The organism is Gracilibacillus ureilyticus (genome assembly GCF_900111195.1).
GTDB lineage: Bacteria > Bacillota > Bacilli > Bacillales > Amphibacillaceae > Gracilibacillus > Gracilibacillus ureilyticus.
Genome location: NZ_FOGL01000005.1, coordinates 115,344 through 173,014, shown reverse-complemented (window position 1 = coordinate 173,014; position 57,671 = coordinate 115,344). Strand labels below are relative to the sequence as shown.

44 protein-coding genes (2 of these 44 cut by a window edge) are annotated in these 57,671 nt (G+C 36.3%); 4 read left to right on the top strand and 40 right to left on the bottom strand.

What is annotated here, in order from left to right; translation table 11 throughout:
- Nucleotides 1–2,609, bottom strand: partial view of a beta-galactosidase, LacZ type gene (lacZ, locus tag BMW36_RS07380; RefSeq protein WP_089740216.1) — the 5' portion only. It extends 496 nt beyond the left edge of the window; the window shows 2,609 of its 3,105 coding nt (coding positions 1–2,609); it begins with the start codon at nucleotides 2,607–2,609; its stop codon lies beyond the left edge, outside the window.
- 190 nt (nucleotides 2,610–2,799) lie between these two features.
- Here lacZ and BMW36_RS07375 point away from each other — a divergent pair, with 190 nt between their 5' ends.
- Nucleotides 2,800–3,771, top strand: coding sequence for a LacI family DNA-binding transcriptional regulator (locus BMW36_RS07375; protein ID WP_089740215.1), 972 nt, complete (start codon nucleotides 2,800–2,802; stop codon nucleotides 3,769–3,771).
- Nucleotides 3,772–3,830: 59 nt separating this feature from the next.
- Here the strand turns inward: BMW36_RS07375 and BMW36_RS07370 are convergent, their stop codons facing one another.
- From BMW36_RS07370 to BMW36_RS07285, 18 genes are all read right to left on the bottom strand, one after another.
- Nucleotides 3,831–4,448, bottom strand: a complete 618-nt coding sequence (locus BMW36_RS07370; protein ID WP_089740214.1) for a hypothetical protein — start codon at nucleotides 4,446–4,448, stop codon at nucleotides 3,831–3,833.
- Nucleotides 4,449–4,584: 136 nt separating this feature from the next.
- Nucleotides 4,585–5,598: a dienelactone hydrolase family protein gene (locus BMW36_RS07365; RefSeq protein ID WP_089740213.1), complete on the bottom strand. Its 1,014-nt coding sequence runs from the start codon at nucleotides 5,596–5,598 to the stop codon at nucleotides 4,585–4,587.
- Nucleotides 5,599–5,770: 172 nt separating this feature from the next.
- Nucleotides 5,771–6,658 carry an RluA family pseudouridine synthase gene (locus tag BMW36_RS07360; protein ID WP_089740212.1) on the bottom strand — a complete coding sequence of 296 codons (888 nt, stop codon included), beginning with the start codon at nucleotides 6,656–6,658 and terminating at the stop codon, nucleotides 5,771–5,773.
- 541 nt (nucleotides 6,659–7,199) lie between these two features.
- The gene (locus tag BMW36_RS07355) at nucleotides 7,200–7,853 is read right to left on the bottom strand and encodes an SGNH/GDSL hydrolase family protein (protein ID WP_089740211.1); all 654 of its coding nucleotides are present in this window, start codon (nucleotides 7,851–7,853) and stop codon (nucleotides 7,200–7,202) included.
- A 155-nt stretch (nucleotides 7,854–8,008) separates the two neighbouring features.
- The gene (locus BMW36_RS07350; RefSeq protein WP_089740210.1) at nucleotides 8,009–9,013 is read right to left on the bottom strand and encodes a zinc-dependent alcohol dehydrogenase; all 1,005 of its coding nucleotides are present in this window, start codon (nucleotides 9,011–9,013) and stop codon (nucleotides 8,009–8,011) included.
- Nucleotides 9,014–9,037: 24 nt separating this feature from the next.
- Nucleotides 9,038–10,345, bottom strand: coding sequence for a TRAP transporter large permease (locus BMW36_RS07345; RefSeq protein ID WP_217640952.1), 1,308 nt, complete (start codon nucleotides 10,343–10,345; stop codon nucleotides 9,038–9,040).
- 30 nt (nucleotides 10,346–10,375) lie between these two features.
- Nucleotides 10,376–10,858, bottom strand: coding sequence for a TRAP transporter small permease (locus BMW36_RS07340; RefSeq protein WP_089740208.1), 483 nt, complete (start codon nucleotides 10,856–10,858; stop codon nucleotides 10,376–10,378).
- Between the two features lie 15 nt (nucleotides 10,859–10,873).
- On the bottom strand, nucleotides 10,874–11,899 hold the full coding sequence (locus BMW36_RS07335) for a TRAP transporter substrate-binding protein (RefSeq protein ID WP_245711616.1): 1,026 nt from the start codon (nucleotides 11,897–11,899) through the stop codon (nucleotides 10,874–10,876).
- Nucleotides 11,900–11,918: 19 nt separating this feature from the next.
- Complete coding sequence (locus BMW36_RS07330; RefSeq protein ID WP_175480376.1) at nucleotides 11,919–12,923, bottom strand: LacI family DNA-binding transcriptional regulator; 1,005 nt, start codon at nucleotides 12,921–12,923, stop codon at nucleotides 11,919–11,921.
- 417 nt (nucleotides 12,924–13,340) lie between these two features.
- Nucleotides 13,341–15,605: an alpha-xylosidase gene (yicI, locus tag BMW36_RS07325; RefSeq protein ID WP_089740206.1), complete on the bottom strand. Its 2,265-nt coding sequence runs from the start codon at nucleotides 15,603–15,605 to the stop codon at nucleotides 13,341–13,343.
- A gap of 1 nt (nucleotide 15,606) precedes the next feature.
- Nucleotides 15,607–17,640, bottom strand: coding sequence for a beta-galactosidase (locus BMW36_RS07320; RefSeq protein ID WP_089740205.1), 2,034 nt, complete (start codon nucleotides 17,638–17,640; stop codon nucleotides 15,607–15,609).
- Entirely contained in the window at nucleotides 17,630–18,535 is a 906-nt protein-coding gene (locus tag BMW36_RS07315) for an ROK family protein (protein ID WP_245711624.1), read from the bottom strand. Before BMW36_RS07315 ends, BMW36_RS07320 begins: the two co-directional genes overlap by 11 nt.
- A 76-nt stretch (nucleotides 18,536–18,611) precedes the next feature.
- Nucleotides 18,612–20,300, bottom strand: coding sequence for an ABC transporter substrate-binding protein (locus BMW36_RS07310; RefSeq protein WP_089740203.1), 1,689 nt, complete (start codon nucleotides 20,298–20,300; stop codon nucleotides 18,612–18,614).
- A gap of 56 nt (nucleotides 20,301–20,356) precedes the next feature.
- Nucleotides 20,357–21,238 (bottom strand): carbohydrate ABC transporter permease, encoded by an 882-nt coding sequence (locus BMW36_RS07305; protein WP_089740202.1) that lies wholly within the window; start codon nucleotides 21,236–21,238, stop codon nucleotides 20,357–20,359.
- 31 nt (nucleotides 21,239–21,269) lie between these two features.
- Nucleotides 21,270–22,130, bottom strand: coding sequence for an ABC transporter permease (locus tag BMW36_RS07300; RefSeq protein ID WP_245711623.1), 861 nt, complete (start codon nucleotides 22,128–22,130; stop codon nucleotides 21,270–21,272).
- A gap of 392 nt (nucleotides 22,131–22,522) precedes the next feature.
- On the bottom strand, nucleotides 22,523–23,446 hold the full coding sequence (locus BMW36_RS07295; protein WP_089740200.1) for a glycine betaine ABC transporter substrate-binding protein: 924 nt from the start codon (nucleotides 23,444–23,446) through the stop codon (nucleotides 22,523–22,525).
- Nucleotides 23,447–23,513: 67 nt separating this feature from the next.
- Complete coding sequence (locus tag BMW36_RS07290; protein ID WP_089740199.1) at nucleotides 23,514–24,353, bottom strand: ABC transporter permease; 840 nt, start codon at nucleotides 24,351–24,353, stop codon at nucleotides 23,514–23,516.
- Nucleotides 24,346–25,545: a quaternary amine ABC transporter ATP-binding protein gene (locus BMW36_RS07285; protein WP_089740198.1), complete on the bottom strand. Its 1,200-nt coding sequence runs from the start codon at nucleotides 25,543–25,545 to the stop codon at nucleotides 24,346–24,348. The genes BMW36_RS07290 and BMW36_RS07285 overlap by 8 nt, the downstream gene beginning before the upstream one ends.
- Before the next feature lie 262 nt (nucleotides 25,546–25,807).
- Here BMW36_RS07285 and BMW36_RS07280 point away from each other — a divergent pair, with 262 nt between their 5' ends.
- On the top strand, nucleotides 25,808–26,302 hold the full coding sequence (locus BMW36_RS07280; protein ID WP_245711615.1) for a GbsR/MarR family transcriptional regulator: 495 nt from the start codon (nucleotides 25,808–25,810) through the stop codon (nucleotides 26,300–26,302).
- Nucleotides 26,303–26,347: 45 nt separating this feature from the next.
- Here BMW36_RS07280 and BMW36_RS07275 read toward each other — a convergent pair whose 3' ends face one another.
- The 13 genes from BMW36_RS07275 to BMW36_RS07215 all read right to left on the bottom strand — a co-directional run bounded on the left by BMW36_RS07275 (nucleotide 26,348) and on the right by BMW36_RS07215 (nucleotide 45,695).
- Nucleotides 26,348–27,685: a DUF4340 domain-containing protein gene (locus BMW36_RS07275; protein WP_089740197.1), complete on the bottom strand. Its 1,338-nt coding sequence runs from the start codon at nucleotides 27,683–27,685 to the stop codon at nucleotides 26,348–26,350.
- The gene (locus BMW36_RS07270) at nucleotides 27,682–28,371 is read right to left on the bottom strand and encodes a YesL family protein (RefSeq protein WP_089740196.1); all 690 of its coding nucleotides are present in this window, start codon (nucleotides 28,369–28,371) and stop codon (nucleotides 27,682–27,684) included. Before BMW36_RS07270 ends, BMW36_RS07275 begins: the two co-directional genes overlap by 4 nt.
- A gap of 11 nt (nucleotides 28,372–28,382) precedes the next feature.
- Nucleotides 28,383–29,897 (bottom strand): response regulator transcription factor, encoded by a 1,515-nt coding sequence (locus tag BMW36_RS07265; RefSeq protein ID WP_089740195.1) that lies wholly within the window; start codon nucleotides 29,895–29,897, stop codon nucleotides 28,383–28,385.
- 23 nt (nucleotides 29,898–29,920) lie between these two features.
- Complete coding sequence (locus BMW36_RS07260; RefSeq protein ID WP_245711614.1) at nucleotides 29,921–31,681, bottom strand: cache domain-containing sensor histidine kinase; 1,761 nt, start codon at nucleotides 31,679–31,681, stop codon at nucleotides 29,921–29,923.
- Between the two features lie 38 nt (nucleotides 31,682–31,719).
- Nucleotides 31,720–33,192 (bottom strand): glycoside hydrolase family 1 protein, encoded by a 1,473-nt coding sequence (locus tag BMW36_RS07255; RefSeq protein WP_089740193.1) that lies wholly within the window; start codon nucleotides 33,190–33,192, stop codon nucleotides 31,720–31,722.
- Nucleotides 33,193–33,206: 14 nt separating this feature from the next.
- Nucleotides 33,207–35,456 carry a glycosyl hydrolase family 95 catalytic domain-containing protein gene (locus BMW36_RS07250; protein ID WP_089740192.1) on the bottom strand — a complete coding sequence of 750 codons (2,250 nt, stop codon included), beginning with the start codon at nucleotides 35,454–35,456 and terminating at the stop codon, nucleotides 33,207–33,209.
- Nucleotides 35,457–35,877: 421 nt separating this feature from the next.
- On the bottom strand, nucleotides 35,878–37,026 hold the full coding sequence (locus BMW36_RS07245) for a Gfo/Idh/MocA family protein (protein WP_089740191.1): 1,149 nt from the start codon (nucleotides 37,024–37,026) through the stop codon (nucleotides 35,878–35,880).
- Between the two features lie 16 nt (nucleotides 37,027–37,042).
- A complete protein-coding gene (locus BMW36_RS07240) occupies nucleotides 37,043–40,450 on the bottom strand; it encodes a glycoside hydrolase family 2 TIM barrel-domain containing protein (RefSeq protein WP_089740190.1) in 3,408 nt (1,135 codons plus the stop codon).
- A 25-nt stretch (nucleotides 40,451–40,475) separates the two neighbouring features.
- Nucleotides 40,476–41,156, bottom strand: coding sequence for a YesL family protein (locus BMW36_RS07235; protein ID WP_089740189.1), 681 nt, complete (start codon nucleotides 41,154–41,156; stop codon nucleotides 40,476–40,478).
- 111 nt (nucleotides 41,157–41,267) lie between these two features.
- Nucleotides 41,268–42,059 (bottom strand): Nif3-like dinuclear metal center hexameric protein, encoded by a 792-nt coding sequence (locus BMW36_RS07230; protein WP_089740188.1) that lies wholly within the window; start codon nucleotides 42,057–42,059, stop codon nucleotides 41,268–41,270.
- Between the two features lie 68 nt (nucleotides 42,060–42,127).
- Entirely contained in the window at nucleotides 42,128–43,756 is a 1,629-nt protein-coding gene (locus tag BMW36_RS07225; RefSeq protein ID WP_089740187.1) for an ABC transporter substrate-binding protein, read from the bottom strand.
- A 97-nt stretch (nucleotides 43,757–43,853) separates the two neighbouring features.
- Nucleotides 43,854–44,726 (bottom strand): carbohydrate ABC transporter permease, encoded by an 873-nt coding sequence (locus BMW36_RS07220; RefSeq protein ID WP_089740186.1) that lies wholly within the window; start codon nucleotides 44,724–44,726, stop codon nucleotides 43,854–43,856.
- 12 nt (nucleotides 44,727–44,738) lie between these two features.
- A complete protein-coding gene (locus tag BMW36_RS07215; protein ID WP_089740185.1) occupies nucleotides 44,739–45,695 on the bottom strand; it encodes an ABC transporter permease in 957 nt (318 codons plus the stop codon).
- Nucleotides 45,696–46,114: 419 nt separating this feature from the next.
- Between BMW36_RS07215 and BMW36_RS07210 the strand changes: the two genes are divergently transcribed.
- Nucleotides 46,115–47,254, top strand: a complete 1,140-nt coding sequence (locus BMW36_RS07210) for a family 8 glycosyl hydrolase (protein WP_089740184.1) — start codon at nucleotides 46,115–46,117, stop codon at nucleotides 47,252–47,254.
- A gap of 173 nt (nucleotides 47,255–47,427) precedes the next feature.
- Here the strand turns inward: BMW36_RS07210 and BMW36_RS07205 are convergent, their stop codons facing one another.
- A complete protein-coding gene (locus tag BMW36_RS07205; RefSeq protein ID WP_089740183.1) occupies nucleotides 47,428–47,628 on the bottom strand; it encodes a cold-shock protein in 201 nt (66 codons plus the stop codon).
- A gap of 162 nt (nucleotides 47,629–47,790) precedes the next feature.
- On the opposite strand from BMW36_RS07205, the gene BMW36_RS20730 reads away from it, so the two are divergent.
- Nucleotides 47,791–47,922 carry a hypothetical protein gene (locus BMW36_RS20730; RefSeq protein WP_281243009.1) on the top strand — a complete coding sequence of 44 codons (132 nt, stop codon included), beginning with the start codon at nucleotides 47,791–47,793 and terminating at the stop codon, nucleotides 47,920–47,922.
- A gap of 87 nt (nucleotides 47,923–48,009) precedes the next feature.
- Here BMW36_RS20730 and BMW36_RS07200 read toward each other — a convergent pair whose 3' ends face one another.
- The 7 genes from BMW36_RS07200 to xylB form a co-directional block, all read right to left on the bottom strand.
- The gene (locus BMW36_RS07200) at nucleotides 48,010–48,900 is read right to left on the bottom strand and encodes a carbohydrate ABC transporter permease (RefSeq protein ID WP_089740248.1); all 891 of its coding nucleotides are present in this window, start codon (nucleotides 48,898–48,900) and stop codon (nucleotides 48,010–48,012) included.
- Nucleotides 48,901–48,936: 36 nt separating this feature from the next.
- A complete protein-coding gene (locus BMW36_RS07195; protein ID WP_089740182.1) occupies nucleotides 48,937–49,905 on the bottom strand; it encodes an ABC transporter permease in 969 nt (322 codons plus the stop codon).
- A gap of 196 nt (nucleotides 49,906–50,101) precedes the next feature.
- Nucleotides 50,102–51,802 carry an ABC transporter substrate-binding protein gene (locus tag BMW36_RS07190; protein ID WP_089740181.1) on the bottom strand — a complete coding sequence of 567 codons (1,701 nt, stop codon included), beginning with the start codon at nucleotides 51,800–51,802 and terminating at the stop codon, nucleotides 50,102–50,104.
- Nucleotides 51,803–52,112: 310 nt separating this feature from the next.
- Nucleotides 52,113–53,864, bottom strand: a complete 1,752-nt coding sequence (locus BMW36_RS07185) for a sensor histidine kinase (protein WP_089740180.1) — start codon at nucleotides 53,862–53,864, stop codon at nucleotides 52,113–52,115.
- Nucleotides 53,865–53,870: 6 nt separating this feature from the next.
- Nucleotides 53,871–55,424 carry a response regulator gene (locus BMW36_RS07180; RefSeq protein ID WP_089740179.1) on the bottom strand — a complete coding sequence of 518 codons (1,554 nt, stop codon included), beginning with the start codon at nucleotides 55,422–55,424 and terminating at the stop codon, nucleotides 53,871–53,873.
- Nucleotides 55,425–55,453: 29 nt separating this feature from the next.
- Complete coding sequence (locus BMW36_RS07175) at nucleotides 55,454–56,089, bottom strand: YesL family protein (protein WP_089740178.1); 636 nt, start codon at nucleotides 56,087–56,089, stop codon at nucleotides 55,454–55,456.
- Between the two features lie 268 nt (nucleotides 56,090–56,357).
- Nucleotides 56,358–57,671, bottom strand: partial view of a xylulokinase gene (xylB, locus tag BMW36_RS07170; RefSeq protein WP_089740177.1) — the 3' portion only. The gene runs 186 nt beyond the window's last position; 1,314 of the gene's 1,500 nt are visible here — the last part of the coding sequence; its start codon lies beyond the right edge, outside the window — the gene reads right to left on this strand; its stop codon occupies nucleotides 56,358–56,360.

Genomic DNA, 57,671 nt, shown 5'->3' with positions numbered 1-57,671 from the left:
AGTTGTTCTACTTCAATTGTTCCATCGGCATATATACTATATGTCAGCTTCATCACACTTACTGTTTCAGTTGGTAACTCATAAACGGCTTGCACTATGACAGAATTTCCATCCTCTGCAACTGTGACATCTGTCAGCTCCCTGTCATAACTTGCCTGGCGCCAGGTTTTACTGCGTTCATCGAGTTTACACCCACGATCATTATCTGTCATTGCTCTCCAGAAATGAGGGAAAGGAGACTTCCGGATAAGTTCTACATCATTTACTATATAGGATTGCAGGAGCCCGGTTGATTTATCAAAAGAGATCTCCATCTCATCACTGTTAATCTGGATTGCTTCCCCTGTTTCCTTTACATCAGGTTTTCCTTTACCAACCAGATTAACCGTCAATTCCGGTACTGCAAATTGTGCAAATGCCACTTCATGTTCAGGTTCCGCCCATTGCGGATCATGTTTATATCTAAAGGAAAGTGTAATTATCTGTTCTTTCTCTTTAGAGAAAATACTTTTATCGTAATCCACCTCAAATGTTGCTTCATTTCCAGGCTCTACCTCTAATTCCATTGTACCTGATTTGATTTCATTTCCTTCTTCCTCTACCTGCCAGAATAGCGTAAATTCAGACAGATTTGTAAACAAGAATTTATTCCGTACTTTGAACGAGCCTATTCTCAGGTTATCAGAACTTACTTCAATGTTCTGGTAACAATATTTTACTTCATCAAGCTTAGGAGATACCTTTCCATCTGCAAAAATCAGTCCATCTCCAGCAAAGTTACCATCATGTGGTGATTCCCCAAAGTCACCACCATAAGCTAAGAAGTCTACCCCATCTTCCGTACTGTGACGTAATGCCTGATCTTTCCAATCCCAAATAAAACCACCCTGTAATATATCGTATTTGTCGAATAACTCGGTATACTTGTGCAGATTACCAGTGGAATTTCCCATTGAATGACTATATTCACAAAGGATATACGGCTTTTTCTCACCAGGCATATTTGCATATTCTTCGATTTGTGCCGGACTTCTGTACATAGTACTTTCTATATCGGATGCTCTGTCAGACTCTCGATAGTGGAAAATTCCTTCATAATGCACTAATCTTGTCGGGTCAGCATTCTCGAAATAATCATGCATTTTAAGGAAATTGTCCCCTCCAAATGATTCGTTTCCAAGTGACCAGATAATGATCGAAGCATGATTTTTGTCTCTTTCGTACATGGATTTACAACGATCTAATACATTCTCTGTCCACTCAGGTCTGCTTCCAGGTACTGTATTTTCTAATGTCTGCTGACCATAATACCAGGAGCCGTGTGTTTCAAGGTTTGTCTCATCAATTACATAAAGACCGTATTCATCACAAAGATCATACCATTTTGGATGGTTAGGATAATGAGAGGTTCTTACTGCATTAATGTTATACTTTTTCATTAAAACAATATCATCAATCATATCCTCGACTGTTACAGCACGGCCACGTTCAGCAGTGAATTCATGGCGATTGACACCTTTAAAAACAATTCTTTTCCCATTAATATGCATTATATTATTGATCATTTCAAACTGACGGAAACCTACTTTTGTCGCAAATACCTCAATCATTTCGCCATTATCATTCTTCAGACGGAAAACCAGTGTATAAAGATAAGGAGACTCTGCACTCCATTTTTTCGGTTTCTGGACAGCTAATTCTGATTGAATTGATGTATGTTCAACTTCGCTGACAGCTAGAGAACTACGCTGAGTAACTACAGATTTTCCATTTTCGTCAAATAATTCTATTTCTAATATAGAGTTAGTGAATTTTTTAGTAAAATAGTTTAAGATATCTGCTTTTACTTCGAGAACCGCATTCTCATATTTTGAATCAAACGTTGTTCGAATACGATGATCATAAATGTGTAAATCCGGTAATGTATATAAATAAACATCACGGAAGATACCGCTAAGCCTCCAGAAATCCTGATCCTCTAACCAGCTTGCGTCAGACCATCGGTAAACTTCTACAGCTAATTTATTCTCCCCATCTTTCAGGTATGGGGTTAAGTTGAATTCAGCTGGTGTAAAAGTATCTTCACTGTATCCTACCAATTCACCGTTCAACCAGATATAAAAGGCGGATTCCACACCCTGGAAGTTAATGATAACTGGTTGTCCTGTCCAATTTTCCGGGAGTTGAAATGATGTAACATATTGACCAACTGGATTATAATTAGTCGGTGCGAATGGTGGCACAATCTTGTCATGCTCAATCCATGGATATCGTACATTGGAATATTGAGGATAATCATATCCTTCAAGCTGCCAATGGGCTGGGACAGAGATGGTATCCCACTCGGACACATCGTAATCCTCGTGATAGAAATCAGTATTTTTATCTTCCGGTTTGCTGGAAAAATTAAACTTCCATTTTCCATTCAGATTCATTACACGAGCTGCCTGCAGTTTACTGTTGCTTAACGCTTCCTTTTCTGATTCATATGGTACCGCTTCAGCGTGTTGCGGCATACGATTCAACTGGAAAATCTCAGGGTTATTATTCCATTCTGGATAACCATTTTCAGGCGCTTTGTAGCTAAGTTTTGATTTATTTAGTATCATAAGATAGTGCCTCCTCTAATATTTTGAAATCGCATTCATAAACAAGTAGACATTTATTTGTTACTAGATTAAAATATTTAGTAAAATTAGTCAAGTTAAATTTTACTTTATTTTTTATGGAGTAGTGTTATGATTAAATAATAATAAAGGACCATACGTCAAGAAAGGCATTTAAGGAAGGGTGTAATGAATGGCTACAATTAAAGATATCGCAGAAAAGGCAGGTGTCTCAATCGCAACAGTCTCGCGCGTTCTAAACTATGACCCTACCTTATCGGTAGGTGAAGATACTAAAAAAAGAATTTTTGAAATTGCTGAAGCATTATCTTACCGGAAAAACGCAACGAGAAAGAAAGTATACAGGCGTATTGCATTTGTGCACTGGGTGACAGAGACAGAAGAATTATCAGACCTTTATTATATGGCAGTAAGACACGGAATTGAAGAAGAAGCTGAAAAACATCACTTAAATTTACTAAAATTTGTTACGAAAGAGATTGATAAAATACCTGATGACATTGATGGACTAATTGCTGTTGGCAGATTCACCAGAAAGACTATTAATCAGTTTCAACAAAAAACAGAGCATATCGTTTTAATTGATTCCGACACAGAGCACCATGGCTGTGATGCCATTTTAACTGATTTCAGTTCAGTTATTAAGCAAGCTGTTGATCTTTTTCTATCAAAAAACCTCGATAGAATTGGTTTTCTTGGCGGGTATGGAATCCAATCATCGATTCCCGACATTCGCGAAAGATATTTTAGAGATTGCTTATCAACCTACGGGATTCTGGAGGAATCTCTAATTTTGCTGGAAGATTATAATGTGGAAAGCGGTTATCACATGATGAAAAAGTTCCTTTCCAGTCAAACAGATAAAAAAGTAGGCTTCATTACAGCAAATGACCCTATTGCGATTGGAGCAATAAAAGCATTAAATGAGGCACAGATTGATATTCCAGGCAAAGTTAGCATTATTGGTATAAATGATATCAGTGTTTCAAAATATATATATCCTGCTCTTACTACGGTAAGGATTGAAAAAGAGCTGATGGGCAAAACAGCAGTAGAATTACTCGTGGAAAGACTTAGGGATGAAAGAACCATCGCAAAGAAAGTGTACATTGATACAATATTAATCGAGCGCCAGACAACATAACAGTCTATGAAACATAAAAAAAGCAGCAGGCAGATTATCATCTGCTTGCTGCTATCCTGTTATGATTCAATTAATGTTTTTAACACTAACTCCGATAAGTCATCTTTTTTAGATGTTGCCGGAATAATGAGAATCCGATCATGAAACATTTCTCGATCTCTGAATACATCTAGATTATTTGATTTGATACCATAAACTGTACCTGTTCCAAAATCGAGCAATTCAATGTTTTTTTGTTCGAGCATGCTTAAGTCTACCACTTGTTCAATTGGCTTTAATCCTTCTTGGTCAATCAATTCTTCTGCAAAGATTTCATCTGTAATAATTAAATCTACTTCGCCTGTAGCAATCCGTACAATCAATTTTTGTACTTGTTCGTAGGATTGTTCTGATAGTTCTCCCCCATTATGTGTTATATTATCAACAGCGAAGCGGAAATTATCAAAGTGTTCCTCATTCATTTGTTCACCGAAAGCCCCAACTTCTTCATATGTAATGGAGCTTACTACCATCGCATTATATAGTTCCTCATCCTCTTTTACAATACTGGATATAATAGAGATGATCACAAACAATCCTACTATAATACCGATAATATGTAATTTATAGTATTCCCAGATATAATCAGCTGCCTCTTTAAAAGACATCGTTTTCAATGTTTCCAGCAACTTCTTCATCGATATTTATTCCCCCCATACTGTCCTGCTTTTTCCCATTAAATTATATCACACATAGAGGAACTTAAAATCGAGTGCATTGATATTTCACAAACTTTCCATGGTTTCTTTTTCATAAAATTATTATAACGTGGATTTAATTAGAAATTTGCTTATTCAACCAATCATATGCTTTCCGTCCACTAATCTCATGTCCACCTTCAAACATATCGTAACTAAACTTCTCTGGTCGGCTTTGATATGCTTCCTCTAATACAGTAATCGCTTCCTTCACGTGTTTATTAGGAAAAAGCGGGTCATTGATACCTGCTTCAACGAATAAGCCTCGGGGCGCTATTAAAGCGATCCATTCCGGAAGTTCTGCGTAATTTAATATACCAGGAACGTAGTTGTCTATACAATGTCTCATTGACATGATACTCCCCTTAAAAGTATTGGTAAAACCGGTTAACACGGTCGCTTTCACACGGGGATCCAGTGCTGCAGTATAAGCTGTGACGAGCGCACCACCGGAAAATCCCATCATTCCTATTCTCCCCGGTTCTGTATCCTGTCTGCCTTCAATATAATTCAATACTTGCCGGGCTTCCCAGACCCTTAATCCTGCTAATGTCTTTCCCTCCATTAGCAGATTTGTTGCCATTGCTTCACAGGAATTTTGTTTCCCTTGTTCCACATCCCTTGTTAGCATTCTTTCTCCGAATCCGATTACTTCCGGTGCAAACACTTTTAACCCGCGTTTCACCAGCTGGACGGCAAAGTGCTGATGGATACCAGGTATTCCTTCATCCTCTGTTCCATCCGCTTTCAGTCCAACAATTTCCTTTACTCCATAGCCATGTCCATGCAATGCGAGAACTGATGGATAAGTTTCCTTATCGTTATTTGGAGTCAGTACATACATCTTTATCTCCAAAACATCTGTAACAGGTAAGATGATTAATTCTCTTGTATACTCACCAAATTCTTTTATCTCCAATATTTCAGGTTGAAAAGCAACCTTTTCTTCTTCCAAATCAGAAAAGTCTCCAAGCAGGTTGAGCAGATTCATTTTGAGCGTTAATTTCCTTTCTACCGGACCCACTGCTTTAATAGAATCTTCCAGTGCCTGGTTATAAAATTGCTCGAACAATTGATCTAATTTATTCATTCGCCCAACTCTCCCTCTTTCAGTTACGTTTTTGAAAACGTTTTTTTCTGTACCTCTATTATATACATTTTTTAAATTGAAGAAAGGGATTAATCTAAATTACAATCAATTGTTTTGATTTTTTTATAAAAGTATGACTTTTAATCAGTGAAAAATCTTGCCTCCCGCTATATTAGCGAAAGTTAAAAAAAGCCTTAGGCACCTCTGACTCAAACCTGAGTAGTTCATTCGTCACTGGGTGCATGAATGCTAATATATTGGCATGTAAACCAAGTCTTCCAATCGGATTCACAGAAGAACCATATTTCTTATCCCCAACAATTGGATGGCCTAATTCCTCCATATGTGCTCGAATTTGATTTTTTCTTCCTGTTTCCAATTGAACGGACAAAAGTGAAAATTCCTGATTTGATTTAATAAGTTCATAATGTGTTATTGCTAATTTCCCATCATTCGGATTTTGACTGGAATACATTTTAAAAACTTTATTTTCTTTCAGCCAGCTCTTAATCGTTCCTTTGGTCTGCTGTAAAGCACCTTCTACTAATGCTACGTATTTCCGCTCTTTAACGATTTTCTTCCAGTTATTTTGCAATTCATTTTTAACTTTCTCTGTTTTTGCAAAAAGCATTACTCCTGAAGTATCCTGATCTAGTCTGTGCACAATAAACACACGATTTTTTGGATGCAGTTTCTTCACATAATCCGTTAATTGCTTATAAGCTGTTAATGACTTTTCCTTATTAGATGCTATGGAGAGTAATCCAGCGCCTTTCTCAATTACAATGATTTCCTCATCTTCATATAATATATTCATATTTGAAAAATCGGCTGCTTTTGCTGCTTTATTTTTTTGTATTTCTACAAGATCACCTTTTTTTAACTGATGGTTATGCTTTGTTACATTATTACTGTTTACATAAACCTGGCCTCTGGTAAGAATGGACTTAACAGAGTTTCTGCTTCTTTTATCCATCACCCGTAACAGAAATGGCAGTAATTCATTTTCCTCCTTTACCTCAAAATAATTTATATTCGGATTTTGCCTTTTTTTATTCATTTATATCCTCCATTCATTAACTGACCCTATTCATTATAACGTTTATTCTACTAAAAAGAACATCTATCCAATACATAATTACCTTTCGTAAAGACATGCTAATCTTATATCAAATAATCGAATCGGAGAGAGATGGGTGACTGGATTTCCATAATTCTTTTTATTGTTGTAATTATTTCATAAATGTTAAACTTTCCCTAGTTTAACAATCGGACTTACATTAGGCCATCATTTCTGGAGAAACAGGCAGTCAATAATATTGTTAGCAGTCTTACCGGTATTAATAATTTTAAAGGTCCGGTTTAGTTGGAATTATTAGATATTCAGGAGGAATTGAAGGATTTGTTAACTTTGAAAAAGAATTGACACAAAAATAGAAATGGAACTGCAAAGTCAGAGCATCACTTCTGACTCAAACAGTCAATATGTACGAAGTATTCCTTTTAATATCTTTGCTATATCGATGATTTTTATTGGAACCCTTTTCGTAATCTTCCTTTCCAGTATCTCCAGCCAGGTGTGGAGATACTGAAGATATAGTCTATCTGTGCCAGTCAAATTCTACAGCCCGCAAAAATGCTTTTGCTAATACCGTATGACCAGTTGTATTCGGATGCACGCGATCCCAAGCAATATTTGCCGGATACAAACTTTTCATAACCTCATTAAACGCTTCCTGTGTATTCACAAAAATGCAGCCATGCTCTTCAGCGATTTTTTTAACTTCTGCCCCATACTGATCCATAGTATGACGCATTGCATCAGATTTATTAGGCTCTATGTAAAACGGAGTCATAAGAATAATATTTTCTGCTGAAGATTTTGTGGTCTCAACTAATTGTGTTAGAGTTTCTTTGTATTCGTCGATATATACATGAATCTCCTTCATTAACGGTGAATCATACTGTCTCCATACATCGTTTATTCCAATCATAATACTTACCCAGTCAGGATTTTGTTCTATTACATCTTCTGTCCATCTTTCCTTCAAATCACGAACAGTGTTACCTGAAATCCCTTTGTTCACAACCCTGATCCCTAATTCAGGGTAGGAGGATTGAAGAAAAGCATCCACAATGGAAACGTATCCATTTCCTAACGCTTGAAATAACCCTTCACCATGAGGTTTAGCTCGATCACAGTCTGTTACTGAATCACCGATAAACAATAATTTTTTATCTTGTTTTAATAACATAATCCAGCTCTCCATTCCATTTTAATAGTAAAAACTCCTTATCTTTTATTATATAATTATATCGGATACAAAGGAAGGGAATAAACAGACTTTTAGTTTAAAATAGCGATAAGTGAAAAAGCCCCAGTACCAGGAGGCTTTTCCGTTCAATGTTTTTACTCAAATGTGTACATCACTTTAATCGCATTGCCCTTTCCTGTTAGAATCCCGAATCCCTCTTTTGAAAGTTCTGGTAGTAATTCATGTGTAATTACTTTTTGATACTCCGGGTTCCTTGAGACTATTTCTAATGCAAGTTGGAAATCCCGATCCGTATAAACCCTGACAAATTGAATTGATAATTCTTTAAACATCGATTGTAGTAGATTGACTTCCCCAGGTTTCTTGTAAGCCGCGACAATAATTATCTTGCCTTTTATTTTTGTTATGTCTATGATGTCTTTTAGCACGGAGGGATGCCCCGCACAATCAAATACAAAATCTGCCCCTATCCCATTCGTTCCAGCCTCAATTACATCTTTTACACTCTCTTTCTTTGGATTTATGGTATTAAAGCCAAGATTACTTGCATGAGACTGTCTATATTCATTCGGTTCAACAATTGTGATATTCGTTGCACCGAAGTTTCTTAATGTTAAAGCTAAACAGATGCCTATTGTTCCCGCTCCAAATATTACCACACTGTCACCAGGGGTATACTGTCCTTGTCTAATCGCATGAACAGTAACTGCAACAGGTTCGATTAGGGCACCTGCTTTCAACGGCATATCTTCTGGCAGAGGATATACGTTTTCTATTGGTACCTTAACGAATTCTGACATACCTCCGTCACTGTCGATACCAATTAAGCGTAAATTCTCACAGACATGACTGAGGCCCGCTATACAAGTAGAACATTGACCACACTTTATTAACGGATTAACTGTTACTTGTGTACCTATTTTAAATTTCTCATTCTCAGATGCAATCGTTCCAGAGAATTCATGACCTAAAATCAAGCCAGTTTTTGCCCGTGGATGTGTACCCGAATAAATGTATAAATCACTCCCGCAAATACCTGCAAATGCTGACTTAATTAATACATACCCTTCTTCCTTTACAGGTTTCTCTCTGTCTAGACATTCAATTAATTCAGGAGCTTCAAACACAATAGCTTTCATATTTGTCATCCTTTCATTATACGATTATTCGCCTGTGAGGAGACCAAATACATCAGGCAGCCATAACGAAATAGCCGGCACAAAAGTTACCAGAAGAAGAACACCTATTATCGCAATAAAAAACGGCATGATCGGCTTTATAACATTTTCGATCTTTAACTTAGCAACTCTGACACCAATAAATAAAACCGGGCCAACTGGCGGTGTGATCGTTCCAACACTAACATTAAGAACCAGCATAACACCAAAATGAATAGGGTCTATTCCTAACTCCATAGCAATAGGTAAAAATATTGGTGTGAAAATCAGGACAGCTGGGGTAGGATCCATAAATGCCCCAACTAGCAGTAAAATAAGATTCATAATAAGAAGTATTACAATCGGGCTATCTGATATGGACATCAATACATCAGAAATAAGACCTGGTATATTTGTAAATGACATTACCCACGCCATAATGGTAGAAACACCAATTAAGAACACAACAATAGAAGTTGTTTTAGTGGCTTCTATTAATATACCTGGCAAGTCTCTTATTTTAATTGTCTTATAAATAAAAGAAAGAATTAAGGAATATATAACAGCTATGGCTGATCCTTCTGTTGCGGTAAAAATCCCTCCAATAATACCGCCAATAACAATTACAATTAAAAGGAGACATGGTACAGCATCTAAAATAATATAAAATTTATCCTTCCAGCTTATCGATAGTTGAGATTTGTAGTTACGTTTTTTTGAAATAATCCAAGCAATAAACATACAGCTTAATCCCCAGAGAAGTCCGGGAAGATATCCACCTAGGAATAAAGCCGCAATAGAAGTCCCTCCGCTAGCCAGAGAGTAAACAATCATAATATTACTAGGAGGTATAAGCATTCCTGTAGGGGCGGATGAAATATTCACAGCTGCACTAAAATCACTATGGTAACCCTCTTTTTTTTGCATTGGTGACATAGTTGTCCCAACTGCCGCAGCAGCTGCCACGGCCGATCCGCTTATAGATCCAAAGAGCATATTAGCTATTGTATTTGTATGAGCTAAAGAACCGGGCATCCTTCCAGATAAAATTTTGGCACAGTTTATCAGCCTTGTGGCGATTCCCCCGTTATTCATAATTACACCAGCTAAAATAAAGAAAGGAATTGCCAGCAAAGAAAAAGAGTTCATTCCGGCAAACATGCGTTGGGAAGAGGATAAAAGCGCATCATCAAAACTGAGTATATACATCATTGCTATCATCGATGAGATTCCTACACTAACACTAACCGGAACGCCAATGATTAAAAATACAAATATTCCAATTGCCAAAATTAATCCTACAACTACAGCAATATCCATCTAAACTCTCCTTTCATTGGCGTTTTAGGTATTAGTTAATGCTCTGTTACTAATAAGCTGATAAATGTTATACACACAATAAAACATAATGCATAATCCACTTATCGGCATGACTGCATATAAGTATCCAACAGGTATTTGCAATGTTGCATTTGCCTGGTTCCACGCAATTTCCACTGCAGCAATCCCACCTATCAGAAGGACAAACAATGCAAACACTGCATTAATCATCTCTATTATCACTTCAGTTATTATCCTGATTTTTTTAGGAAACTGCTCCTTTACCATTTCTACTGCCATATGACCCTTTTCTCCAAATACAATCGCTGATCCAATTAAGACGATCCATACAAAACAATATTTTGCAAGTTCTTCCGAGAAAACACTTGGATTGTTTAATACAAACCTGGTGATAACCTGCCATGTTACAAGTATGACAAGAAAACCAAATAGTCCTATGCAAATAGTGGAAAGAGCATTATCTAATTGCTTCTTGGCAAATTCCATATTCTCACCCCATCACTATTCCATATCTCTCAGTTTCTCGTATATTTCTTTTGCCTGATCTGAAGTTAATTTCTCCTCTATTAATGGTTCAACTGCTTGCTGGAATGCCTCCATATCCACATCATTAAATTGAGCGCCTGCCTCTTCTGCCTCCTGTTTTGCTTTATCCACATCTTCCGCAAATAATTCGTACTCTAATTCAATGGCGTTTGCTAACTCTTCTCTGAATATTTGCTGATGTTCTTCTGACATCCCATTAAATAATTCTGAATTAATAATTAAATAATCTGGCAACATTAAATGTTGAGTATTACTGTAATATGGCGCTACTTCCACATGTTTCAAATCATTGTAAACAAGTTCATTATTTTCTCCGCCGTCTAACACACCAGACTGGATTGCGGTATAAACTTCACCTTGACCCATCGGTGTCCCAACTCCACCCATCTTCTCCATCATTTGTACATTTGTATCACTTTCCATCACACGTATCTTCATTCCTGCCATATCATCCGGCTTTTCTACAGGTTTCTCACCGTTATAAACATTTCTTACCCCGCCATGAAATGCACCGAGTACAATCATTCCGTCCTCTTCTACGGAGTGATACAGATCGTGAACAATCTCTTCATTATTGATAACGGATTGCTGATGTTCTTTCGAATCAAAGACGTAGGGTAAATTAAATACAACAAAATCTTCATTGAAGTTTTCCATTAAGCTTCCACCAACAATTGACATCGCAATAGTACCAGACTGTACCAGTTCTATTGTTTCCCTCTGGGCACCTAACAGTTCATTAGGAGACACTTCGACTTCGTATGCTCCGTCAGTTCTCTCTTTGATTTTCTCACCAAAATCTACCATTGCTTTGAATTGAGGATGTGATTCCGGCTGATTAAAAGCAACTTTAAGAACCTTTGTTTCTGAAGAATCTGTACTGTCACTTGAGGATTGACCGGAGTTACTGCAAGCAGAAAGCAATAAAGTTAAAACAACGATCATAAACCAGCAGAATATTTTTTGATCAATTTTTTTCACTATTCTCCACCCCTTATGCTTATAATGATTCTCTTATGATTAAAGCCGGTTCGAAACGGTAAATCCCCCCATCTCCAGTTTCCATTTTATTATTTATCTTTGTCAGTAATAGATTGGCAGCTTTTTTGCCCATGGAAAATGCTGGCTGGGCAATGGTGGTTAACGATGGATGATATATACTGGCAAAAATTACATCATCAATACCAATGATTGCTAAGTCTTGAGGTATCCTGATTTTGTTTGTTTTTACAAAGGCCAAAATTTCAAATAAGACCAAGTCATTCAATGCTAGAATTGCTCCCGGAGGGTCTTTCAGATTCAGCATTCTGGTTAAATGCACAGAAACTTTATCAAATGAAGTGTCTGCTATATACTCTGCTTTTAAAGGTATGTCATGTAATTGCAATGCTTGTTTATATCCATTAATTCTTTCAATTCTTGGAGTCAGGCTCTGAATAAGTGGTGGGGAGATAACACCGATTTTTCTGTAACCATTTTGAATAAAATTATTTACAGCAATTAGTGAAGCTTTTTTGTTATCTAACAGAACTGTATCAATCTCAATATCTGGTACAATTCTATCCATAAATACTATGGGATAATTTTCATTGGTTAGTTTTTTATAAAGAGCTATATTCCCGCCAGTTGGAAAAATGATCATACCATCCACTTGTTTAGCATAAAGCATTTCAATAAATTGCTTCTCTTTATCAGGATCATCATCCGCGTTACAAACAATCACGTGAAAGTGACGCTCATTACAAAAATCCTGTATTGACCTGATCACATGAGTAGAAAACACATGTAAAATATTTGCTACAATGACCCCTATTGTATTTGTTTGTTTTTGTTTCAGACTTCTAGCTAAATAATTGGGGCTGTAGTTCAAATCTTCAATCGCGCTTTTAATTCTTTCTTTTGTTTTCTCTCCCATATAGTCATATCTCTCATTCAAATATTGGGAAACTGTACTCTTAGAAACCCCAGCCTTTTTTGCTACATCAGTAATAGTTACTTTTTTCATTATTCACTCCTTTTTTATTCATTTAGCAAAATACTAAATCGTTTTAGTGAACCGGTTTAGTTAAATTATAGATTGTATGTAAGCGTTTTATGATTAAAAATTTCATATTTTTAATAAATCCCCTCCATTTACTTGTACAAAAATATGGTGGAACATAACTATCATGTTCTAAACAAAACACGAATGTCAGAAAAAAATAACTGCACATTATATGGAAACTGTACAATAACCAGAAGAGAGTAACTTTGAAATATTTAGAGTGAAATACCACCGCTTCGTCCGATTGCTTCCCATTCCATGAGGACGAGCCCACGGTAACTAATATGCTTTTGTCCCAGATTCTTTCACTTATACAAATATTAAAACCCCTGTATGAATACAGGGGTTCAACACTTCAATTAGTTATCTCTTAAGATGTTATAACTTTATCTTCGTCGAAGTTGCACCATCTTCAGGTGTGATTTTTTCTTCTCCAACTATATCAATGTGATAGGGGTTATTAACTCCTTGAACATCTACATCTATTTCATTACCATCCCGTTTTACTGTTACCAGTCCGATATCATTCCCTTGGGAATCTACTAACTTTCTGGTAATACGGGTACCTTCATCTGGCTGATAGATTCTTAAGGTTACATGATCAGTATAATCATAGACCGGTTTATCATCACTTGTTCCTATTGGCAAAATAGTATTCGGGCGAACAAATAAAGGCAGACTGAAATAATCATATTTATCTTTAAACCATGTTCCTCCTTCTATAATTTCGTCTGTCAGCAGATGGGTCCATTTCCCTTTCGGTAAATAGAAGGAACCAATCCCTTCATCATTGAAAATTGGAGCAACAAGGATGGAGTCACCCAGCATATATTGCCTATCCAATGTTTCACACAAAGGATCTTCAGGAAATTCCAATAGCATGGAGCGCATTACCGGAATCCCTGTTTTGCTGTTATTTACAGCTTGCTCGTATAAATAAGGCATTAAACTGTTTTTTAATTTTGTAAAGTGACGGGCAACATCGACTGCTTCTTCGTCAAAATTCCATGGTACACGATAAGAAGAGCTTCCATGGAAGCGGCTGTGACTGGAAAGCAATCCAAATGCTGTCCATCGTTTAAATACATCAGGTGTAGCAGTATTCTCGAAGCCGCCAATATCGTGACTCCAGTAACCGAAGCCAGATGTCGTTAAAGATAAACCTCCCCGTAAACTTTCAGCCATCGCATCATATGTTGAATCACAGTCTCCTCCCCAGTGTACCGGAAACTGCTGACCGCCAGTTGTTGCTGAGCGTGCAAAGACAACTGCTTCCGCTTCACCTTTTTCCTTTTTTAATAAATCAAAAACAACCTTATTATATTTGTAAGCATAATAGTTATGCATTTTTTGAGGGTCTGAGCCATCGAAGTATGTGACATCTGTAGGAATCCGTTCACCAAAATCAGTTTTAAATGAATCGACCCCCATATCCAGCAGTACTTTTAATTTTTGCTGGAACCACTCACATGCATCCGGGTTGGTAAAATCAACAATTCCCATTCCCGCTTGCCAAAGGTCCCACTGCCAAACATCACCATTTGGCCTTTTCAAAAGATAACCTTTTTCCGCTCCTTCATCGAATAAGTAAGATTTTTGGGCAATATATGGATTTATCCAGACACAAATCTTCAATCCTTTATCTTTTAAACGTTGCAGCATTCCTTCAGGATCAGGGAAATTTTGGTGATCCCAAAGGAAATTACTCCACTCAAATTCTTTCATCCAGAAGCAATCGAAGTGAAAAACGCTCAAAGGTATTCCTCGTTCTGCCATCCCATCGACAAAATAATTGACAGTTTCCTCATTGTAATCTGTCGTAAAAGAAGTAGATAGCCATAATCCGAAAGACCATGCAGGCGGTAAGGCCGGACGCCCCGTTAATGCGGTGTATCGACTCACTACCTCTTTAGGCGAAGGCCCATTTATGAAATAATAATCAAGGTACTCTCCCTCTACACTAAACTGTGAACGAGAAACCGTTTCAGAACCAAGCTCAAAGTTTACTTCTTCCGGATGATTCACAAATACTCCATATCCTTTACTGCTTAGGAAAAACGGGATATTTTTATAAGATTGTTCAGAGCTTGTGCCTCCATCTTTATTCCATATATCAACAGATTGACCATTCTTAACAAAGGGAGTAAATCGCTCACCTAGTCCATAAAGATGCTCACCTACCCCTAAGCGGAGCTGGGCCCGCATATACGTTTTATCTTCTGGTCCGGTAATCCAGGAAAGCCCCTTTGCATCAGCATCTGTCAGCAAACCATGCGAATTTAAAAAGGAGAAGGCAAAATGTTCCTTTGTCACATTTAGTGTCAGATCACCGCTCGTGAATGTGATTGATTCTTCTTTATCTTCAAACTTCCCCGTTCTTTTTTCGTTCAGTACTTCAAACTCCGGATATCTTGCCTTTCCACCTTTATAGTGCCATGTTTGTACACGAATCACATCATCACATGGGGAAGATATTTTTAATGTTAATAAAGGGCCATCTAACGTATCACCACGGTGATTAAGATATTTGCACGGCGCATATAGAGTAATCTGTCCATCCTCGTCATTTACCTCATGAATTAATTTAGGAAAGTGTATTTCATAACCTTTTCTTACCATCCAGTTGCCATCAGTAAATTTCATATTATTTTTCCTCCTTCAATATCAGTACATCATACCCGCTGATTTCAGCTACGCCTGAAAATGTTTGATCACTTAAGAGATCTCTCCACCTATTATTTGTTAGTTCAAAACTTGCATTTTCTCCATTATGATTAAGAATAAAGATGATTTTCTCGTCCTTCTTTTCCCGTGCAATCACTTCTACTCCATCATCTGAAGTGACATCAGTTGTAATACCTTTTTCCTCGCAAACAGTTAAAACAAAATCATTGACAAACGCTTGATCAGGACTTGAAGCAACATAATACGCAGTACCTTCCCCGTAACAATTCTTCGTAAGTACTGGCATTCCTTTATAAAAGTCATTTCCATATGTTGCTAATACTTGTGCTCCTTCTGCATGAATTAGATCAAACAGTATATTACACTGGTATTCACCCTGTAACTTTCCATATCCATTTTCAAAAACTATCTGATTATACTGTGCAGGCTCGAGAGCATCAATTTCCTCTGCCCAGACACCAACAAGGTCACGCAGTTCACCCGGATAACCGCCCAGTGTTACTAAATCGCTTTCATTAACAATCCCGCTGAAAAATGTCGTAACAAATGTCCCGCCACTGTCAACGAATGCTTTCAGACGATCTGTATGACCTGTTTTTATCATATATAACACTGGTGCAATTACAATATCATATTTACTTATATCCTCTTCAACAGAAATCATATCAACAGGAATGTTATTCTGATAGAAAGCATCATAATATTTATGCACTTCCTTCACATAATCAAGAGCAATAGATGGCCCGCTTGAAAGCTGAATGGCCCAGCGATTTTCCCAGTCAAACACGATGGCCACTTTTGCCTTCACTATGCTGCCAATGATTTTATCTCCAAGATGACATAGTTCCCGGCCCAATTGTGCAGATTCACGGAACACTCTTGTATGCTCGTTTCCTGCATGTTCTATTACAGCTCCGTGATACTTTTCTGTTGCCCCTCTTGACCTGCGCAATTGAAAAAACATTATGGTATCTGCTCCGTGGGCCACTGCTTGATAGCTCCACAGTCTCATTACACCTGGACGCTTTAACGAATTGTATGCCTGCCAGTTTTGCTGACTAGGTGTTTGTTCCATTAGCATAAATGGCTGTCCACTTTTTAATCCTCGCATTAAATCATGTGTCATTGCCGTCAAACTAACTGGTGTATCAATTGATGGGTAGTTATCCCATGACACAACATCCATTTCTTTTCCCCATTTAAAGTAGTCTAATTCTGGATATAAACCCATTAAATTGGTAGTTACCGGTGTTTTGGGAGTATGTTTTTTTAAAGCATTGCGTTCCAATTTAAATATCTCCAGAAGACTATCTGATTGGAAGCGGCGATAATCAAGTGAAATCCCTTGGAAATTCGTGTTTTGGCCATCTTGCCACTCCTCACTTAATCCATTTGGTGCAACAATTTCATCCCATTCGTAAAATGTATGACCCCAAAATCTTGTGTTCCACGCTTCATTAACAGCAACTAATGTTTTGTATTTTTGTTTTAACCAGATCCGAAAAGCTTTCTCACAATTGTCACAATAGCAATAGCCTCCATATTCATTCGAGACGTGCCAGACGAGGACTGCCGGATGATCTTTATAGCGTTCTCCAAGCTTATCTGCCATTCTCTCCGAATACATTCGATAAGTAGGGCTGTTGGGACATGAATTATGCCTTCCGCCAAATTTCCGTTTTCTCCCCTCAAAATCTACTCTGCGAACATCAGGATACCGTTTTGCCATCCATGCAGGATGTGCTCCAGTACTTGTAGCAAGACAAATATAAATCCCATCTTTGTATAATCGCTCAATTGTATTATCCAGCCATGTAAAATCATATGTATTCTCATCCGGCTGATTAAGTGCCCAGGAAAACACATTTATTGTAGCTACGTCAATTCCGGCAAGCTTAAACATACGCTGGTCTTCTGACCATATTGCTTCATCCCATTGTTCGGGATTGTAATCGCCGCCATACCAGATTTTAGCTAACTTCTCATTGATCATCTTCTGCCTCCTCCAAACATTTGTATAATATTCCCAGCATACCTGCATCATTATGGTGCTTACATGGCTCTACTGGAACTTCGATATCTTTCCATGATGGAATCATATTAAGCTTCTCCTCTAATAAAGTATATAAATCATCTCTGATACTTATGGCACCGCCAAGCAAAATTTTTTCCGGATTTACCGTTGCTGCCAGATTAAATATCCCATAGCTAATATTACAAAACCATTGATCCAGCAGATGCTTCACATCTTTATCTTTTATGGAATCATCGAAAATCTGTTCACCTTCTATAAAGTGATTTTCCGGTATATTCTTCAGTAATTTATATTGATGAATCAATCCGCTTGTTGAAGCAATCTCATGCATGTTTTTGTAACCTTTATCCATTCCATTTATGATCATCAATCCAAATTCACCAGCTTTATATGTATGACCATTAACTAACTGATTATTGATAAAAAGTCCGCCGCCAATTCCTGTTCCAATAGTCATACACACGAAATTACTGCAATCTGTCGCATTGCCGCTTAATTTTTCTGCAAGAGTTGCGCAATTCGCATCATTTTCTATGATGACTGGCAATTGTATCTCCATATTCAGCATTTTTAGAAGATTGCTGCCATGAAGTACATCAATTGCTCCAGCAAATTCTGCGTAACCAGAGTTTGGATTAATAAAACCAGGGAAGCTAATTCCAATTTTCTCTAAACGATAGGCGGATTGTATTTCCACTATTTTTTTAACAAGATCATTAAAGAAAATTTCTTTAGAAACCTTTCGTGTTTGATACTTACCTTTTTCCAGAAAGTCCCGATCTTCTGATAAAACACCATATTTTACAGTGGTTCCACCGATGTCGAAACATAGATATAACTTTTCATCCGCCATAATTGTCACTACTTTCCAGAATCCTGTTCTAACAGAGAAGCCTGAATCCAGTTAAATGGAAACAGGCTCTCATTATTTATTCGTTCGTACCCCATAGTTCCATAGTATCTTGAACCATTTTAGTCATCTCTTCATTAGCTTTGCTAATATTCATCGCTTCTAATTCTGCAATCATATCGTCCCACGCTTTGTCAAAATCAGCTGGATCTCCCAGAATTGCTTGAGTAATTCGTTGTTCGGTCAGATCGTCAGCTTTCTGTTGAATTATTTGTAGATCACTGCCAGCTGGAATGGTGTAGTTAAATGCCTGGCCATGCTTGGAAATTCCCAGTTCCTCGGTTGATGGGAAACAATCTATCCAGTTCTCCATCTCATATTCTTCAAGAACTTCTTTCTCAGCAGTATTAAAGTTCTCAATGATCTGTTCCTCAGAGTTTGGCGTTATCGGCTGGCCAGTTGAATCAACAGCACCATTTCCCCACTGCGGGAATGGATAGATATAGTAACCAACTCCAGTTTCTTTAGAATAGTCTTTATCATTATTCATTCTTTCACGATCATCTTCCTGCATTACACGCTTACCGTCTACGATATCGTAATTTTCGCCTTCAATTCCCCAGTTTACTAGAATTTGTGCTTCTTCAGATGCCATCCAGTCTAAAAATTCGAACGCCTCTTCCTGATATTCGCTGGTTGAAGAAATAGCTATTCCCCAACCACCTGAAAACCCATAATTTTTAAGTGATTGTGATTTGTATCCTTCTCCTAATGTTACTGGTAATGGTGCATAAGTTCTCCATTCCTTACCATCTGCAACTAATGCTTTATCTGCATCGGCAAAATCCCAATTCTGATCAGCAACAGACAGTACACGACCTGATGAAAGCTTCGAAATATACGTATCATATGTTTGAGTAAAAGATTCCGGGTCTAATAATCCCTTTGCATTCAATCCATTTAACCATTTAAAATACTCTTTCAGTTCTGGCAGCAGGAATTTATAAGTCGCTTCTCCGGTCTCATCATCTACTGCCCACTGACCGTCACCTGCTAAGCCAGCCGCAAAACCTGCCGGGTCACCTACTGTAATTAACCAGCGCCAGTCACTCCCAAGCAGTGACAATGGAATGGTTTTCTGACCATCAATTTCCGGGTATTTCTCATAATATTCTGTTAATGCAGCTTCAAAGTCTTCCAATGTTTTTATTTCCGGATAACCTAGTTCACGTAAAACATCTAATTGAATTTGGAAAGTACCGCTTGTTTCCCAATAAGCATTTTCCACACCGTAAGTTCCTACAGTATAAATGCTTGGATCCTCAATTGAATTACGCAATCTGTTTATCTGATCACCATACATTGCTTTCAGGTTTTCACCTTTTTCTTCAATTAAGTCATCAAGTTTGATAACACCGCCCGCCTCGATTAATTTACCTATATCGCCTTTAGCAAAAATTAAATCAGGATAATCTCCACTTGCGATCATTAGCGGAATTGCTTCATCATTACCACCCACCGGGTAATCCAACTCTAACTTTATTCCTGTTTCTTCTGTGATTTTCTGGGCAACAGGATCATTAAATTCTTTCTCCGTCCCATCAGCACTAAAAAAAGATAGTGTTATCGGATCCTCTGCAGATGGCTCCTCTTTTTTATCAGACTGGTCATCACCCTGGCCGGTTTCACTATCACTACATGCAGCGAGCACGAAGAAACCTAATAAAAAGATTAGAAATAGTGCCCAATTTGACAGCTTTCTTTTCATACATTAACCCCTCCATCTTTTCTTTTAAAATTGTATATTAATATGAAATTAATACCTTAACTTTTTACTGCACCTAATGTTAATCCTGTAACGAAGTACTTTTGCAAAAATGGGTAGACAAGCAGGATTGGTACAGTTGCGATAATGGTAATTGCCATTTTAATAGATTGTGGATTTGTCTTTCCTGCGATCACTTCCGCATTTTGGGAATTGATATCCCCACTTGAAATATTTGCATTATCGAGAATCTTCATCAGTTCGAATTGCAAAGTCGTCAATGCTTCATTACCTCTTGCATACAGGTAGGTATCAAACCAGCTATTCCACTGTGCTACTGCAAGAAATAATGCGATCGTTGCGATAACCGGCATACAAAGCGGAATAATTATTTTACTGAAAATAACAAAGTCATTTGCACCATCAATCTTCGCTGACTCTTCCAGAGCAACAGGTAAATTATCCATAAATGAGCGAATAACAATAACATTAAATGCTGTTAAAAGCATAGGCAAAATATATACAGAAAAATCATTTATCAAACCTAAGTTCCGAATTAACATATACTCCGGGATAAGGCCCCCGCTTATGAACATTGTTAATACAAGCAAAAGGCCAACAAAGCCATTTAATACAAAATCCTTTCGGCTCAATGTATATGCAAGCATCGTACTGGCAATAATTCCTGTTATTGTTCCAACTACTGTACGTATGATCGACATAAGAAAAGCTTGAAACAAGAGATCATTACTTCCGAATATTTCCTGATAATTTGCCAAGGTAAATTCCCGGGGCCAAATGTGAATACCACCTCGCGCTGTATCAACTGCATCATTTAATGAAATGGCCAAAATATTTAGAAATGGATAAAGCGTAACGACAATCACAAAGGCCATAAAAATTGTTAAAACGATATCAAATACAGTCCATTTTTTCTTCATCTAAGCGTCACCTTCTCTCTGCACAAAATCATTAGAATACCCTGCCTTCACCGATACGTTTTGCTACACTATTACAAATCAGTATAAGAATGACACTGATAACGGATTTAAAAATACCAATCGCTGTACCAAATGAATAACGAAACATACCAATACCGTAATCCAATGCATATAAATCAATAACAAGTGCTTTTTCCATCACTATGTTATTTCCTAACAGCATTTGCTTCTCAAAACCAATATTGATTAAATTACCTATATTTAAAATTAACAAGACGATAATAACAGCGCGGATGCTTGGTAATGTAATGTGCCACATTTGACGTATCCGGCTTGCACCATCTACTTTCGCAGCTTCATAAAGTTGAGGGTCCACTCCCGCCATTGCTGCCAAATAAATAATGGCGTTCCATCCAGTTTCTTTCCATACATCCGACAGTGTAACAATTCCCCAGAACATTTCGGGTTTTGCCATATAATTTATTGGCTGATCAATAATCCCTAATCCAACTAAAATGTTATTGAAAATCCCTTCCTGAGATAACATTGTAATGACAATATTCGCAACAATCACCCATGAAACAAAGTGAGGTAAATAAGAAATCGTTTGTGTCCATTTTTTTAATGTAAGAAACCTTAATTCGTTGAGCAGTAATGCGAAAACTATCGCCGATACTGTTCCAAACACAAGTCCGAGAATTCCCATACCTAATGTGTTTTCCAATGCTGTATAGAACATTGGTTCATTAAATAGATCTTTAAAGTGCTTCCACCCTACCCACTCTTGTTCAAAGAAACCGAATTGCGGTTTATAATCCTGGAATGCCATAACCCAGCCAGCAATCGGAATGTATTTAAATACAAGCAGCCAAATAACGAAAGGGATGGACATTAGTAATAAGGCTTTTTGTTTACTCGCTCGTTTCCAAAAGCTTTTGGTATACGGCTTTTTATTATTTTTAGTGATACCCGATCCAATCCTTATCTGTCTTTCAACAGGTGAGGATGTTTCAGGAAGATTTGATTGTGCACTTGCTGAATTATTTTCTCTACTCATTATCTCTCTCCTTACCTGGAAACCAGTTAATATGCCGTCTTCTTAGTTAATATTATATTAGAAACCGCTTTCTTAAGATACCGTTTAAAAGAGACATAAAATCATGTAAAATGGGGAGGTCGGAATCGGAGAGAGGCTCATTTTACCGTTTAGGTCCACGATTCCAAAAAAAAAAAAAAAAAAAAAAACACCAATAGAATTAATCTATTGGTGCCCTCTATTAATAATTATTCTATACCTGCTGTCCATTCTGATACCAATTCCTGGTTTTCTTCAACCCAGGCAGCAGCAGCTTCTTCTGGATCAGCACCATTACTGATCTCAAGCATAACACTTTCCATATCTTCTGTAGTCCAGTTAAACTGATCTAATACTTTATAAGCGCTTGGCAAATCTTCTTCCAGTCCTTGGCGTACCATTGTTGCAATATACTCTTCTCCACCAAATGTTTGTTCAGGATCTTCTAAATATTTCAAATCATATTCTGCGAACTTCCAGTGTGGCGTCCAGCCAGTTACTACGATAGGTTCTTCAGCATCAATAGCTTCACCAAGTGCTGTTGTCATCGCACCACCTGTTGATGTTTGAACTTCCCATCCTTCAAGTGCATAATCCTCTACAGCCTGTTCTGCTGATTGAACAACACCTGCACCTGCATCAATACCTGTAATTTTCTGATCTAATTCTTCTGCATATTCCGGTAAGTCGGCAATAGAATTAATATCCATATATGATGGTACAACTAACCCGATTTTTGCTCCACTTAAATTTTCTCCTAAGTCAACTAGAGCATCTTTATGAGCTTCATACAGATCACCATGGGTTCCAGGTAACCATGCTGCTACCATACCATCTGCTTCACCATTAGCTACCGCTTCCCACATTGCTGCATTATCTAATGCAGTAACCTTCACATCATATCCAAGATCTTCAAATACTTTACCTACAACATGAGTGGAAGCAATTTCTGAATCCCAATTTACATAAACTAATTCAATTTCTTTACCTTCGCCTACTGCAGCTTCTTCTGTCTCAGTTTCTTCCGATCCTGCAGTATCTTCAGAATCATCCGAACCACCACAAGCCGCCAGTACAAGAACAAGTGCAAGCATACTTGCAAATCCTAAGATTCTCCATTTGTTTTTTAACATAATAGATTCTCCCCTTTTTCTTATTGTTAATTTATTGAAACTCCCCTTAAGGAGGTTCTGACATTATTTACTTCCCTTTATTTAAGTTCTGTGTCATACGATCAATAATTATTGCTAAAATAACAATTCCTAAACCTGCCACAAATCCCTGGCCACCTTGTGACCGTTGCAAAGCTGATAATACTAAGTCACCTAAACCTGGTGCACCAATCATTGAGGCTATAACTACCATTGACAATGACAACATAACTGTTTGGTTAACACCTGCCATTATTGTCTTCTTTGCCATAGGTAATTCTACTTTAAATAATTTCTGTGATCCTGTTGTACCAAATGCATCGGCTGCTTCTACTAATTCACTGGAAACCTGTCGAATACCTAAATTAGTAAAACGAACGACAGGAGGTGTTGCAAAAACAACTGATGCAAACACACCTGGAACCATTCCGATTCCGAAAAATACTACAGCTGGAATTAAATAAACAAATGCCGGCATTGTTTGCATAAAATCCAGTATTGGTGTAATGATTATTTGTGCCCATCTGCTTTTAGACATCAGGATACCAAGCGGTATACCTATTACTACAGATATGACACTTGCAAATAAAATGAGTGTAAATGTAAACATTAACTCTTCCCATATATCCTGATTCAGGATAAACAACAAGCCGATAATAGAGAAGATTGGTAACCCGACTTTTTTACCGGAAATAAAAAATGCTAATAATGCGACAATTATGATGATAATAGATGGCGGTACTTCACTTAACAATTCAGCGGTACCTTCTATAAAGTCGCCAAATTCATTTTTTATTGGATCAAACGCGAATGAAAAAGCAGACTTAGTCCAGTCAACAAAATTATCTATCCATTCAGCTACAGGTAATTCAGGTAAGAAATCAAGCATGAGTCTCTGTCACCCCATTTCCATTAGCCAATGCCGCAATAACGGCACCTCGTACAATAATTCCTTTTAACTTTCCGTCATCCACTACAGCTACCGGTACTGGGGCATTATGAATGATTTCGAAGATTTCATGAATGGAGGTATCCGGTTGAGCAACCGGCATATCTGTGCGGATTATATTGTGTAAGTCTTTTTGTTCTTTTTTCCTTGCTTCAGATACATCATCGGCAGTGACATACCCTTTTAATTGTCTTGTCCGATCAACAACATAGATACTTGATAATCCTTGTTCACGCATTCGCTCCAACGCTACTCTTGGACCGTGTTTCTCAATATCAACTGTTTCCGGCCTTTTCATAATATGGCTAGCTGTTAAGACTTTCGAGCGATCCACATCCTCCACAAACCGTTCAACATAGTCATTTGCCGGGTTAACCAGGATTTCTTCCGGTGTACCGATTTGAACAATTGAGCCATCTTTCATCAATGCAATTCGATCACCAATACGTAATGCTTCATCCAGATCATGTGTAATAAAAATGATTGTTTTTTTCATTTTTTCCTGGAGATCTAGCAACTCATCCTGCATATCTTTTCGAATAAGTGGATCTAACGCAGAGAAAGCTTCGTCCATCAGTAATACTTCGGGATCATTTGCTAGTGCACGTGCAAGTCCTACACGCTGCTGCATACCACCAGACAATTGATCTGGATATTGATGAATAAAACTGCCTAATCCAACTAATTCCAACGCCTCTTTCGCTTTTTTGGAACGTTCTTCTTTTTTAACACCTTGAATTTCTAAACCGAATTCTGTATTTTCCAGAACTGTTCGAAACGGGAACAGACCAAACTTCTGAAAAACCATACTTAGTTTTTCTCGTCTTACTTTTCGTAGCTGCTCCTTTCCAACTTTGGCTAAATTCTCTCCACCAACTTCCACATCTCCATTCGTTGGCTCAATCAGACGATTCAATAAGCGCACAAGTGTTGACTTCCCACTTCCGGAAAGACCCATAATAACGAAAACTTCACCTTGCTGCACTTCAAACGTAGCTCGATTTACCCCTACCGTACAACCTGTTTTCTTCAGTATTTCTTCTTTCGAAGCTCCTTTGTCTAATAACGAGGTTGCTTCCTTCACTCTTTTACCAAATATTTTAGATAAATTTCTCACTTTAATAATAGACATGAATAACTACCACCTCATTTTCCCTAAGCATTTTGAATCATTTATTTTGCATCACTTTTTCTACTCTACTCTTTTTAGATGTAAATTTCAACCGAAACACTCAGTTTATTATTAATATTCAGTTTAAACTTTACAAAATGTATACGCTCTATTACGTTCATTATAGTATTTACAGAGAAATCTGATATATTCATTATTTGCTTTTTAAATATTTTTATGTGTAAAGTAGAAGAAGAGAAATTAAGGAGGGTGTCAGTATTTTATGGATGAGCAAATGGGAAATGAACCGTTCGAAAAAATAAATAACCAGATCATTTCGGAATTTTCCAAAACCTTAGAAATGTTCTCATTAAATAAAACCGAAGCCCAATTATTTGTTACATTATATTTAAATGAAGGACCAATGACACTTGATGAAATGAAAGAGGGCTTAGGGAAAAGTAAAACTGCGATGAGCTATGCTATTAGAAGATTGCTTGAATTTAATCTCGTGGAAAGGGTATGGCAAAAAGGGATTAGAAAAGATTTATATGAAGCACGGGAAGATCTTTATAAAAAATTTATGAAAACATATGTCAATCGCTGGCTGGAATCATTACATAGACAAATCAATAATCTTTCTGAAATAAAAGAAAATTTAGATGAATCATCTCACCAGCAAAAGATATCTATTGAACATAAGATTAATGAAGCAATTTCTTTTCACCAATCGCTGGAAGAAGTATTTGCTAAGATTAAGAAAAATGACTTCCTCTAAACCTTAAAAACAAGCACCCACAGGGAATGCTTGTTTTTTTGCTGCCTATTTTAATAAGACTTGTTCGATTTCATCCAAGGCTTTGTATACCTTTTCTTTCTCAATTAGAAAATCGAACCCTTCATTATTTTTCTGATAGGAAAAATACGTGTCATTCATTGAGTAAAAGTCAATTACATACTGTGACCCGGTATTGTAGGTAATGGTCAATTCCTTATTTTCAGCAATATTGCTTTCATTTTTTACTACACTGTCAAAAGAAAGGCCTGCTAAACTTTTATACGCTTCCTGTACAGCCTCTGTTGATACGGCATTATCGTTAACTGTAAATTGTTTGTTGAATTCACCGTCTTCATTCAACTCATGTGCTTCGGAAGTACCTGTAATGATCCAATTGTGTTCACTAGATGTAACTTCTATTGATTGAATATATTCTAATGGAACAATATGGACAAAATGATCAGTTAATTCAAAAGGTGGATGACTGTATGGATCAAGGGTTCTTGTACCAATTGTAAAAACTTCTTCCGTCCCCTCCAATTTTGCATAATACTTCTGGTCAGGTGCCGGATCCCCTATAAGGAGTGTCTCTGTATGACCACTCGTTTGAAAGGTTATTCGGAAATCTACTTCTCCCAACTTTGAGACATCATCAACTATCTCTGTTTTCTGTAGCTGTTCCATTCCCGCAAGGATTGCCTCCATTTTTGAATAGGCAACGCTGTAAACACTGTGATAAGGTTCTTTAACATACCAGCCACTTATATGAGCCAACGATTCTTGTTTACTGTATGGTGATTCCTTGGTCAGGTGGTATTGTTCTGTGCCATTATCAATAATAATGTTTTCAACTTCAGAAGGTGAAATGGTCAATATAGCACTATCCAAAAGCATGGCTGACTGCAACGGTATAGTTTCAACAAGCTCCCGATCAACTAAATAAATTTCATTCTTCTCTACATGCTGAATATAATACTTCTTGCCATCAGAATGTAACTGCCCTATTGCAATAGTTTGCTGTGACCCGTCTTTTCCCTGAAAAGCTACAGTCACTTCAGGAGAATCAAATTTGACAGATTCTCTGGAAATCTCCACTTGATCCCCTTCTAATTCATTCATCGCTTCAACAAAACTGGTAACTTTATTGTTATTCTGCTTTCTTTCTACATTTTGGACATTCCAGGTACCCTCATCTCTTTTTAATTCTATTTCTTCCCCCATTGCTGTTACATTTATAGTAATAATTTGATCAAAATCATCCAAAATATTAACAGGGGATTCTTTCGCATCGGTATCCTTATTGCGGTCAGTAATAATAAATAATACAGTCGATGCTCCGACAATAACGGCAATTAACAGGAAAATAATCCACTTTTTTCTCATGTGGACACCTCATCAGACGAACTTGGATTCGCTAGCTCTTTCTCCATCGTTTCCAGCGGTTTTCTCATATTAAACATAATAAAAAATGCTGCGATACTCATACAAAACCATATAGCGATACCTGGAGCAAACATGTAAATAATAAACAGTGAAACAAATGTAGATAAATTAATCAACGTCGTTTTGAAAAATTTAAAATTAGAATAAATGGAAACTAACCATAGATTCTTTACTTTCACTTCAAATCTAGTAAGAACCGGGAAAGCATATAACATGATAAGTAAGAAAATCACTAGCAGGATAACAATAACTGGTGTTAGCCATTTTAACTGAGCATTCGTGTATTGTAGATCAATCAAAAGCATGGCAAGAATTGTCCATTTTAGTAACCAGTATTTAATTGATATGAAAAAGTTCTTTCTGTAATAATTCCAAAAATCTTTCGCAGGACTTATTTCTTTTTCCCTGGTTAACTTACCCATGACAGCATACAATGCCGCCAGTGCCGGACCTGCCGGAATAAGTGCAAAATAGAAAATAATCATATTAGCCAGAGTCAGCTCGAAAATGATAAAGGATAGAACAAATAATAGATTGGCAAGCATAAAGTGAATGTTAGTCATCAAAAAATAGTAGATATACTGAATTGCAATATATAATGGGCGTTCTGTTACAGTCTGTGACATTTTCTTTCCCCCTATAGGTGTACAGTTATTTCTTTGTTTCGCTGTTCTTTTTGATATTCCTTAGGACTCATCCCGTTATATTTCTTAAACTTTTTATAAAAATAATCTATATTAGAATAACCGACTTTCTCAGAAACCTGATATACTTTCATATCTGGCTGTTTTAGTAATTGTTTAGCTTTATCAAGTCTAACTTTGTCTAAATATACGTGAAAATATTCACCAGTACAGTTTTTGAATTTTTTCCCTAAATAAGACCGATTATATTTAAATAGCTCAGCTATAATTTTTAATGATAAATCTCTATAATGATATTGTTCAATATATTGTACAATTTTGTCAATAGTATTCTCGGAAGTGCTTACAAAACTATTAAGCTGGCATGACTTCGCCATTAGCATTTCTTTTGTTAACTGTAGTAAAGTTTCTAAATCCTCCGCCTGATAAATCACTTCTACTAACTTTTCGTTACTTTCAAGCTTCAGATACGGATAATTACTTTTCATTTTCCGATAAACTGATTTAATAAAATCTAACCAATCTGCTCGAATTCTCTCTTTTCGAAACAAATAAGTTTGATAATATTCCTTTATTTCCTTAAAATAATTCTCTAATTGCTGATTATCATCAAATTCCAGCGCTCTAAATATTGCGTTCCCTAGTTGATCTGTCAGAAGAGGCTTCTCTTTTTTTCTATCGAGCATGGAACTATATAAAATGACATTATTATGAAAGTTATAACTGTAATTTTGCAGTTTGACCAGCTGGTTATATGCTGATGAAAGATTTCTAAAATTTACTGCGTTGTCGATAATTTGAATTTTCACTCCCACAGATAATTTATCCTTAATAAAAATCCTTAATTTATCCAGAAAACCAACGGCTGATTTAACAGACTGATTGAAAAATAAGACAAGAAGCTGACTGTCCATTTTAACTAATCGTGAATCAGATGTCATTATTCGTTTAATGCTAGTCTCCACATGTTCCCAATCAATAAAATCTTCAGAAAGTATACTTGCCATTAAAAAAGATTTATTACCATAGTTGTTCCACAGGTTTTCTTTCATATTTCCATAAAGTAATTCTTTCCACTCATGTTGTTCCTTAATTTTTTCATATTGATTCAGCTGCAAATCAACACTTTTTTCGTTAAAGCACTTTTCTTTAATTTTTTGAATTAAGGGAATTAATTCTTCTTCATCCACCGGCTTTAGCAAATAAGATTCCATTCCTAACCGGATCGATTCCTGTGCATAAGTAAAATTAGAGTACCCTGACAGTACAATAAATTTCGCTTTTATTCCTGCCTCCTTTGCTTTTCTCACCATTTCAATCCCATTTAATCCGGGCATTTTGATATCAACAAAGACAACATCAGGCTGAAAAAGTTGTATGTTCTTTAACCCCTCATTACCATTCTTAGCTGTTCCGACAATCGTATAACCAAATTGTTCCCATTCTATTATGGAACAAAGCCCTTCACGAATGAGCGGTTCATCATCAATAATCAAAACTTTTAACATAATGATTACCTCCCTTTTTTGTGTTACTCTACTCGCTTTGGTAATTTAATAGCCATTGTTGTTCCAAGCCCGAATATACTTTCAATTTCAATTCCAAATGCATCCCCGTAATACAATTTAATTCTTTGCTGCACATTGTGTAATCCGATTCTGTTCCCATCAGACTGATAATTCTCATCATCCATCTGTGCGCGAATTTGATACAGTTGTTTTTTAGGAATTCCTATCCCGTTATCTTTCACTTCTATCCTCATATACCGATCTTCATCCATAATTGAAATATGGATAAATCCAGCTTCTTCTTTACTCTCAAGCCCATGGATAACTGCATTTTCAACAATTGGCTGAATTAATAACGGGAAAATTTTATTCGATAAAATCCCTTCTTCGACATTTATGTCATAAGTAAATTTATTGCCAAACCTGACATGTTGTATTTCTAAATAATGTTCAATTAATTCAAGCTCTTCTTTGATTGGAACAGGCTTATCAGTTCTTTCAAGTGCTGATCGCATCATTTTACTTAACATTTTAATCAGTTTAGCTACTTCAGGGTCTTTATTCACCAATGCTTTCATCCGGATTGTTTCTAATGTGTTATAAAGAAAATGCGGATTAATTTGTGATGCGAGCATTTTGAAATCGATTTCCTTCTGTTTGCGTTTCCATGTTTCTTCCTTTATTTTATGAATATATACTTCATCAATGATTTTCTGGACACTTTTAGTTGTTGTTGCTAAATCTTCATAAACCTGGCTTATCTCATCACTGCCTTTCATTTTTTTCGTGATTTGGAAGTTCCCTTTTGCAACCTGGAACATTGTCTTTCTCAGCTGCTCAATCCTCCGATAAAAACTCCGGATAAAAATTCCGATCAGTATCACAGATACTAACAGTGCCCCACTTGTTATCAAAAAACCTCTCGTAAAAATGATATTCGGCTCTTCCATAATTTCCTCGACCGGTATAATAGTGGAAATCTGAACTGAATTGGTAAGCGACTTTTCCGGAACAATTTCATGTACACTTAGTTTGACGTCTTCGCTTTGATATTTCGTGTCAATTAAATAATTCCTGTTATCTTGCTTAATATCTGCAAAGAAAACAGGTGATTCTCCCAAAAATGTTGGATCTTTATGATATACAATTACCTCTTTATCAAGTGTAATAAAAGTATTGTAAGGTTCCCCTTCCACAACCGTTGCCAGTACATCGGGGGAAATATAAATTGCCAGTACACCCAGCAGTTCGTTTGCATTTCCGAATATGGATCTCGTTAATGTCAGATATTCTTTTTCTGTCCAATGTTCTTTAATATAAACCCAGTTAATTTTTCCCCTGTTAGAAACAGCTTCTTTATACCAATTCTCGCTTCTTACCGAATTGTCAGCATGGATAAAATAAGAATTGGTTATCATGTTTTTATTCATGAAAAATTGAATATTCTCAATTTCATCATAATATTTTATAAATTCATCAAACACAGGGTATTGATTGTATGCATTATATACGTCCAGCAATGTTTCATACTCATTTGCTAGCAGCGTTTTCAAATTGTCATTAATATAAAGTAAATCTGAAGTATTTGTTACCCGGTTAAATATAGTATTTAACCGCATTTCCATTTTATCTGCATTAGTTTCTACTTCTTTTAAGACATTCGATATGACGATTTCTCTTGTACTGTAATTTAAATAGGCACCTACAAGTAAAATCGGGATAGCTGTAACTATCAAATATATACCAAGCAGCTTTTGACTTACTTTTAACGGTAATTTTTTCACAGCAATCCCTCATTTCACTATTTTGTAACCGCTTTATTTTACAGGTTTTGACCATTTGTTGCAATAACCGACTTGTACCAAAAATAACTCTTCTTAGGGATACGTTCTAACGCTTTTTCATCTTTTTCATCTCTGTCAATGTAAACAAAACCGTATCGCTTTTGATAACCATTTAACCAGCTTAGCAGATCGGTAAAGGACCATGCACAATACCCAATAAGGTCAACTCCATCAGTAATTGCTTTCTGTATTTCTATTATATGGCCTCTTAAATATTCAATCCGGTAGTCATCTTCAATTGTACGTTCATTCGTCAGATCGTCAAATGCTCCTAATCCGTTCTCTGTGATCATCATTGGCAGATCGTAGCGATTTTGCAGTCGTCTTAAGGCTATTCTGATACCAACAGGATCTATTTCCCAGCCCCATTTTGTTTTCTCTAAAAATGGGTTTGATACATTTGAAAACATCCGTTTTTCCGGAGTTTGGGCTTGTTCTTCTTTCGGCTTCATTAAATATGGATCTGTTGCTTCGAAGCTCTTCTCTAATCCGGCATCGTTATCCCCAGAAGGAAATTCTATTTCATTTGCCCGAACGGTTCCGCCATGATAGTAATTAACTCCCAAAAAGTCTGGCTTTGCGGACTGCAGTAATTGTAAATCTCCTTCTTCCACAGTTGGAGCTACTCCTAATTTAACTAACTGTTTGAATGTTGCCTTCGGATACTTCCCATTCACATAAACATCCAGCCACCAATGATTCTGGAACTCTTCTCCATTTAATGTTGCTAACACATTCTCTGGTTCACAATTAAAACTGTACATTGGACCATAACCAAAGCTTGGTCCTATTAAACCATCTGGTACCAGTTCATGAAAGCTGTTAATTGCCTTGGCGTTCGCCAGATTGATAATATGATTGGCTTCAAACATCTTTTTAACATCTGATAGATTAGGAGGATGTGCCTCCCACCGGTATCCCAATGCGGTAAAAACATTCTGTTCATTAAAACTTACCCAGTACTTCACCTTATCTTTAAACCGCTTAAACAAAATTCTAGCATAGTTATCGAAGTCATCAATTACCTGTCTGGATTCCCAGCCATTATACCGGTCTTGCAAGGCTTGAGGAATATCCCAGTGATATAAGGTTAAAACAGGTTCAATGTTATGCTTTATCAATTCATTAATAAGATTCTCGTAAAATGCTAATCCCTTTTCATTTATCTCACCAGATCCGTCAGGAAGTATTCGGCTCCAGGCTAATGAGAAACGGTATGCTTTCAACCCCATATCTGCCATAAGTTTTACATCTTCCTTATAACGGTTGTAATGGTCTACGGCAATATCACCATTTGTACCTTGAAAGGTCTTGCCGGGTATTTTAGTAAATTGATCCCAGATGGAAGGACCCTTTCCATCAGAATTCCAGCCCCCTTCAATCTGATAAGCTGCAGATGCCGCACCCCAAAGAAAATTTTGAGGGAATTTTTCTAATTTTTCATGATACATTAGTTTTAACTCCTTTATAAGTAAATTTCTAAACTCTCTCTTTTACCTTGCTTAAACATCATCCTGTGATCTTGTAGTCTTGCTTTCTTAAATAGTGGTAAATAGATTTCCAACACTTGCTCTATTTCGCTGGTTATTTCTATTTTTATTACTTTTTCCTCTAAATTCCAGTAAAGATAATTCACCGTCAACTGGTCCGGGAGACGGATCCCCTTAATTTCTCCGGATGGAAGAGAAGCAGGCAATGCACCTAACAATGTGAGACGTTTATTACTATTGTCCACAAGCATTTCATGAATGACTTGCGGTAAAGCACCATTACCATCCACATTAAACACTTCCTGATTATCATAATGGGACATCATTAGCGATGTATAAAAACAGTCGTTTTTCACAAGTAAATGAAAAATCTCCTCAACTAATTCAGACATATGGAATTGGGTAGCACATAAAGCTGAATGCATTCGTCCATGAGTGGAAGTAGTGTCTCCATTCTCATTCAATAACCATGCTTCCAACCTTTTCTCAAATGCAATCCGTGATGCCTCCCACCATTCCGGTTGAGTGTTCTCATTAAATTCCCTGCTTTGAAAAACAGGATAAAGATGAGAAAAATGACGATGATTGTAGTTCTCCTCTTTATCTGATATCCATTCCTTTAATGCACCCTCTTCATTTACTTTATATGAAGGCAATTTGGCAATCATCCGCTTCCATTGAGAAACCTTAGCGCAATGTAGATTTAATATTCGATGTGCTTCAAGTAAATTGTTCAACACCTGTTTTAATACCGCTATGTCCTGTGTTGCATTGTCTGCACACCCATTCTCAGCGGAATAAGAGGGAGTAAATCGGTAAGTTCCATCATTGTCTTCAACAAGAAAGTCTTCGTAAAATAAGACCACTTCTTTTAATAATGGAATAACCTCTTCTTTAAGAAATAATTGATCACCGGTAAAACGGTAATATTCATAAAACCAATGGGCCAGCCACCCTGCGCCACATGTCCAAAAATGCAGCGGCCAGTCTTCATTCCAATGAAAGTGTCTGCCCGTATTGCTTGCATGGATAGCCGCCATTATTCCTCTGCTGCCATAATACTTTTGTGCATTTTCTCTGAACCCTGGAAGCAGCTCTTTAATCAGTCTGAAGAAACCTTCCATCCCTTCTAAAAGATTACTAGATAATGCAGACGCAATGGACAATTGAACATTCGTGTCAAAAGTGAAATCTCCGCTCCAGGCAGGCTCAAATGTCCCCGTCCAGATTCCTTGTAAATTTGGAGATAGCTCCCCTGCACTGCATATATACATATACCTTCCAGCATCGTACATTTTTTCTAACAGGACAGGACAGACTGAGTTCTTGCTCTTAGCATTCAAAATGATATCATCAATACATTTAAACCGTTCTTCACTACTGACCAGATTTAATTCTACACGTTTAAATTTTTCCTGATGGATATTTTTATGTTGGTCAAATAATTTATGATAACTTGCTATCGGGTAAAGCGGTGTTTTTATTACTTCCCTTGTATGTGTATCAGAATATGGGACAATTTGCATTTCAATTAATATATTTGAGCCGGATTCCACATAAAATCCGGTTCTATTCTGTATAGGAGATAATTTTTCACTTTTTATCCTTATCATTACATCATATCCGCCATCCCCGTATACATAGGAAAAATTCGTTTGCAATAATGACTGGTTCTGAAAACTTGACTGAATCAGTTTGTCATTTTTATAGTTCTTTAAATAGAGCTTATAATTACCGGGACTTAATTGATGATAAATTCGATTATCTGCATGTGAAACAAATGTCCTTCGCTCATACTGCCTTCCTCTAACCATATAAGAGACCGTTAATTCACCTGTCTGATAATTAATACAACGACTGTAATTATCGAATTCTTTGTGATCTGTTCCAATTAGTAAATGAAAGCCGGGATGAAACGGATCACTCATTGTTAATCCCTGGTAGCCTAATTCTTTTGCCTTTTCGTATTGGAACTTAATTGCTTTTTCGTATCCTTCTGTTGCAATAATTGCTCTGGTTTCAGTTAAGAATGGAGCTAAGTCAGGAATTTCATGCGAATTACCCTGAGGCAAATAAAGTCTGCAATGATTACCGATAATTGTATCTTTCACAGGATCACCATAAACCATCACTCCGTGACTGCCATTTCCAGCAACTAATGCATCTTCCCATCTATCCGCAGGTCTACGTGACCATATTCCCCTTTCAGGAAATAAATTCTTCATGATTATTTCTCCTTTACATGATTAATACAAAGCTTGCCTCTTCCATAATTGCCAGGAAGACAGATACCTTCTCATTATCTTATGCAAAATCTCCCTATTAAATTAAGAAACCGGTTTCCGAAGTGTCACAAGGAACCTCCGATGTAATCGTTATCATTTCGTTAGATCGTAAACTAAGTACATTCGGTGAATTAAGTACATTATAAATAAATTAATTTAAAAAAGCAACGGCTTCTTTTATGGCTTTCAGTAGGACTTTTGCTCAGTTAGGTGTGAAGGAGGAATAATATTTTAAAAAAAATTCACATGAACAGTCAAAGTTCATGTGAAATTTTTTCCCTTAGATACATTTATAAATATAATTGTTGAAATTCCGCTATAAGACTTCTCATTTTTCTCGCCTGGTAATCCCTTCTGAATTTTAATTTCCACCAGAAGTGATTTCATTTTTTGCGAACCCTTCTATTGCGGTTTTCTTTTCATAAAACTTGGGCGCATTATCTAATATTCCGTTTCTTGTATAAAACATACTGTTTGCGGAAAGCGGTAAGCTGATTGTTTTTCCTAATGTAGCAGATTCATATATTGCTGTAATTAACTCCAGTGTGTTTCTTCCTTGTTCTCCATCCACTAATACTTCTGTGCCATTATTAATTGCATTGAGCAAATTATCAATTTGACCAGAATGTCCTTCAAACTCCAAGTCTGGTATTTCTTTATATGTTTCATCAATTTGATTACTTAAATCATAGTCAGGTACAGGGAACCCATTTTCTTTGGACCTGGACGCTACAACCTTCCATGGTGCCGAGACTCGGGCATTTTTCCCCTGGAAGATGAGTTGTTGTTCCTCACCATGATGAACAACAGAACTAGTAATTTGTGCAAGACTACCATTTTTGTATTTAGCGATTGCTATAGAGATATCTTCCACCTCGGCATTGTCGTGTGAAGTATTACTTATGACGGATGTTACTTCATCAGGCATTCCATTCATCCACTGAAAAATGTCGATATGATGAACAGCATGATTTAAAGTACAGCCACCACCTTCTTTTTCCCATGTCCCGCGCCACCAGAGATCATAATAACTGTGACCGCGCCACCAATACGAGTCAACCTGTGTATGAACAACTGGGCCCATCAATTCTGTTTCCAGTATTTTCTTCAATTTCATCATTGGTGTAGTAAAACGATTTTGAGCAACTACAGACAAAATCTTTTTATTAGAAGAAGCTGATGCAATCATTCGATCACATTCTTCCAAGGAAGATGCCATTGGTTTTTCAACCAGTACATGCTTCCCGTTATCCATCGAATTGACTGCAATCTCTGCATGAGTATATGGAGGTGTACACACGGAGACCAAATCAATATCTTCTCTCGCTATCATTTCCTGATAATCTTCATACAACTTGATATCCAACTGGAATTTTTCTGCTTTTTTTCTTGCTTTCTCAACATAAATATCACTAAAGGCCACAATCTTACATCTTTTCTGGAATTTCAAGTAGGCATGTATATGAGCGTCCGCAATCGCACCTGTACCAATAATCGCAACTTTTAACATTACCAATCTCTTCCTTTCATATGGATGATTTTCCGAATCTGAACCATTTAAAATTAAAGTTAGAACCAGGTAAAAAAATAAAGCAGACTTTTGTCATTCCTTCTATCCTGTTTAGCATGAATTCCTTTTCTTCATAGTTATCTGTTTTATTGAATTCTACTATCTGGTTACTTTCACCAGACTCACTTAAAAATTGAATATGGATAGTATTCTTATCTATCGGAGAGTGACCGCAAATATAAATTCTATCTGTAAACTCTTCGCTAAAGTTAAATTCTGCAAATTCTAATGTCACATTATTTCCAATGCCTTCTACCGCTTCTTCGTTAAGTGTATACGAGTCACCATAGATATGATCCATGTCTATTGCCAGGTGCTTCTCAAATGCCCGGTTTTGTTTTATAAATGTAAAGCCTTTGATATGAACTTTTTGTTTTAATACAAAACAAAGTGAAGTAATTCCTTTTAGCTTTTTACTAAGACGGTAAGTCTCTTCCTGATAGACATTCCACTTTGATTCTTTTTGATAAATAACATCAGCTAGTATTTCACTTTCTGTTTCATCAGGCATTCCTTCCCATATTTGAAGCATATAAGGTTCATTTGACAGAGCAAAAACAGGAATTGTGATCATATCAGATCCGTCACGGCCAAAATCAATATTTCGAAAACCAACTTGTGTTTCCTCGTCACGGCTTGTAGCTATCCCTCGCTCATTTCCATTCCCTATCTCTCCTTTACTATAATCATATAAGCCTGCTGAGATAAATTTATAGGGATTTTTATATGCAGTTCCAAGCTCTGTTGCCTTTAATTCAAGTTCTGAAATAATTTTTGTCTTATCGGTCCCATTAGAACTTTTACATCGAACACGAAATTCACCATCACCTAAAGCTGATACTGTTGCATAATTACCATTTGACTCAATCGTTGCAATATTGGATTCCACCCCAATATCTGTAACTACACTCCACTCCAGATCATGGTAGTCTGTCTTTTCGGGATGTAATTTAGCATACACCTGGATCTCTCTTAGTGATGAATGGAAGTGCTGACCTTCTTCTGACACGATTTCTACCTTCCGTAATGGCAATTCCTTATCATTTCCCATTATCACTTTCTTTTGGGTGTTTTCTGTACTAGCAGAAATTCCTTTAATATCTTCGATTGATTCTAAAGCCTCTAATTCAATAACTTTATTTTTCATCCCATTTGAGGTGACCTCGACTTGTATCTTTCCTGCCTCTTTTTTTGCTGCTATAATGGCCATTAATTTTCCGCTAAATAATCTTCTGCTAGTCCCCTTGTATGAATCGTAATCGGTACTGTCGCCATTATCCAATCCGATTAACCGACCTGCACCTTTAACTGCTACCTCAACTCTGTTATTCGCGTTTTCCACTAAATTTCCTTCATGATCCAGCATGCTTATTTCCAGAAAGATAAGATCAGTTCCATCTGCTTTCAGTTTGTTCTTATCAGGCGTAAGCTGAATGGAAGAAGCATTTCCAAATGACCTTCTGCTGTCTGTAGCTATTACCTGTCCTGTCTCATCATAGGCAACCGCCTTTATTTCTCCTTTTTGGTACGGTAATTTCCACCATCCTGTTAATTGCTTACCATTCGAATGGTCTGGATGAAAGGTGCCTATTGATTCACCATTGAACAGAAGTTCGACCTTTGGAGCATTAGAGCATATTCTTACATCAATTAATTGTCCTTCATTAAAGTCCCAATATGGGAAAATGTGGACCATTGGATTCTTTTTATAATCCGTCCATGCAGCTTGATATATACAATAAGAGTCCTTTGGAAATGTTGCGGTATCAATTTGTCCTAAATACGAATTTTTCGTGTGATATGGAGTGGGTTCACCGATGTAGTCGAACCCTGTCCAAATAAATGTACCTAAAGAGAATGGTGCATCTCTGTCTGCTATAATACACGCTTCTGTTGACTTTGCTCCCCAACTTGTCGAACTGTTTCCAAGTGCCGAACATTGTTCATCATCATCTGCCAGGATCGATTTCTCGTATGGAAAATGATAGATTCCTCTGCTCTGAACGGTTGAAGCAGTTTCACTTCCATAGATAACCCAGTCCGGATATTTCTCATGGTGGACATGATAATACTTTTCCGCATAATTATATCCTGCTATTTTTACTATATCTGCACATTTCTGAGCATTTTCCCACGGCATGTAATTCGATCCTATCGTAATTCCAGCGTTCTGTTTTGGATCAAACTGACGGACATACTCTACTAATTGTTTTGTAATTTCCTGCCCCCTTTCATCAGCATGGGTATCATAAATTTCATTTCCAATACTCCACAACAGCAAACTAGGATGGTTGCGATCTCTTCGTACCCAGCTTTGCACATCCTTATATGCCCACTCTTGAAAAAACCTTGCATAATCATACGGTGTCTTTGATCTTTCCCACATGTCAAATGCTTCTGTTATAACAAGAAATCCCATCGTATCCGCAAGTTCCATAAACTCCTTTGCCGGCATATTATGTGCGGTACGTATTGCATTGACACCCATTTCCTTTAACAGATGAAATCTCCGTTTTAAAGCGCTTACGTTAAAGGCGGCGCCAAGGGCTCCCAAATCGTGATGTTCACAGACACCATTCAATTTTGATTTTTTACCATTTAAAAGGAATCCCTGATCAGGATCTAATACAATACTTCTGAAACCTACATTTTGATTCACAACTTCTACCTTCTTGTCATCAATAAACAATGTTGTTTCCAGATGATACAAATTAGGATTTTCCATGTCCCACAGTTTAGGTGACTGAATCATTAATTGAGCAGTATAAACCCCTTTTTCCTTTGCAGTTCCTGTTGTGGCAGCTATTAATGTATCTTGATCCATCAATTTATGCGTTAATTGACCTTTTTCACAAATATTTAATTCCGTTTCTATATCAACAATCCAGCCATGCTTCTCTTCCCTTGTCGAAATATACAGACCATCTGTCTCAATATAATTTTTCTCCCTCGTCTTTAACCAGACATTTCGATAAATGCCAGCACCTGAATACCATCTGCTATTAGGGCTTTGATGAACAACCTTTACAAGTATCTCATTCTCACCGTCATGCAGAAATTCAGTAATATTGAATTCAAAGGAGGAGTAGCCATATTTCCATTCACCAACAAACTGATTATTCACATAAAGAGTCGATTCCATATAAACCCCATCAAAGTATATAATCGTTTCCTGCCCGGTCTTTCTGTGTTCAAGATTCCTGCGATACCAGCCAATACTGTTTTCATAGAGATTTAAAGAATCATAGATTAACCAGTCGTGCGGTAAATCAACAGGTGAGAAATTTAAACTCGAGTAATCATTAAAACCTAGTTCAGACTTAGCGAACTCCCAGTTATCATTAAACAGGATTTTGCGATTCATTAAAAAAGCTCCTTCTACAGTAAATTCATTCTCTTACAAATGTTTTTCTCACATCTTCTATTACACTCTTTGTATTTATCATGAGTAACCAACCTACTAAACTGAATAATAGAAAAATAATAAAATCTGATGTAAAAAACATTAGAACCAATGTTAAAAAAATGATACATATGTTACCTGTTGATATTTTTAACCGTTTAAAAATATAGTACAATGCTAATCTGTAAATATCTCTTATTCTAAATTTAAAATGTGTCGTAATTATTAGCGCATAAAATGTAAATATTGACAAAACTAATAAACCAACAAGAAAGATTCCGTTTAAAATCTGATTAAATAGTGTAGGATTTTGGTTGAAATACTGAATATCAATAATGAGAATAAATGAAGCAATTAAAATAGGCAACCAAATTTTTAGTACATCCATAAAATTGTTTTTATATGCCTGGAAGAAATCGCTAAAAGGGGCAATTTCATTATTTTGGACAAGTTTACTAAGCGAATGACATAAAGCTGCAACTGCAGGGCCTGCTGGAATACTTGCAATAAAATAAAAGATCGCATTATTAACACTCGGTATCAATGTAATGAATGCAAAAAAGAACAGTATATTGGTTACAACGAACAATATATTCAGTATCATTAACCAGTATACATAGTTGGAAAAGCGGTAAAATCCGCTTTGAGCAAATTGATTAGAATTCATAATAAAAATCCCTTCCTGTTAATTTATATCTATTTTACAATGAATTCGCACAAGACAGAGGTCTGATTTTTTTAATCTGTATATGTAGAACACCTGCACCCAATGTTTCTGTCAGTACAGATGAATATGTGCATTCGAGACAAGAAAGTTAACTGGAGTATCAGGAAATATTGTTTGTAATTCCTTGGCAAAAAGTTTCATCCCCGGTTCTTCGCTTTCTCGATGTCCCAATATGATTACTGCTTTCTGCTTACCAAGCGCCATGGCATCACGTACATATTCGGGTGTCTCCCATTCGGGTCCCTCTCCGTAAATAACAAGGTCTGCTCCGTCCTCTTCGAATAATGGGATGGCATTCGCTCCTCCACCTCTGAACCCCACCAGTAATCCTACTTTACTAATTTCCATAGTTAAATCGCCTATAAAGTGAAGGTAAGGTAAATTTAATTTATTTTTTATATATGTAATTATTTCATTTAATGTTATCTTTGGAAGCTGAAGAACGGAGGATGTCGCTTTGTGCTCCAGTATATTATCTTCCCAGCATAATGATCGTATTAACCCCTTCATTATTAAGTCAGGTTTATAATTATGGATATAATCATGCAATCGGAAAATAGAAATACCTGATTTTTCTATTAATCTCTGTTTCTCCACTATTATTGAACTTCCATTTAACGGGACATCAGTTGAATGACTGTAAAAGACGCCTTCGTGGCAAACTAACAAATTAATGTCCATCTCTACACATTTTCGGATATTTTCGTATGTTGGCATAAATGCTACACCAATATTATCAACAGATTGATTGTCAGAACCGAATAGCAACATATCCACTGTATCAGGTATAATTCCAACGGGTTTTGTTATTATATTAATCACTTCTCTTACCTGCAGGTTCATCTTTATCCTCCCTTCATTCATTAGATACAAGTATACACGGGAAGGAATACTCCCCGTGTACTTAATAGTTATTTACTTTCTTGATATACCTGGTTAGCTAAGTCCACATAACCTTGCATATTTTTTGCTTCTAATTCTTGCACAAAGGTATCCCATTCATCCAAGCTTCGTTCACCAACGATAAATTTCAACGTATTTTGGGTAACATGATCTTTAAGTGGTGTACTTAATAAGGATGACTGTTCTAATTGCATTGCATCATATTTAATCGGCGGGTCTGGTAAAACAAGTTCTTTCGTTTCGAGCATTGCATTTTGGAATTCAATCTCTTCCTCATTAAACATTGAGTGTAATAATTCAGTTGGTCCTCCATATGAGAAGTTACCTCCAGAAAAACCAAAATCAATTTGTAAATCTTTTTCAGCATCAGGATTCATTCCACGGAATGTAATATCTTCCGCTAACACATACTCACCATTCTCTTTCGTATATGTTTCCCCTTCAACTCCCCACTTGTTAAACTCTAAACCTTCATCACTATATAGCATCCAATCAATGAATTGAAGCATTGTTTCGAAGTTTGGATCATCTTTTGCAGCTGCAGAGAACATAATACCATTCTCTAGTTTACTTCCTGTCATCAGATCACCTGCAGGTCCCCCTGGAACTACAATTTTCTTAATTGAGTAATTATCTGCTCCAAGGCTTTCATCCATAGTGTCGCGGTACTGAGTTAATGTTTGGCCATTAGTATTTATAACAAAAGATTTACCACTAGTGAATTTCTCAACTGCAGGTTCGTCTTCCTGTGTTACACTCTCAGGATCAAGTAATCCTTTTTCAACCAGTCCATGGAAATACTCCACCATGCTCCTGTAGTTTTCTGTTGCCGGTGAAAAGATAAATTCATCTGTATCTTCCTGATAATCCAGCATGTTGCCAAGTCCCCAGCCTGCTTGTGTATCAAAGCCAACTGCCGCTATGTTCAATGTACTGTCGAATTTAAAACGATCAGAGAAAGGTATGGAATCTGGATACGCTTTTTTCATTTCTTCTAATACAACTTCAAGTTCTTCCCATGTTTTCGGTTCTTCAAGGCCAAGCTCTTCTAGAATATCTGTTCTAATTGCCAGACTGTAATCCGGCCATACATTTTCATGCAATCCGGGAAGCACGTAATACTTTCCATCCTGCTGGCGAAGTCCTTCAAGGAATGGTTCAATTTCCCACTTCTCCACTTTATCTTGGTAGTGAGGCATCATATCAACATAATCACTAATCGGTAAAATGGCTCCAGATGAAACAAATGGTGTTTCTTCACCAGGGTATGTTTTCGGGATAATATACGGAGCATCCCCGCTGCTAATTAATAAGCTTCTCTTATCTGCATAATCACTGAAAGGTACAGCTGTGATATCTAGTTCGACATTGGTTAATTCTTTAATTTTTTCAAATAACATCCAGTCATCTTTAATCGGATAGTTCGGGTGGTCGCTAAAAAGTGTTGTGAAAGTGACAGGCTCCGTAGCTTTAAATGTATCTCCCACTCCATAGTCTTCCATCGCCGCGCCTGATGTTTCTCCATCAGACGTGTCTTCTCCATCACTGTCTGCATCCGAATCATTACAAGCTGTTAAAATACCCAAAACAAATAACAACATGAAAGTTACCAATAACTTTTTCCATTGCTTACTCATTTACTTTCCCCCTCTATTTGTTAAAATTAAAAAGATAAAGACAATTATAGGTCGCGAAGAACTTGGCTTACCATCACCTCCTTAAATATCAACTAGCTTAACCTTTGACAGAACCTAACATTACTCCTGAAACGAAGTATTTTTGAATATATGGATACAATACTAAAATTGGCAGTACCGTCAGGATCATTGTTACAGACTTAATATTTGCAGAGATTTGAACTAAATTATCCGCACTGGAAGCTCCAGTACCAAGCCCTGATTCTGCACCTTTTATCATATTTCTCAAATAAATTGAAACCGGAAACAATTCCTTGTCTGTAAAATAGATAAAAGCAGGGAACCATGAATTCCAATGTGTTACTGCGTAAAATAACATCATTGTTGCCAGAATAGGTTTTGACAAAGGCAATACAATCCTGAATAAAATACCAAATGTATTCGATCCATCCATAATCGCCGCTTCTTCCAGTTCATCCGGTATATTTTCAAAGAAAGTTCTCATAATCAGCATATTGAATACACTGATTGCATTCGGGATAACAATTGCCCAGATGGAATTTCCGAACCCTAATGAGGTAACTAGTACATAGTTAGGAATTAATCCTCCATTAAAAAACATCGTAAATACAAAGAACATTGTTAAAAATCTGCGTCCTTTTAATCGCTTTTTAGCTAACGGATATGCAATCATTGTTGATAAAATAAGGGATATTACTGTCCCGACAACTGTATATATCACCGTATTTTTATAATTTATCCAAAACATATTATCAGACATAATGACTTTATATGTTTCCACATTAAAGCCTTTTGGCCATAGCGTTACCTGCCCTGAGTTGATATAGGCCTCTGAACTGAATGACTGTGCAAGAATGTTGAAAAATGGAAACAATGTGACGACAACAATCAGAAGTAATATGATTGTGTTAAATACTTTAAAAGTTTTATATTGCCATGAGTCTTTCATATAATCTCCCTCCTACCACAAGCTATTGTCTGTTATTCGACGAGATAGATAATTTGCACCAAAAACTAAGATCAAACCAACGATGGATTCAAATAAACCTATAGCTGTACCATAACTGAAACTCCCTGATTCCAGACCAATTCGATATACGTATGTCGCAATAACATCAGCTGTTTCGTATGTTAGGGGATTGTATAATAATAGAACCTTCTCGAACCCAACTTGCAAAAAGTTACCTATATTAAGGATCAGCAAAACGACAATCGTTGGTAATATTCCTGGTATTGTAATATGGAGCGTTTGTTTCCATCTGTTTGCGCCATCTATTTTGGCTGCTTCATATAACTCTTCATTTATTCCTGTTAATGCTGCCAGATAAAGTATGGCACCCCATCCTAATCCCTGCCACAAGTCAACGCTTACAAAAATAGTTCTGAACCATTCTGGCAACTGGATAAAATTAATTTTGTCCCCGCCAAAAAAGGCTATTAGACTGTTTAATGGCCCATTTAGCGCCACCATCTCAAATACCATTCCAGCAACAACTACAATCGAGAAAAAGTGAGGCAAATATGACGCCGTTTGCACAAATCTTTTAAATAAACGATTTTTCACTTCATTTAGTAATAATGCAAAAATGATAGGTGCCGGAAATGTTATCACAAGAAGCAAAAATGCTAATATCAATGTATTGGCAAACACATTATAGAAAGTAGGATCACTTAAAAACATTTTAAAATAATAAAACCCTACCCAGTCCTCACCTATAATACTGCCCCCAGGAATAAATCTCCTGAAAGCAATAATGTTTCCAAACATCGGAACATACTTAAAGATCACTAAGTAAATTATTGGTAAAAGAATTAATGCATATAATTGCCAATCCTTTTTAAATGCCTGAAAATTCCTTTTTTTAGGCATACTGATTTTTGTGGTTTTCGGACCTGTACTTCTCCCTGCTTCTTCCATATTTAATCCCCCTTTATTTAACCCTCTCTTAAGTAAGGGCTTACATTTAAAACTAAAACATCATCCGCTCATAGAATAATGAAGCAATAACTCTAGTATGACTAGTATGTCAGTATCGGCGAAATTATACCCCAAGAATCCAATAATGAATACTTTGTTTATTCGATGTACTTATTATAATTAGATTTGTTAATTTTGTCAATATACTAGAATGGTAGTTTTTAATTTTTTCTTTGCTATTTGTTTTACCATAAAAATTTAAAAAGCAACTTAGTTTATTTGTTTAAAAACAAATTTTTCTAGTTATAAGAGCACACTGATTACTTTATTTTTTACAGAGAAATGTAAACTTTGTTTGTATAATATACTTTCTAATCTAGGTATAATTTAAGCAGAAAATGAAGAAAGGACTTATCATTATGAATTATATTGGAGCATATTTTACTGATCGTTATCGTAACCTCATCAATGATTACGGTTACAAAAAAGATGAAATTAATAACCGAGTAAAAGAAACATGGAATAAACTTTTTACATCAAATTGTCCTGAAACACAAATCTTTTTCCAAACTGATAATAATATGGGCTATATGCTCGATACTGGAAATAATGATGTTAGAACAGAAGGAATGTCCTATGGGATGATGATGGCAGTACAAATGGATGAAAAAGATATTTTCGATCAATTGTGGCTATGGACCAAAACCTTTATGTATATGGAAGAAGGAGAAAATGCAGGATACTTCGCATGGTCATGCTCACCAGATGGAACGAAGAATTCCTATGGACCTGCACCTGATGGGGAAGAATATTTTGCACTAGCTTTATTTTTCGCTTCTCACCGATGGGGTGATGGTGTTGTACCGTATAACTACAGTGAGCAGGCAAAAGACTTACTGCATTGCTGTATTCATAAAGGCGATAACAATGATGGATATCCGATGTGGAATCGTGCAAATAAACTAATAAAGTTTGTCCCAAACGTTGAATTCTCTGATCCATCTTACCACTTACCTCATTTTTATGAGTTGTTTGCATTATGGGCAAATGAGATAGATCGTCCTTTTTGGAAAGAAGCAGCTCAAGAAAGCAGAAAATATATAGCACAATCTGCACATCCAGTCACTGGTCTTACTCCTGAATATGCTTTTTATAATGGTAGTCCTAATCATATTCGCGGCTTTGGTCATTTTTATAGTGACTCTTATCGTGTAGCTTGTAATATTGCTCTGGACTATGAATGGTTCAGAGATAACGCTTGTCCAACCGTTGTTAATGAAAAAATCCAAAACTTCTTTGTTGATAAAGACCCTGGAGATTACAGAAGATATCGGATAGACGGTGAACCATTTGAAGAAAAAGCATTACACCCTGTCGGATTAATTGCAACCAATGCCATGGCTTCCCTAGCCACTTCTGGAGAAAATGCGAGAAAAAGTATTGAGTTATTTTGGAATACACCGCTTAGAACTGGCAAAAGAAGATATTATGATAATTGCTTGTACTTTTTTAGCCTGCTTGCACTAAGTGGGAATTTCAGAATTTATAAACCAGATTAATTAAACAGAAAACGCCTTGTCTAGTTATTATTTCCCAGAGACAAGGCGTTTTTAATTGTACTTACACATCCGCATATTTTCAATTATTATAAAATAACTCGTAATGGTTCTATCAGACGTACGAGCTCCAATAGTAACTTCATAAGCGAAAAATGGACAGGACTTTTCAGTTTTTATACCTTGCGAACGTTAGTTGCTTGTGGACCACGCTGGCCTTCTTCAATTTCGAAGGTAACCTCATCACCGTCATCTAACGTTTTAAAACCTTCACCTTCTATAGCTGAAAAGTGGACGAATACATCGTCTCCATCTTCTCGCTCGATAAATCCAAAGCCTTTTTCACTGTTAAACCATTTTACTTTACCTTGTTCCAATTTGTTGCCTCCTTCATATAGTACACTTTCCATTTTGCAATTTAGAATTGCAATATTATTTTGTCCAAAAGTCAAAATAATTTACAGCATATTTCTGTTTTTTGGAGAGATAATAAGTTTGCTCCCATTGTTCAAAAGTTACAAATGCAGGAGGTTAGAAAAATGGGTAAAGCATTTCAGCCAAAAGATACAGGGAAATTAACGAATGAGGAATATGGAACTAAGAAAGACAGAAGAAGAGAAGAAGCACTTACTTCTAATGGTACAGTACCCATTAAAAATTTAAAAAAATAAATCATGACAAATAGTTGTTAGGCGAGTACACTTATGTGCTCGCCCTTTAAAAAGAAGAAAAACAGGTTCATCAATTACTTGTTGGAATTATTTAACAGCTCCAAGCGTCATACCTTTCACAAAGTATTTTTGCAGAAATGGATAAACCATAATAATGGGTACGCTCGCCACAATGGTCATAGTAGCCTGAATCGATTTTGGCGTTACCATATTACTGTCTCCACTGGCTGAATTTGCAAATGCCGAGGCCATGTCACCACTTGATGTCGTACTGGAGTTTTGCAGTATCTTCATTAATTCATATTGTAATGTTGTCAGGTTCGCATTACTGGAATTGTATAAAAAAACATCAAACCACTGATTCCACTGATATACAGCAACGAATAAAGCTACTGTAGCTAAAACAGGTAAGGATAGCGGCAATACAATTTTAAAGAAGATTCTAAAATCTCCAGCGCCATCAATTTTTGCTGATTCAAAGATACTATTGGGAAGTCCTTCAATAAAAGACCGCATTATAATCAAATTAAATGCACTAATTAGTGTTGGCAAAATATATACCCAGAAGGAACCGATTAGATTCAGATCTCTCATTAAAAGAAATGTCGGGATTAATCCTCCATTAAAATACATTGTCATAATAAAAATGATCGTGACCGATTTTTTAAACATGAATTTCGGCTGAGCAATTGCATATGCAACCATTGCCGTACACAATAAACCTACACCTGCACCAATAACTGTTCTTAATATGGAGGTTAAGATTGCTTGCCAGATCGCTGCTTTTTCAAAGACATGTTCATAGTTATTCCATGTAAATTCACGGGGCCACAGATAAATTCCGCCTTTAACCGAATCAGTTGCGTCATTTAAAGATATTGCAATTTGATTTAAAAATGGATACAGCATAAAAATGCATAAAATAGTCATAAAAATTATATTAGCTGTATCAAATACTTTATCTTCTTTCGTCCGCATAAAACTCCTCTTCTTTTTTGCCAATGTTCACCCCTCCTAGTATAATCCGCCTTGTCCGAGTTTCTTTGATAATGAGTTTGCTGCAAATAAAAAGATGATACTAATTACAGTTTTAAACATACCTGCAGCAGTAGCTAGTGAAAAATTAAACATGGAAATCCCATATTTAATAACAAAAACGTCAATATTTTCGGAATACTCCACGTTTTGCCCATTACCGAGCAAGTATTGAGGTTCGAATCCAGCTTCCAGAATATAACCGATATTCATGATTAGCAGAACGACAATAACTGATTTCATCCCTGGTATAGTTATATGGATGATACGCTGTATTCTTGAAGCCCCATCGATTTTTGCTGCTTCATACTGTTCCTGATCAATCATTGAAATAGCAGCTAAATAGATAATGGCGTTCCAACCTACATTTTTCCATACTTCAGAAGCTCCTAAAATTCCCCAGAAGTATTCTCCCACACCAAGCCAGAGAATCTCTTTCTCGATAAGGCCTAATCCCATTAATACATCGTTGACAATACCATCAATAGACAATACAGAAGATACAAGGGCCGCTGCTACTACCCATGATAAAAAGTGTGGAAGGTAGCTAATGGTTTGCACTGTACGCTTAAACTTCATATTCGACAGTTCATTAATCAAAACAGCTAATGTTATTGCGGTTACAAATCCTAACACAAGATTAATTAAACTTTGAGCAAGCGTATTGCGTAGAACTCCTAAAAACCGCTCATCCGTAAATAAGAACAGGAAATGCTTAAATCCGACCCACTCCTGCTCAGAGAAACTGACTGCAGGCTTATAGTCCTGGAAAGCCATTGTCCATCCCCATACCGGTAAATATTTGAAAACGAACACCCATAAAACAAATGGTACTGTCATCCATAATAATGCCTGCTGCTCTTTACATTTTCTTAAAAAAACTTTCAATCCTTTTTCTTGCTTCTCTTTTTTTATAGTACTAGCTGCAATATCTGATCCTGAAGCCATTTGTAATCCCCCTTCTCTTCCATTGATTTTTACTTTCGGACCATTAGGCAAAATCCTTTGCCCTAATGCATACTTCCTGCTTACTTTAGAATCATCTCATTAATTAATGGTCCGAAAGCAAGTCAATTAGCAGATAATATGGAAAGGAGGAAGGATGTAAAGCTCAAACCTCCCACCTTTCAACCAGTTCACTTTGTTATTCAGCTGATTCTTGTGCTTGTTCGTAAATTTCTACTTTTCTCTTAACTGATTCTGTAATGACATTCTCATATTCTTCATAAGGCAATGTTTCAAAACTAGATTTAAAATCACTCCATTGGGAATCAAAATCACTTGGATTAGCGAAGATAATCTCGGGAAATTTACGTTTCATTAAATCATCCAATTGCTGTTCATATAATTGAGCTGGTGACCCTGTTTCGATCGGTGTGTCCCATGCAGGGTACCAAGGGCGTTCTTCAGGCTCAGCGAACAATTCAGTGAATGTTTCAATTTCATAAGCTTCCAGAAATTCTTTATCACCATCGTCATACATTAGGGAAGCAACCTCCTGCTGTTTCGGTGGTTCCACTGCATTGCCATCTTCGTATAATCCATTCATTCTAGGCCAACCCCATTCAAAATAGCTGAACCCAAATGAGTCGCGAAATTCGGTGTTGGATGTTGTTTCAATTTGCTCCTCTGTACGATAATAGCGGCCATTCTCATCTATCTCGTAAGTTTCGCCTTCCTTACCCCATGTGATTAATTTTTGTGTTTCTTCTTTTGCAATATGATCTAAAAACTTAATAATGCGAATTTGGTCTTCTTCCGAAGCAGCTGTAGTAATACCTATACCTGGTGAAGCTGCAAAACCTACCGGGTCTAAATACTGATCAGTTATCCCCTCTTCAAATACTATAGGGAATCCCATGTAATCATTGTATGGGTCTTCATCTTCGGCTAATGTATCTAACGCTTGGCCTACTTGCCAACGATAATCAAAGAAACCTACAACACGACCTGATGTAATTTTAGCTAAATACTCATCATAGTTTTGGGTAAAGGACTCCTGATCAAATAATCCTTTGTCATTAACTTCATTTAGTTTCTTTAACCAACGCTCAGTTTCTGGATTGTCTGGATAAGCATCCGCTTCCAATGTATCCATATCTATCATAATACCGCCATCATTCGGATAACCCGCTAAATGGTTTGGCTGATTTGATAAGGCAAAGAATCGCCAGTCATGAGTTAAAGCTGTGAAACCAATTGTGTTTGCCCCGTCAATTTCTGGATTCGCTGCAGTATACTCTTCAATGATTGCAAAATATTCATCTAACGTTTTAGGCTGTGGATAACCAAGTTCTTTTAATACATCACGCTTTATCCACCAAGCACCTTGCTCCAGATTTGCCGGCTTTACGTATCCGTGGGAAGCACCCGATGGAATAATATAAATGTTACCATCATCGCGTTTCATGTATTCTAAATAAGGTCCATACATCTTTTTTATATTTGGTGCATGTTCTTCAATTAAATCATTAAGCGGGACGAATCCCCCTGCATCTATAACTGCATCAGTAGATTGTTCAGCATTTAAAAGTTCAGGGTACTCACCGCTTGCGATCATTGTCCCAACTTTCTGATTCACATCTCCCACAATATGTTCGATATCAAAATTTACACCTGTTTCCTCTTCAAACATTTTTCCTATTGTAGTTTCAGAAGTGTTAATATCTTCACCGGGACCAGAGGCATCAAAAAAATCATACGTAATTACGTCTCCACTTTCTCCTCCGTCATTTGTATCGTTACCATCATCTGAGGAAGTGTTCTGACTATCATCACTACAAGCGGATGCAACAAATAACAAGGCAATTAACAGACTTAATAACCAAACAAACTGCTTTCTCATTTTAACTAACTCCCCTCTCTAATTCTTATAAATCTTATAGAAATTCTGTAAGCACTTTCATTCTATCGTGTATTTCAGAGAATTGTTACCCACTAAAGTTTATCTGAAACTTGTAAAATTTCATTAATTTTTCAACTAATTATGTAAGCGATTACAGTACAACAGGATAAAACGAAGGAAATTATAAATTCATCTATACTTTTTTATGGAATTCTAAAGTTTCTAAAGGAAAACAGAAAAGAACATTTTGATCAATGGGAATATAAATGTTTTAGGTTTGTGGCAAATAAAATGATGTAGTGTATATTCACTACATCACCATGTGATTATTTGCTGGAATTACCAATATTATTGTAGTTCCTTCAAGCTCATTCGAAGTTATACTTAATTCATAATTTTTTCCATAGTACATTTTTAACCGTTGGGAAACATTCCGAATACCAATGTTTTTACCAATTACTTCTTCATCTTCGAGTGACTTCAATATTTGCTTATATTTTTCTTTTTTTATTCCTACACCATTATCTTTTATAATACACTTGATCAAATTGTTTTGTTTATGAATCCTTAAGTTAATTTTACCTTTTCCTTTTAAAGGTTCTATCCCGTGGATGCTGGCATTCTCTATAAAGGGAATAATGGTCATTTTCGGAATATAGCACTGTTCCAAACCATCTTCAACATTTATTTCGTAAGCCATTTTGTCATCAAAACGGTATTTTTGAATTTCCAGGAAAGCATAGATAAGCTGTATTTCCTTTCCTATGGTTACCCACTCATCTTCCCATGAAATCGAAGTTCTTAAAAGTTGTGCTAAATACTTAATAATATCCGCTGTCTCCATTTCATTTTTCAGCACACTTCTCATACGAATAGTTTCTAGTACATTGAATAAGAAGTGTGGATTTATCTGACTTTGCAGTGCTTTTAACTGTGCATCTTTCTTTTCTAGCTCCAATTCTTGCTTCTGAATTCTTACAATATATACATCATTGATTAAATCTTTTATTTTACGGGTCATGCGATTAAACTCTGAAGTTAATACACCAATTTCATCCCTGTACATTTTTCCTTCAATTATTTCAAATCGCTGGTCTTTCACTTTTCGCATTTGTTTAACAATTGTGCTCAACCGAAGGTGAATATTCCCGGCAATATATAAAATAAACAAAGTAGGAATGACAAAGTTCCATGAAGCCAAATAGATAATAGAATATATAGAGTTTTGGACTTCTGTAATTAAATTCTCATTAGGAATGACCCCAATTAATTTCCAGTTATCCAAGTATTGCAATTGGTATGTTTCCTCCATTATCACACTGTCTTCATTCATATTTATTGACTCAAATCTGGTGATACTTTTAGCTGGGTCAACTGACGGATCTGTTGAGTATTGAACGATCCCGAGATTATCAACTAAATAGACTTCCCCCTCAAACGTTTTATTTGTGAAAGACTGTTTAATAAAACGGTCATTTAAGTTAATCATCATAATTTTTTCATATAATGCAGAATGATTGCTGTCTAGTTCTCGCACAATAACAAATTGATCTAATTCACCGGTCTCAGATATATTTCGTGTTAGCACAGGATAACTCAGTCTCGATTGACTTGTTGTCTGATACCAGTAACTTTTACGCATTTCCTGATTTATTGAATAAATACCTCCTGCCGTAATTACAGTTGGATTATCCGTATATAAATGTATAGAATCAACAGAGGAATAAATAGGGGTATATTTGTTAATATCCCGGAAATTGTTGATATATGCTGAAATAAATTCTACAGGCGTTTCATAAGATTTATTTAATAACTGATAAATGTATGCATCAGAATACAATACGGAAGCGATACCGGCTGCATCTTCTACACCTTGTCTAAATCCTGTTGCAATTTGCTCTAAAGCTAATTCATAGTCTTTAATTTTTTGATCTCTCACATTTTCTGTCGTCACAATATAAAATATAATATTTGTCAAAATAATAGGTAGAAAAACTGAAAACATATAGATCAAAAGAAATTTATTACGAATTCGAATATCATTAAAATGTAATATTTTCATACTATCTTATCCAATATGATTCATTAGCTGTTTACGATATTGTGATGGTGTCTTCCCTACCGCTTTTTCAAATTGTGTAACAAAGTAATCCGGATTATTAAACCCAACTTTTTGAGCCACTTCATAAACTCTCAAGTCGGTTGTACGTAACAGCTTTTTCGCTTCATTGATTCTAACGTTTAAAATATAATCTTTAAAATAAATGCCGTATGTTTTTTTAAATAATTGCCCCATATAAACAGGATTTATAAAAAATTCATTTGCTATCGACTTCATAGTAATTGGTTTATCATAATTTTTGTGAATATACTTTTTTATATGATGGATGGTACCTTTCATTCGATTATTATTCAGCTCATTGATTAATTCCGAACATTCAGATAAGAAGCTGTACCAAAGTTGCTCCAGCTGATCTAATGTCAATGGATACTGGTCCGATTTAACCATTTCTTTAAAATGAGGGATTTCCTGATCATATTTATTCGCTTCTTTTATCTGTTTGAGCACTTCATGATTCATTCTGTTAACAATTGTTCTTACCGCATCTTTTGCTAAGTGCTTGGTTACCGCATGTTCCAGCATTATTTTCACCTGTTTTTTAATTAACTCTTTATTGTTTTCCTCCATATATTCCATCATTTGATCATAATAAGAATGTTCTATATCGATATAATATACTTGTTCTTTTTCAACTAGATTGCTTATAACTGGTGTTTTATCACTGAAAATGTATTTATATTGAGTAAGCTCACACGCGGAATGATAGGAATGACTTAATTCCATTAAATCAGTAACCGTGTCACCTGCATAAATAATAACAGGTAAAGAAAGTTGTTTACTAATCTGTTTCTCCAAACCTTCTAGAAATCCAAACAAGTTAAGCTTGTTCACATCTATAAATTTATCTGTCACAACAATACAATAATAGCCAATTGCCTCATCGTAAAATGCAATCATTTCTGTTCCCCTATACTCGTTTAAAATTCCCTCTATGCTCATTTCAATTTCAGCATAATCTAAATCCAATCCATTAACTTCAATTTTTGCGAAAGTAAACTGGTTAGAGTGCATAATTGGGTGAGATATGCTCATTGACTCAGCAAATTCCATCTCATCAGATAAGAACTTTTTAATTAATGAAGCGGTTGATAAATTTTTCGTATATTCTGTCATCTCTTTTCTTTGTATCATTTTTTCTGAAGTGCGCTTCAAAGTATCATGTATTTCTTCTTGATCAACGGGTTTTAACAAAAAATCCTGGACACCAAAACGCAAAGCTCTTTGCGCATATTCAAAATCATTGTATCCACTGATCACAATAAAGGATGGCGGCTGGAGCAATTCATCCATTACTCGTTCAATCAGCGCTAATCCATCCAGGACTGGCATTCGTATATCTGTAACAACCAGGTCTGGATGCAGCTGATGAATAAGTTCCAGAGCGTCCTCTCCATTATCTGCTTCACCACACACTTCAAATCCATAACTCTCCCAATCAATTAACGTCTGGATTCCTTTTCTTACAAATACGTCATCATCCACCAAAAAAACTTTCAGCATGATTTTGATCTCCTTTCGTTATTGACTGCTTAATTTTTACTATTTAAATATTGCTGCTTGTTCTCAAATTGTTCAAATGCACTGATCGCTAGTTTCGTAACAAGAAAAGCGATTACACTTATACCGATAACAGGTAATAACCCAGGTATCCATCTCCATAAAAATTGTAATCCAATGATGAGCACAATTATAAGGCCTGTTATTAAAGGACTAAAAATACCTAAAGCTGTCGCATGTTTAATTGTTTTCATAAAACCGGTGTGAAAATGTGCGTAAACTGGAAAGAGGTATAATAATGAAACAAAATACAATATAAGCATGAGAAAGAAGAATACAACAAACAAGCTTCTAAAATTACTCTGTAAATCAACAATCCAATAAAAGTCAACATATAATATATAACCAACTATTAGATAAACAATGCCGAAACCATTCGCAATAAAAAAGTGTTGTTTCCAGGCATGGAAAAATACTCTCGTAAATTTGATTTGTTCTCCCTGCACATGCCATTCACGAATTGTTACAACTAGAGCCAGTAAAGCTGGAAACAACCCAAAAATGCCTATACCCATTAACACTCCAGCAATCCACAAGATATTTAAATACATCATCCACATGATCCATTCCAGAAAGTGATAAAAACGATTAGAATTTTTGTATTTCATATTTCCCCTCCGACTCCAGTTATTTCACACATTTGATAACCTTTTTACTTCTGTACAAATACTTTACCTTTTCGATGAGTCCATTTATGATTACATAGGCACTTTTTTGAAAGCGCTTCAATTTTTGCTCTTTAACTTAGTTCATCCAATATACATACTATTATATTACAGTTTCTTGGATATGGGAAGTACAATTTTGACAAGTGCGTATACTATTAAAATCATTAAAAAAGGACTCTACTAAATGAGTCCTCTATGGTATGTGGTCTTATTTTCTGAATGTCATTAAGCTGTCATTAAGCTGCTTTGTTTGTGTATAAACCTGACGGTAGAGAGTAAACAACTCCTCATATTTACTAGCATTCTCCTTAATAGGTGTATACGTTTCTGCATCCTCTAAAAAAGTATCCGCACAATCTTTTAAAGAAGGAAACCACCCTGATCCGAATGCCGCCAGCATTGCAGCCCCCATACCTGGCCCTTGTTCACTTTTCAGGCGAACAATTTTGGCATTGAAGATGTCGGCTTGCATTTGAAGCCAATCCTTATTCTTTGCTCCACCGCCGATAGAGTATATTGTATCAATTTCTTTACCGTTTTCTCTGAATATAGTAATTGATTCATTTAAAGAAAAAGTTATTCCTTCCAACACAGCTCTGGCGAAATCCTTTATTGTGTGGGAACTGTCCATTCCAATAAAACTGCCTCTCACCTTCGAATCTGCATGGGGAGTCCGTTCTCCGGCAATATATGGCGTAAACAATAATCCATTTGATCCTACTGGCACCTCTCCAATTCCTTTTAGCAATTCATCAAATGTAAGTTCATTGGCGAATGTCTTTTTAAACCAGTTCAGGCTGTGTCCTGCTGCTAAGGTAACGCCCATTGCATAATAGGTATCCTTTTCCCCATGATTAAAATAATGTACTTTGCCACCGTAATCTTTATCACCGGTGAGCTCATATGACAGCACTACGCCGGAGGTACCAATACTCGCGAATGTTTTACCTTCTGATAGTATACCTGAACCAATAGCTCCGCATGCATTATCTGCACCACCTGCAAATACATCTGTGTCAGCAGACAGACCTGTTTGATCAGCAACATTCTGAGTGATTTTTCCAACATTCTCATGGGAATCTACTAATTGCGGACAAATGGAGATATTAAGCCCTAACAGTTCACAAATTTCTTTACTCCACTCTTTATTAGCTACATCCAGCAAACTGGTACCGGCAGCATCTGAGTAATCCATATGCAATGTTTCCGTTAATCGATAACGAACATAATCTTTTGGTAAAACAAACGTCCTTGCTTTTTCAAAAATTTCCGGTTCATTTTCTTTTACCCATAATATTTTAGGTAAAGTAAAACCTTCCAATGCCAGGTTTTTCGTTATGTTTATAAAACGTTCCTTTCCTACTTTTTCATAGATTTCCTGACACTGTTCGGTGGTTCTCGTATCATTCCAGAGAATTGCATTCCGCAGAATCTGATTATCTTCATCTAACAAAACTAAACCATGCATTTGTCCGGAAAAACTTAATCCAACGATCTCATCAGCTTTCCCATTAAATTCATC

Coding starts and splice junctions, on each gene's coding strand:
- BMW36_RS07375 (WP_089740215.1), top strand. CDS start 2,800: ATGGCTACAATTAAAGATATCGCAGAAAAGGCAGGTGTCTCAATCGCA.
- BMW36_RS07370 (WP_089740214.1), bottom strand. CDS start 4,448: ATGAAGAAGTTGCTGGAAACATTGAAAACGATGTCTTTTAAAGAGGCA.
- BMW36_RS07365 (WP_089740213.1), bottom strand. CDS start 5,598: ATGAATAAATTAGATCAATTGTTCGAGCAATTTTATAACCAGGCACTG.
- BMW36_RS07360 (WP_089740212.1), bottom strand. CDS start 6,658: ATGAATAAAAAAAGGCAAAATCCGAATATAAATTATTTTGAGGTAAAG.
- BMW36_RS07355 (WP_089740211.1), bottom strand. CDS start 7,853: ATGTTATTAAAACAAGATAAAAAATTATTGTTTATCGGTGATTCAGTA.
- BMW36_RS07350 (WP_089740210.1), bottom strand. CDS start 9,013: ATGAAAGCTATTGTGTTTGAAGCTCCTGAATTAATTGAATGTCTAGAC.
- BMW36_RS07340 (WP_089740208.1), bottom strand. CDS start 10,858: ATGGAATTTGCCAAGAAGCAATTAGATAATGCTCTTTCCACTATTTGC.
- BMW36_RS07330 (WP_175480376.1), bottom strand. CDS start 12,923: ATGAAAAAAGTAACTATTACTGATGTAGCAAAAAAGGCTGGGGTTTCT.
- yicI (WP_089740206.1), bottom strand. CDS start 15,605: ATGAAATTTACTGATGGCAACTGGATGGTAAGAAAAGGTTATGAAATA.
- BMW36_RS07320 (WP_089740205.1), bottom strand. CDS start 17,640: ATGATCAATGAGAAGTTAGCTAAAATCTGGTATGGCGGCGATTACAAT.
- BMW36_RS07315 (WP_245711624.1), bottom strand. CDS start 18,535: ATGGCGGATGAAAAGTTATATCTATGTTTCGACATCGGTGGAACCACT.
- BMW36_RS07310 (WP_089740203.1), bottom strand. CDS start 20,300: ATGAAAAGAAAGCTGTCAAATTGGGCACTATTTCTAATCTTTTTATTA.
- BMW36_RS07305 (WP_089740202.1), bottom strand. CDS start 21,238: ATGAAGAAAAAATGGACTGTATTTGATATCGTTTTAACAATTTTTATG.
- BMW36_RS07300 (WP_245711623.1), bottom strand. CDS start 22,130: ATGTCCATCCCTTTCGTTATTTGGCTGCTTGTATTTAAATACATTCCG.
- BMW36_RS07295 (WP_089740200.1), bottom strand. CDS start 23,446: ATGTTAAAAAACAAATGGAGAATCTTAGGATTTGCAAGTATGCTTGCA.
- BMW36_RS07290 (WP_089740199.1), bottom strand. CDS start 24,353: ATGCTTGATTTCTTACCTGAATTACCTGTAGCTGAATGGATAGATAAT.
- BMW36_RS07285 (WP_089740198.1), bottom strand. CDS start 25,545: ATGTCTATTATTAAAGTGAGAAATTTATCTAAAATATTTGGTAAAAGA.
- BMW36_RS07280 (WP_245711615.1), top strand. CDS start 25,808: ATGGATGAGCAAATGGGAAATGAACCGTTCGAAAAAATAAATAACCAG.
- BMW36_RS07275 (WP_089740197.1), bottom strand. CDS start 27,685: ATGAGAAAAAAGTGGATTATTTTCCTGTTAATTGCCGTTATTGTCGGA.
- BMW36_RS07270 (WP_089740196.1), bottom strand. CDS start 28,371: ATGTCACAGACTGTAACAGAACGCCCATTATATATTGCAATTCAGTAT.
- BMW36_RS07265 (WP_089740195.1), bottom strand. CDS start 29,897: ATGTTAAAAGTTTTGATTATTGATGATGAACCGCTCATTCGTGAAGGG.
- BMW36_RS07255 (WP_089740193.1), bottom strand. CDS start 33,192: ATGTATCATGAAAAATTAGAAAAATTCCCTCAAAATTTTCTTTGGGGT.
- BMW36_RS07250 (WP_089740192.1), bottom strand. CDS start 35,456: ATGAAGAATTTATTTCCTGAAAGGGGAATATGGTCACGTAGACCTGCG.
- BMW36_RS07245 (WP_089740191.1), bottom strand. CDS start 37,026: ATGTTAAAAGTTGCGATTATTGGTACAGGTGCGATTGCGGACGCTCAT.
- BMW36_RS07240 (WP_089740190.1), bottom strand. CDS start 40,450: ATGAATCGCAAAATCCTGTTTAATGATAACTGGGAGTTCGCTAAGTCT.
- BMW36_RS07235 (WP_089740189.1), bottom strand. CDS start 41,156: ATGAATTCTAATCAATTTGCTCAAAGCGGATTTTACCGCTTTTCCAAC.
- BMW36_RS07230 (WP_089740188.1), bottom strand. CDS start 42,059: ATGAACCTGCAGGTAAGAGAAGTGATTAATATAATAACAAAACCCGTT.
- BMW36_RS07225 (WP_089740187.1), bottom strand. CDS start 43,756: ATGAGTAAGCAATGGAAAAAGTTATTGGTAACTTTCATGTTGTTATTT.
- BMW36_RS07220 (WP_089740186.1), bottom strand. CDS start 44,726: ATGAAAGACTCATGGCAATATAAAACTTTTAAAGTATTTAACACAATC.
- BMW36_RS07215 (WP_089740185.1), bottom strand. CDS start 45,695: ATGGAAGAAGCAGGGAGAAGTACAGGTCCGAAAACCACAAAAATCAGT.
- BMW36_RS07210 (WP_089740184.1), top strand. CDS start 46,115: ATGAATTATATTGGAGCATATTTTACTGATCGTTATCGTAACCTCATC.
- BMW36_RS20730 (WP_281243009.1), top strand. CDS start 47,791: ATGGGTAAAGCATTTCAGCCAAAAGATACAGGGAAATTAACGAATGAG.
- BMW36_RS07200 (WP_089740248.1), bottom strand. CDS start 48,900: ATGCGGACGAAAGAAGATAAAGTATTTGATACAGCTAATATAATTTTT.
- BMW36_RS07195 (WP_089740182.1), bottom strand. CDS start 49,905: ATGGCTTCAGGATCAGATATTGCAGCTAGTACTATAAAAAAAGAGAAG.
- BMW36_RS07190 (WP_089740181.1), bottom strand. CDS start 51,802: ATGAGAAAGCAGTTTGTTTGGTTATTAAGTCTGTTAATTGCCTTGTTA.
- BMW36_RS07185 (WP_089740180.1), bottom strand. CDS start 53,864: ATGAAAATATTACATTTTAATGATATTCGAATTCGTAATAAATTTCTT.
- BMW36_RS07180 (WP_089740179.1), bottom strand. CDS start 55,424: ATGCTGAAAGTTTTTTTGGTGGATGATGACGTATTTGTAAGAAAAGGA.
- BMW36_RS07175 (WP_089740178.1), bottom strand. CDS start 56,089: ATGAAATACAAAAATTCTAATCGTTTTTATCACTTTCTGGAATGGATC.